49 protein-coding genes and 1 tRNA gene (1 of these 50 cut by a window edge) are annotated in these 57025 nt (G+C 69.8%); 26 read left to right on the top strand and 24 right to left on the bottom strand.

What is annotated here, in order from left to right; genetic code table 11:
* Together ppsA and EPO51_RS20340 are read left to right on the top strand one after the other, a co-directional pair.
* A protein-coding gene (gene ppsA, locus EPO51_RS20345) for a phosphoenolpyruvate synthase (RefSeq protein WP_293353997.1) crosses the window boundary here: on the top strand, positions 1-321 show its 3' portion. 2124 nt of this gene lie to the left of the window's left edge; 321 of the gene's 2445 nt are visible here — the last part of the coding sequence; its start codon lies off the left edge, out of view; its stop codon occupies positions 319-321.
* A 5-nt stretch (positions 322-326) separates the two neighbouring features.
* Positions 327-1472, top strand: coding sequence for a site-2 protease family protein (locus tag EPO51_RS20340; protein ID WP_293353995.1), 1146 nt, complete (start codon positions 327-329; stop codon positions 1470-1472).
* Between the two features lie 16 nt (positions 1473-1488).
* Here the strand turns inward: EPO51_RS20340 and EPO51_RS20335 are convergent, their stop codons facing one another.
* The 3 genes from EPO51_RS20335 to EPO51_RS20325 all read right to left on the bottom strand — a co-directional run bounded on the left by EPO51_RS20335 (position 1489) and on the right by EPO51_RS20325 (position 3921).
* Complete coding sequence (locus tag EPO51_RS20335; RefSeq protein WP_293353993.1) at positions 1489-1785, bottom strand: hypothetical protein; 297 nt, start codon at positions 1783-1785, stop codon at positions 1489-1491.
* A gap of 62 nt (positions 1786-1847) precedes the next feature.
* Positions 1848-2495 (bottom strand): BON domain-containing protein, encoded by a 648-nt coding sequence (locus EPO51_RS20330; RefSeq protein WP_293353991.1) that lies wholly within the window; start codon positions 2493-2495, stop codon positions 1848-1850.
* Between the two features lie 553 nt (positions 2496-3048).
* Positions 3049-3921, bottom strand: coding sequence for a universal stress protein (locus tag EPO51_RS20325; RefSeq protein WP_293353989.1), 873 nt, complete (start codon positions 3919-3921; stop codon positions 3049-3051).
* A 465-nt stretch (positions 3922-4386) separates the two neighbouring features.
* Between EPO51_RS20325 and EPO51_RS20320 the strand changes: the two genes are divergently transcribed.
* Positions 4387-5205, top strand: a complete 819-nt coding sequence (locus EPO51_RS20320) for a universal stress protein (protein ID WP_293353987.1) — start codon at positions 4387-4389, stop codon at positions 5203-5205.
* A 288-nt stretch (positions 5206-5493) separates the two neighbouring features.
* Here EPO51_RS20320 and EPO51_RS20315 read toward each other — a convergent pair whose 3' ends face one another.
* From EPO51_RS20315 to EPO51_RS20305, 3 genes are all read right to left on the bottom strand, one after another.
* Positions 5494-5964 (bottom strand): Hsp20/alpha crystallin family protein, encoded by a 471-nt coding sequence (locus EPO51_RS20315; protein WP_293353985.1) that lies wholly within the window; start codon positions 5962-5964, stop codon positions 5494-5496.
* Between the two features lie 101 nt (positions 5965-6065).
* Positions 6066-6521: a host attachment protein gene (locus EPO51_RS20310; protein ID WP_293353983.1), complete on the bottom strand. Its 456-nt coding sequence runs from the start codon at positions 6519-6521 to the stop codon at positions 6066-6068.
* A 27-nt stretch (positions 6522-6548) separates the two neighbouring features.
* Complete coding sequence (locus EPO51_RS20305; RefSeq protein ID WP_293353981.1) at positions 6549-6983, bottom strand: DUF2267 domain-containing protein; 435 nt, start codon at positions 6981-6983, stop codon at positions 6549-6551.
* Between the two features lie 110 nt (positions 6984-7093).
* Between EPO51_RS20305 and EPO51_RS20300 the strand changes: the two genes are divergently transcribed.
* Entirely contained in the window at positions 7094-7768 is a 675-nt protein-coding gene (locus EPO51_RS20300; protein ID WP_293353979.1) for a phosphoribosyltransferase, read from the top strand.
* On the opposite strand, the gene EPO51_RS20295 is transcribed toward EPO51_RS20300, so the two are convergent.
* Both EPO51_RS20295 and EPO51_RS20290 read right to left on the bottom strand, forming a co-directional pair.
* On the bottom strand, positions 7765-8220 hold the full coding sequence (locus EPO51_RS20295) for a BON domain-containing protein (RefSeq protein ID WP_293353977.1): 456 nt from the start codon (positions 8218-8220) through the stop codon (positions 7765-7767). The genes EPO51_RS20300 and EPO51_RS20295 overlap by 4 nt on opposite strands.
* Positions 8221-8444: 224 nt before the next feature.
* Positions 8445-9230, bottom strand: a complete 786-nt coding sequence (locus EPO51_RS20290; protein ID WP_293353975.1) for an RcnB family protein — start codon at positions 9228-9230, stop codon at positions 8445-8447.
* A gap of 145 nt (positions 9231-9375) precedes the next feature.
* Here EPO51_RS20290 and EPO51_RS20285 point away from each other — a divergent pair, with 145 nt between their 5' ends.
* The 5 genes from EPO51_RS20285 (at position 9376) to EPO51_RS20265 (ending at position 20128) form a co-directional block, all read left to right on the top strand.
* Complete coding sequence (locus EPO51_RS20285; protein ID WP_293353973.1) at positions 9376-17934, top strand: GH36-type glycosyl hydrolase domain-containing protein; 8559 nt, start codon at positions 9376-9378, stop codon at positions 17932-17934.
* Positions 17935-18061: 127 nt separating this feature from the next.
* Positions 18062-18295, top strand: coding sequence for a hypothetical protein (locus EPO51_RS20280; protein ID WP_293353971.1), 234 nt, complete (start codon positions 18062-18064; stop codon positions 18293-18295).
* A 120-nt stretch (positions 18296-18415) separates the two neighbouring features.
* Positions 18416-18868, top strand: coding sequence for a DUF3775 domain-containing protein (locus EPO51_RS20275; RefSeq protein ID WP_293353969.1), 453 nt, complete (start codon positions 18416-18418; stop codon positions 18866-18868).
* Positions 18869-18870: 2 nt separating this feature from the next.
* Entirely contained in the window at positions 18871-19104 is a 234-nt protein-coding gene (locus EPO51_RS20270) for a hypothetical protein (protein ID WP_293353967.1), read from the top strand.
* Between the two features lie 31 nt (positions 19105-19135).
* The gene (locus EPO51_RS20265; RefSeq protein ID WP_293353965.1) at positions 19136-20128 is read left to right on the top strand and encodes a zinc-dependent alcohol dehydrogenase family protein; all 993 of its coding nucleotides are present in this window, start codon (positions 19136-19138) and stop codon (positions 20126-20128) included.
* 30 nt (positions 20129-20158) lie between these two features.
* On the opposite strand, the gene EPO51_RS20260 is transcribed toward EPO51_RS20265, so the two are convergent.
* Both EPO51_RS20260 and EPO51_RS20255 read right to left on the bottom strand, forming a co-directional pair.
* A complete protein-coding gene (locus EPO51_RS20260; RefSeq protein WP_293353963.1) occupies positions 20159-20806 on the bottom strand; it encodes a BON domain-containing protein in 648 nt (215 codons plus the stop codon).
* 92 nt (positions 20807-20898) lie between these two features.
* On the bottom strand, positions 20899-21225 hold the full coding sequence (locus EPO51_RS20255; RefSeq protein ID WP_293353961.1) for a hypothetical protein: 327 nt from the start codon (positions 21223-21225) through the stop codon (positions 20899-20901).
* Positions 21226-21231: 6 nt separating this feature from the next.
* On the opposite strand from EPO51_RS20255, the gene EPO51_RS20250 reads away from it, so the two are divergent.
* The 6 genes from EPO51_RS20250 to EPO51_RS20225 all read left to right on the top strand — a co-directional run bounded on the left by EPO51_RS20250 (position 21232) and on the right by EPO51_RS20225 (position 27383).
* The gene (locus EPO51_RS20250; protein WP_293353959.1) at positions 21232-23748 is read left to right on the top strand and encodes a cation-translocating P-type ATPase; all 2517 of its coding nucleotides are present in this window, start codon (positions 21232-21234) and stop codon (positions 23746-23748) included.
* A gap of 68 nt (positions 23749-23816) precedes the next feature.
* Complete coding sequence (locus tag EPO51_RS20245; protein ID WP_293353957.1) at positions 23817-24062, top strand: hypothetical protein; 246 nt, start codon at positions 23817-23819, stop codon at positions 24060-24062.
* A gap of 17 nt (positions 24063-24079) precedes the next feature.
* On the top strand, positions 24080-24895 hold the full coding sequence (locus EPO51_RS20240) for an LOG family protein (protein ID WP_293353955.1): 816 nt from the start codon (positions 24080-24082) through the stop codon (positions 24893-24895).
* Between the two features lie 128 nt (positions 24896-25023).
* Positions 25024-25485, top strand: a complete 462-nt coding sequence (locus EPO51_RS20235; RefSeq protein WP_293353953.1) for an Hsp20/alpha crystallin family protein — start codon at positions 25024-25026, stop codon at positions 25483-25485.
* Positions 25486-25606: 121 nt separating this feature from the next.
* Positions 25607-26344, top strand: a complete 738-nt coding sequence (locus tag EPO51_RS20230) for a c-type cytochrome (protein ID WP_293353951.1) — start codon at positions 25607-25609, stop codon at positions 26342-26344.
* Positions 26345-26408: 64 nt separating this feature from the next.
* The gene (locus tag EPO51_RS20225; RefSeq protein ID WP_293353949.1) at positions 26409-27383 is read left to right on the top strand and encodes an alpha/beta fold hydrolase; all 975 of its coding nucleotides are present in this window, start codon (positions 26409-26411) and stop codon (positions 27381-27383) included.
* On the opposite strand, the gene EPO51_RS20220 is transcribed toward EPO51_RS20225, so the two are convergent.
* Positions 27380-28984 (bottom strand): fatty acyl-CoA synthetase, encoded by a 1605-nt coding sequence (locus tag EPO51_RS20220; protein WP_293353947.1) that lies wholly within the window; start codon positions 28982-28984, stop codon positions 27380-27382. The genes EPO51_RS20225 and EPO51_RS20220 overlap by 4 nt on opposite strands.
* A 68-nt stretch (positions 28985-29052) precedes the next feature.
* Positions 29053-30117, bottom strand: coding sequence for an aromatic ring-hydroxylating oxygenase subunit alpha (locus tag EPO51_RS20215; RefSeq protein ID WP_293353945.1), 1065 nt, complete (start codon positions 30115-30117; stop codon positions 29053-29055).
* Positions 30118-30240: 123 nt separating this feature from the next.
* On the opposite strand from EPO51_RS20215, the gene EPO51_RS20210 reads away from it, so the two are divergent.
* The 11 genes from EPO51_RS20210 (at position 30241) to EPO51_RS20160 (ending at position 41674) form a co-directional block, all read left to right on the top strand.
* Positions 30241-31314 carry an aromatic ring-hydroxylating dioxygenase subunit alpha gene (locus tag EPO51_RS20210; protein ID WP_293353943.1) on the top strand — a complete coding sequence of 358 codons (1074 nt, stop codon included), beginning with the start codon at positions 30241-30243 and terminating at the stop codon, positions 31312-31314.
* Positions 31315-31437: 123 nt separating this feature from the next.
* On the top strand, positions 31438-32091 hold the full coding sequence (locus tag EPO51_RS20205; protein WP_293353942.1) for an RraA family protein: 654 nt from the start codon (positions 31438-31440) through the stop codon (positions 32089-32091).
* 17 nt (positions 32092-32108) lie between these two features.
* Positions 32109-33122: an amidohydrolase family protein gene (locus EPO51_RS20200; RefSeq protein WP_293353940.1), complete on the top strand. Its 1014-nt coding sequence runs from the start codon at positions 32109-32111 to the stop codon at positions 33120-33122.
* 7 nt (positions 33123-33129) lie between these two features.
* A complete protein-coding gene (locus tag EPO51_RS20195) occupies positions 33130-34146 on the top strand; it encodes a DODA-type extradiol aromatic ring-opening family dioxygenase (RefSeq protein WP_293353938.1) in 1017 nt (338 codons plus the stop codon).
* Entirely contained in the window at positions 34143-34532 is a 390-nt protein-coding gene (locus EPO51_RS20190; protein ID WP_293353936.1) for a RidA family protein, read from the top strand. Before EPO51_RS20195 ends, EPO51_RS20190 begins: the two co-directional genes overlap by 4 nt.
* A 14-nt stretch (positions 34533-34546) precedes the next feature.
* A complete protein-coding gene (locus EPO51_RS20185) occupies positions 34547-35854 on the top strand; it encodes an aromatic ring-hydroxylating dioxygenase subunit alpha (protein WP_293353934.1) in 1308 nt (435 codons plus the stop codon).
* Positions 35851-36516: an RraA family protein gene (locus EPO51_RS20180; protein ID WP_293353932.1), complete on the top strand. Its 666-nt coding sequence runs from the start codon at positions 35851-35853 to the stop codon at positions 36514-36516. The genes EPO51_RS20185 and EPO51_RS20180 overlap by 4 nt, the downstream gene beginning before the upstream one ends.
* Entirely contained in the window at positions 36513-37169 is a 657-nt protein-coding gene (locus tag EPO51_RS20175) for an RraA family protein (RefSeq protein ID WP_293353930.1), read from the top strand. Before EPO51_RS20180 ends, EPO51_RS20175 begins: the two co-directional genes overlap by 4 nt.
* Positions 37170-37284: 115 nt before the next feature.
* Positions 37285-39531, top strand: coding sequence for a TonB-dependent receptor (locus EPO51_RS20170; RefSeq protein WP_293353928.1), 2247 nt, complete (start codon positions 37285-37287; stop codon positions 39529-39531).
* A 4-nt stretch (positions 39532-39535) separates the two neighbouring features.
* A complete protein-coding gene (locus tag EPO51_RS20165) occupies positions 39536-40897 on the top strand; it encodes an MFS transporter (protein WP_293353926.1) in 1362 nt (453 codons plus the stop codon).
* Positions 40898-40972: 75 nt separating this feature from the next.
* Positions 40973-41674 (top strand): TetR/AcrR family transcriptional regulator, encoded by a 702-nt coding sequence (locus EPO51_RS20160; protein WP_293353924.1) that lies wholly within the window; start codon positions 40973-40975, stop codon positions 41672-41674.
* Between the two features lie 190 nt (positions 41675-41864).
* Here the strand turns inward: EPO51_RS20160 and EPO51_RS20155 are convergent.
* From EPO51_RS20155 to EPO51_RS20100, 12 genes are all read right to left on the bottom strand, one after another.
* Positions 41865-41941, bottom strand: a tRNA-Arg gene (locus EPO51_RS20155).
* 746 nt (positions 41942-42687) lie between these two features.
* Positions 42688-43671 carry a JmjC domain-containing protein gene (locus EPO51_RS20150; RefSeq protein ID WP_293353922.1) on the bottom strand — a complete coding sequence of 328 codons (984 nt, stop codon included), beginning with the start codon at positions 43669-43671 and terminating at the stop codon, positions 42688-42690.
* Positions 43664-45007, bottom strand: coding sequence for a radical SAM/SPASM domain-containing protein (locus tag EPO51_RS20145; RefSeq protein ID WP_293353920.1), 1344 nt, complete (start codon positions 45005-45007; stop codon positions 43664-43666). Before EPO51_RS20145 ends, EPO51_RS20150 begins: the two co-directional genes overlap by 8 nt.
* Before the next feature lie 134 nt (positions 45008-45141).
* A complete protein-coding gene (locus tag EPO51_RS20140) occupies positions 45142-47091 on the bottom strand; it encodes a B12-binding domain-containing radical SAM protein (RefSeq protein ID WP_293353918.1) in 1950 nt (649 codons plus the stop codon).
* On the bottom strand, positions 47082-48806 hold the full coding sequence (locus EPO51_RS20135) for a B12-binding domain-containing radical SAM protein (protein WP_293353916.1): 1725 nt from the start codon (positions 48804-48806) through the stop codon (positions 47082-47084). Before EPO51_RS20135 ends, EPO51_RS20140 begins: the two co-directional genes overlap by 10 nt.
* On the bottom strand, positions 48803-50944 hold the full coding sequence (locus EPO51_RS20130; protein ID WP_293353914.1) for a lantibiotic dehydratase: 2142 nt from the start codon (positions 50942-50944) through the stop codon (positions 48803-48805). Before EPO51_RS20130 ends, EPO51_RS20135 begins: the two co-directional genes overlap by 4 nt.
* Before the next feature lie 186 nt (positions 50945-51130).
* The gene (locus EPO51_RS20125; protein ID WP_293353912.1) at positions 51131-51349 is read right to left on the bottom strand and encodes a hypothetical protein; all 219 of its coding nucleotides are present in this window, start codon (positions 51347-51349) and stop codon (positions 51131-51133) included.
* A gap of 280 nt (positions 51350-51629) precedes the next feature.
* On the bottom strand, positions 51630-52850 hold the full coding sequence (locus EPO51_RS20120) for an ABC transporter permease (protein ID WP_293353910.1): 1221 nt from the start codon (positions 52848-52850) through the stop codon (positions 51630-51632).
* Positions 52847-53563: an ABC transporter ATP-binding protein gene (locus EPO51_RS20115; protein ID WP_293353908.1), complete on the bottom strand. Its 717-nt coding sequence runs from the start codon at positions 53561-53563 to the stop codon at positions 52847-52849. Before EPO51_RS20115 ends, EPO51_RS20120 begins: the two co-directional genes overlap by 4 nt.
* Entirely contained in the window at positions 53560-54861 is a 1302-nt protein-coding gene (locus EPO51_RS20110) for an efflux RND transporter periplasmic adaptor subunit (RefSeq protein ID WP_293353906.1), read from the bottom strand. The genes EPO51_RS20115 and EPO51_RS20110 overlap by 4 nt, the downstream gene beginning before the upstream one ends.
* Before the next feature lie 9 nt (positions 54862-54870).
* Complete coding sequence (locus EPO51_RS20105; protein ID WP_293353904.1) at positions 54871-56301, bottom strand: efflux transporter outer membrane subunit; 1431 nt, start codon at positions 56299-56301, stop codon at positions 54871-54873.
* 522 nt (positions 56302-56823) lie between these two features.
* Positions 56824-57025: acyl-CoA dehydrogenase family protein (locus EPO51_RS20100; RefSeq protein WP_293348127.1), on the bottom strand; the 202-nt coding region annotated here is incomplete at its 5' end.

Genomic DNA, 57025 nt, shown 5'->3' with positions numbered 1-57025 from the left:
CTGACCCAGCTGGTGCTGGGCGTCGACCGGGATTCCGAGACCGTCGCCTTCGACTTCGACGAACGCGACCCGGGCGTCCTGGAAATGCTTCGCCAGGCAGTGGTCGGCGCGCACCGGAACGGCCGCCACGTCGGTATCTGCGGCGAGGCCCCGGCGACCTATCCCGAGATCGCCGCCTTCCTGACGGAGCTCGGCATCGACTCCATGAGCGTCAATCCGCAAAGCCTGCCACGCACCCTGACCGTGGTTCGAGAGGCTGAGGCGGCCATCGCTCAGGCCGTGTCGCGCAGCCGCCCGGTCGCTGAACCCGTGGGAGCCTGAGGCTCATGCCTCCCGCTCCCGCCGCGCCGCGCCGCCCGCTCTCTCTGTTCGGCGTCCAGATCCGGATTCATGTGAGTTGGGTGATCGTAGCGCTGTTCATCGCATGGTCGCTGGCGTCCGGCTCCTTGCCGATGCTGTTCGCGGGCCTGCCGGCCGGTTCCTACTGGTCGATGGCCGGGATCATAGTGATCGGGCTGGCGGCCTCGATCGTGCTCCACGAGCTGGCCCATGCCCTGGTCGGCCGGGCGATGGGGATCTCGGTCGACCGGATCACGCTCTTCCTGTTCGGCGGGGTGGCGGAACTGCACGAGGAGCCGAAGCGCCCCGGAGGCGAGCTGGCGATGGCGATCGCCGGCCCGGCTTTCAGCGCTGTGTTCAGTCTCGTCCTGGCGGCCGCTGCGGGGGCCGTGGGCCAGACGGGCGCTCCGACCGAGGTGGTGATGGCGCTGGGCTACTTGGCCACGCTCAATCTGGTGCTGGCGGCCTTCAACATGGCGCCGGCCTTTCCGCTGGACGGCGGCCGCGTGCTGCGCGCGCTCCTCTGGATGTCGACCCACGACCTGATGAAGGCGACCCGGATCGCCGTCCGCACCAGCGAGGTCCTGGCCCTGCTGCTCATGGCCGCCGGTCTTACCGCCGCCTTCACCGTCGAGGCGGCCGGCGGCCTGTGGTGGATCATGATCGGGCTGTTCCTCCACGGCGCCGCACGTGGGGCGCTGCGCGAGTCCGAAGCCCGGCAGATGTTTGCCGGGCACGCCATCGCCGAGGTCATGGCGCCTTCGATCGAGACCGTCCCGGCCGCCTACACGCTGGACCGGTTCGTGGACGAGCGGCTGATGGCCAGCCGGCACGGCCTCTATCCCGTCATGGACGGCGAGACCTGGCTCGGGATCGTCAAGCCGGAGGACATCCTGCGAACCCCTCGCGAGGCTTGGAAGACCACGACGATGGGCGAGATCTGCACGCCCGCAGCCGCTACGCCCGTGGCGGGACTGCTGGACGACGCGTCGCTGGTGATGGACCGGATGCGCACGCAGCAGGTCCAGCGGATGCCGGTCGTGCATCGCGGTTCTGTGGTCGGCATCGTCACGCTGCAGGATCTGATGGGCAGCCTGGAACTGTGGCGGCGCTTCCGGCCCAAGCCGCTCTGAGCGCTGCCGCCCTCCCTCAGGCTTGCGGCGGGCGCTTCCTCGTGGCTCCCAGCATCATACCCAGCGCATTGAACGAGATGGCGATCAGACCGCCGATCACCGCGCCGAATACGACCGCCGAGACCAGGCCCAGGCCGATGGCTCCGGGGGCTTCCAGCGCCTGGCTCGTGAAGAATCCCAGCATGCGCCGCGAGGCCGGGATGTCGGCGACGGCGACACCGAACCAGCACAACAGAAACAGCAACCCGAGCGCCACCGCACCGGTGAGCGTGCAATGGAAGACGCCGAGTCGTGAGGCCGACCGTTGGGTCATGGGAATCTCCTTAGGGTTGGAGCCGAGCGGCGCCGTCGCCCCGAGGCGCCGACGCCGTCCCGTCACGAGCTGACCGTCACCCGATCGTCGACAGAGCTCACACCGGGAGCCGCCCAGGCCGCCCGTTCGATGATCTCGCGTTCGAACCAGGCGCGCACCCTTCCATCCAGCTTCACCTTGCCGCCGTCCACAGTGACGTAGACCTTGTCCGCCTCGAGATCGGCCTGACGCTCGAGGGCCTGCTCGATCCGGCGCTTGATGTCGGAGGCCTGCGCCTGCGGCTTCACCATGATGGCGTTGGCCACGCCGCGTACGCCCTGAAGCCGTCGGATGCTCTGTTCGGCGGCCACACGCTGATAGGCCCACGGCACGTCGCCGCTCAGTGTCACGACGCCGCTTTCGACTTTCACCTTGATGGCGTTCTTCGGGACGGTGACGTTCCAGTCGAGAAGGTTGGCGACCGCGTTGGCGATGCCCTCGTCCGTGAATGTCTTCGGGAAGGGCCGGATCTCCAGGTCCTCGACAAATCCGCGAACGCCCTTCACCCGCTTGACCGCCATCTCGGCCACACCCTTCTGAGCGTAGTTCGCCACATGGCCGACCAGTCGGACGATCCCGTTCTCAACGGTGACGCCGATGTCGGCCGCGTCGATGCTCGGTTCCCACTCCAATTCGTCCGCGATGAGCTTCTTAAGGGCCTTGTCGTCCATCTCGCGTCTCCATTGGCCGGGATAGCCGGAGTCACGCTGCGCCTTCGGGGAAACCTCGCGTTGACCAGGGTCAACCTATTGTCGAGCAATCAATTAGTTTGCCTGGCCAGCCGGGCCGTGACCTGGATTCCGACGGGGCTCCAGGAGGGGGCCGCGCGATGTCTCGGCAACTCCCCAAAGCGGGCGCGCCACTGCGAACGCCGTCAACGCTTCCGGCGACTCCGGCGGTCCCGGTCGAGGATCTCGACGGCCCTCTATGCGCCCTGTCCCTGTATCTTTCCGTCGCTGAAGGCCTCGTCCAGGCGCCGGACCTGGACCGAGACAAGCTGTGCCGCGCGCTGGAGGGCGCAAGGGGCCAGGTCGCTGAACTGGCGCGTAGGACGGCTGCCGCCGTTCGGGCTGGATCGGTAAGCTGACGTTCGGCGACGAGAGCACTCGGGCTTGATCCCGTCGATTTCCCTTCGCCCGGGGGGACGGTGGCGGGTCGGGAAGCGACTGGACCGATCGCCGGGGATGAGCGGATCGCTGGCGCCGGCCGGGCCCCGCGGGTTCCTCAGTGGCTCGTCAGCACGAAGCGTTCGGGGCGATGAAGCAGGTCGTTGGTGACCCCGCCGAAGGCCCACTCGGCCAAGCGGCTGTGGCCATAGGCGCCGGCGACGATAAGGTCCGCTTCGTTCAGGTCGGCGATCCGGTAGAGCTCTTTCACCACGTCCTCGTTCCGGGTGGTGGTGACGCCGGGTCTGGCCGCGATTCCGCGCCGCCTGAGCGAAGTGACCACATCGTTGACCTGGAACGCCGCGGACTCGACTTCGTCCACGGCGCAGACGGCTTGCACGATCACGTTCTCCGCGCGCAGCAGGAACGGCATGGCGTCGGCGAGGGCGCGGCGAGCTTCGCGGGTTTCCTTCCAGGCGACGACGACGTTCGCGGCCCGGAGATGGCGGCCAGCCTCGGGCGTCACCAATACAGGCCGTCCGCTGGCCATCACCACCTCGGCGGCGTTGGCGGTGCGATAGTTCGATGCGTCCTTGGTGACGGCGCCGACGACGATGAGATCCGCCGCCCGCGACGCCTGCACCAAGGCTGCGCTCGGGAAGCCCTGCATCGTGCGCCATTCCAGATCGACGCCCGCGGCGTCGCGGCGGAACGCCTCCTCCGCGGCCGTGAGGCGGCCGGCGACCTGCTCCTGCGCCGCGACGATCCACTCCGTCATGAGCAGCCCAGCGTAGGGATCGGCCATGTACGCCGCGTCGAGGGCCTCCGCCCCCACGCCGATCAGGTGGGCGTCGAAGTCGCGCGCGAGCCCTGCTGCGACCTCCGTGCGATGGGAGGCGGGCAGACCGGGCTCCACATGCACCAGGATGTTGGCGTAGCCGGCGGATGCGACCTGCCGGTCGGCGAGCGGGCGCGCTTGGGTGTCTAGCATGGGATCCTCCGTCGCGAAGGAGCCGCCGAAGGTTCGCGGCCGCTCGATCAGGTTCGAGCTTGGCGCCTTTGCCGCAGAGCACCTTGAGGCGGATCAACTCGCGGCGATGGCGCCGGCAATCCGCCGTTGCGATTTGAGCGGGGTCAATGCGCCGACGGCGCCCCGGAGACCTGGTGCGGCGAAAGGCGGATCCGATCATGTCGAGGAACGACCCGGACCTGACGGCTCCCCGCGAGGCTCCGCCCGTGCGGTCCGCCCCACGAGGGCGTCGGAGCGGCTTCGGCGAACTCTTCGCCTTCCTGTGGACCGCGCTGTCGGCCGTGCGCGACCTATGGGTCGCCGCCCCGCGGGAGCCGCCGGTCGTTCCGGGGGATGATCGCGAAACGCCCTAGCTGCGCTTCTTGACAGGCGTCAAGGCGGGCCGCGGGCCGCGGGGCTCAGGTTTCACCCGCGAAGGAGAACCCCATGAGCTATCGTGACATCCTGGTGGAGGTCGACGGGTCTCCTGCTTCCCACGTGCGGGGGAGGTTGGCGGCCGGGCTCGCCGCCAAGTTCGGGGCCCGCCTGATCGGCGTCTTCGCTGAGGCTCGGATCCCGCCGCCATTCATGCCCACAGACGTCGCCGCCGTGCTGACGGCGATCGAGACGCAGCGCCTCTACGACGCCCACGAGGCCGCGGTCCGCAAGGCCGCGGAGGCGGCGCGGACGACCTTCGAGGCCGTCGCCGGCGAGGCGGGCGCGCAAAGCGATTGGCTGGAGCTCGGGGGCTACGACCTGCAGGACCTGATCGCCTGCGCCCGCCGCGTCGATCTGGTGGTCGCCTCGCCCCACGAAGGGCCCGGCTTGCCCACGGCCGACCTCGCCATCGCCGTCGGCGGGCCCATGCTGATCGCGCCCGAGATCTCCGGGCCGGCGCCGGGCCGCCATGCGCTGGTGGCCTGGAACGGCAGTCGCGAAGCCGCCCGAGCACTGCACGCTTCCTGGCCCTTCCTGCTGGCGGCCGACCAAGTCCATGTGCTCGTCGTCTCGCGCGGCGGTCTCGCCGGTCCGGACGGCTTCCTGCAGCGCCATTTCGAGCACCATGGCGTGAAGCCCAACCTCATTGTGGATCAGCGGGACGACGGCTCCGCCGGCGAAATCATCCGCAACCAGGCGAACGCCCTCGGCGCCGACCTGGTGGTGATGGGCTTCTATGGCCGCTCACGGCTCCAGGAGATGGTCCTCGGCGGCGCGAGCCGCGAAATGCTGAAACACTGCGCCACGCCGCTGCTGATCAGTCATTGAGATGCGGGTGGATCGGGATCGGGGGGGACCGTGCTCTGAAAGGCGGCGAGAGCCTCGACCTCACTTCCAAGCAGGCTCGAGACCACAGCAACCTGGCTCGCGCTGAGAGTTCCCGAGGCGAGCATCAGCTCGAAGCGTTCGATGTTCTTACGGTGGACGAAATCCGACTCCACGTTGGCCCCCCGCGCCGAGGCGCTTTCAGGCGTAGTTGGTCATACCACCAGATATAGTTGAGCGCTCCGGAAAGATTCCCGGAGCGCTCGCCAGCCTGCAAAGCATCGGGGGGGGTCAGTCTGCGGGCTGGATCTCGATGGACTTGGTCTGGGCCGTCCCGTTCTTCGGCGCGGTCACCTTGAGCACGCCGTCCTTCATGGTCGCCTTGATCTTCGCCGCCTCGACGCTGCGAGGCAGGGTGACAGACCGGGAGAAGGCGCCATAGGTCCGCTCGGAGAAGTGGTAGTCCTCCTCCTTGGCTTCCCTTTCGGTCTTCTTCTCGCCGCTGATGGTGAGCACTTCGTCCTCGACCGTGATCTTCACGTCGTCCCGGGCCAGGCCCGGGAGCTCGACCGAAATCTCGAGGCTGTCCTTCGTGTCTCGGATGTCCATGCGGGGTGACAGATCGATCTCGGCGAGGGCGGCCCAGCCGTTGCCCAACTGGTCGAACAGCCGATCAAACTCGCGCTGGATGGGCGCGAAGACGTTTCCGGCGGACCCCGCCAGCTTCGGCAGGAATTGGGCGGGCGAGCGGTGGACGGTCATGGCCTGGTTCCTTTGGGGGTGGACGTCGGCCTCAGATCAGCACGGCCGCGCGCCTGCGGTCTTGATCGGCGTCAAGAACGTGGTGAATCCTGGCGCAGGCGTCAGATCGACAGGGGCAGGCTCGTGTGCGCCTCGTTCAGCCAGGCGCCGAGTTCATGGTCCGGGACTTTCGTCAGGTCCTTGCGGATCGCGCCGGCCATCGGCGCCGCGCCGTCGAGGTGGGCTCGCAGCGGCCCGATCAGTTGCGGCGGCGCGGCCAGGAAGACCCCGTCGAGCTTGCGCTCGCGGACCAGCGCCACGGCGCGGGCGGCCACCTCGGCCATGAAGGCCTCCTTCGCCGGCCGGACGTAGTCTTCCTGGCCGACCGCCGAGCGGCGCGGCGAGGCGCTGGCGTGGGTGCGCGCCGGGGGACTGGCCCTAAGCTCGGTCCGAAGCTGGGACAGCGCCTGGGTGCGGTCGACATCCTCGAAGGTCACGAAGTGGCCGCTGGACGGAGACCGTTCCACGAAGCGGACGCGACCGCCGTCGGCCAGGACGAAGAGGAGCTTGCGGGACATGTCGCCACCGTTGAGTTGAGTCGCCGCTCAGGCGGGTTGCGCGGGGAAGAAGCTGCGGAGCCGCCGTGGGAGGTAGTGCTCGAGCTTCAGGACTTCGCCGGCGTCGAGCTGCTCGGCCAGGACGGCGAACACCGCCGCCGCGGTCTCGTTCGGCAGGCAGGGGAATGTCGGCCCGAGGCGTTCCGCCACCTCGCCGGCGAAGATCTGTGGGTCGCGGATGTCCGTCGGTCCGGCGGCGGGCCGCCAGCCTTCCAGGAACACCCCGCGCAACAGCATCGGGAGCTGCGCGGAGACGCCGAGCACCGCGTCCACCGGCAGGCGGTCGCGGAGCACGTGCAGGACGGCCCGCAAGGCGGCATAGGCCTCCTGGCGGCCGCAGGGCGGCAGGCGCCTTTCGACGTCCTTCAGCCAAAGATTGGTTTCCTGGACGGTGGTGTCGAAGGCGGAAAGGCCGGTGCTCATGACCGTTCTCCTGGTGCGCGTCGACGATGCGCCGATGAGGCGGCGGCGCGTTGACTTGGGTCAAGACGGCGGCCGGGCCGGAGGCGCAGTCTGCTGCTGGAGGATCGCCCATGCCCTTCAGGGATCGCGGCGTGGCCGGTCAGCGTCTGGCGGCGGCGCTCGTCGGCTATAGGGGTCGCGACGTCGTGGTGCTGGCGCTGCCCCGGGGTGGTGTCCCCGTGGCGGCCGAGGTCGCCGCGGCGCTCGATGCGCCCCTCGATCTGGTCCTAGTCCGAAAGATCGGCGCGCCCTTTCACGAGGAACTGGCCATGGGCGCTGTGGCGGACGCTGCGGGGCAGCCCTGCACCGTACGAAACGAAGACGTCATCGCGATGCTTGGGGTGGACGACGCGAGCTTCGACGCCGTCCGCGCTGGACAGCTCCAGGAGATCGAACGCCGGCGCGAAGCTTACCTCGGCGACCGCCCGAGGGCCGAGCTGGCCGGCCGCGTCGCCATCGTGGTGGACGATGGTGTGGCCACCGGCGCCACGACCCGCGCCGCCTTGCGCGCCGTTCGCCGGCGGGGCCCGGCGAAGCTGGTGTTGGCCGTGCCGGTGGCGCCGACCGACACGCTCGCCGAACTGCGGGCAGAAGCCGACGAGGTGGTCTGCCTGGAGGCCTACCCAGCATTCGGTTCGATCGGATTCTACTATGCCGACTTCCGCCAGCTCGCCGACGATGAGGTGACCGGGATTCTGGCGCGTTTTCCGCCCGATGATCGGATGGCTGCCTCGGCCGGACGCTAGACCTGGGAGATCTCGACGCCTTCGCCATCCGGTTCCACCGCGCCCGGGGGAAGGCCGACGCGGTTCTCGACCGATCGGACGCCCGGCAATGTCCAGGCCAGCCGCTCGATGGCGTCGCGGTCGAACCAGCTGGTCGCCTGGCCCGACAGCGCGACCGCTCCATCCGCGGCCTCGATCCTGACCCCGGCGATCGCCACCCCTTCCCGCTCCAGCAGCGCCAGAAGCTGGGTCCGGAGGTCGCCTGCGTGCGTCGGCACATGGAGATGGTTGTGGACGTCCAGCACTTCGGGCAGCCGCAGCAACTCCTGTTCGATCATGAGCCGACGCATGTCGTTCTGAACGGCGCCGGTCAGGGTGACCACGCCCTCGAAGACGGTGGCGCAGATCGGCGCGCCGCCACTCAGGCGCTCCACCTGGATCTCGACGATCTCCTGAAGCGTCCTGGCGTCCATCTCGACCTCCCTTGTTCCGCCATGGAGAGTTGTCCGTCCAGCGGACCCCGCATTGTGCTTAGTCAAGAGAGGTCGCCGCCGGGACTGGCCGGGTGCGGGCGTGGACGCTTCGTCCTGGACGGCGCCGTCGACAAGCTGAAGAAGCCGGCCCGCGACGGCCTTCGTCTCGAACGACTGGTCAGGGTCGAAAGGGGCAGGGCGTCATCCACGCGCCTCGCTCCAAGTCAGCCGACCACCGCCCAGGACCCGTCCGGCTGGCGGCAGGCGCGGCCGCGCGTCGTCTGGGTCCGGCCCGCGATGGTGGTGACCTGGGTGAAGTCGGCGCACCGGAAGCCGCGCGGGTCATTGTAGTAGTTGCCGATCCGCACCTCGCCGCGGTGGTCGTTGCCGGGGTTGCGCCATTGGTGGCGGCTGCCCGGACGGTCGGAATTGAAGCCATTGTAATAGGCCTTGTAGGCGTAGCTCCGGTCGTCGCAGTCGAGGTCCTTGGTCAGGGCTGCGCCCACCGCTCCGCCGAGGATCACGCCGGCCATGGTCGCGCCCGCGCGGCTGCCGTCGCGTCCGGCGGCGTTGCCGAGGAGGCCGCCGATCAGCGCGCCGATGATGACGCCGGCCGGGTCCTTCGACTCGCGACACTCCCGGTAATAGGCGTCGTCGTTGTAGGAATAGGTGCGGGAGTAGCGCTGACTCCACTCGCGGTCGCGCTCGTCGCGATAGGCGCTCTGGGCGATCACTCCGGTGGCTTTCGAGGCGAGGAAGAGGTCGCCGCGCGGGTTGGCGACCCATTGGTAACCCTTCGGAGGCTTGCGCAGGCCGCGCTGCTTCCAGTCGGTCACCACCTGGAGGCGCTGGCGATACGGGTCCGGTAGCCGGTCGCCGCGCGAATAGCGCGGGCCAGCGTCGCCGCGGTAACCCCCTTGGTCGGACCTGTCCGGGTAGCTGGGTTGCGCCACGGCGGCGGGGCCGCTCAGGAGCGTGAGCGCGAGCATGGCGGAGACTGTGCGTTTCATCGGATCGGTCCTTCGTCGCGATGCACGACGCCACGACCCGACACCGGGACGCGGGCAGCGACATTGACCTCGGTCAATGCGGAAGGCCGGCAGGCGCGGTCCGGTGCGATGCGGACAATCCCGTCAAGCCGAAAGAGGTGCGCAGGTGCTGGCCCGCCGCAGGAAGACGCCGTTCCTGACCGGGCTCCACCGGCGGGGGGGGCGAACGCGGTCCGCCTGGGATGACGCGGCCCCCGTCCGGGACGAGTTGTTCAGCATCGAGCGCCTGGAGGCGCATGCCCGCAGCCTGGCGGAAGCCCAGGGCCTCGGACGGAAGGGCCGCGGCCAACCCCTGGTCCGGCGCCTGGCCGAGAACCAGGCCCTGCTCCTGGAAGCCTACCGCGACACCGTCCAGGCGCTCGACGACGGCGCCAGCATCACGCCCGCAGCGGAGTGGCTGATCGACAACTTCCACCTGGTCGAGAAGCAGATCCGGGAAGTCCGGCTCGATCTTCCGGCCAGCTACTACCGCGAGCTTCCGAAGATCGTGCACGGCCACCTCGCCGGCCACCCTCGCGTGTTCGGGATCGCCTGGGCGTTCGTGGCCCACACCGACAGCCGCTTCGATCCGGACCTGCTCTGCCGGTTTCTGCACGCGTATCAGGAGGTGCAGCCGCTTACGATCGGCGAGCTCTGGGCCGTCGCCATCACGCTTCGGATCGTCCTCATCGAGAACCTGCGGCGGATCGCCGAGCGCATCATGATCAGCCGCGCCGCCCGCGCCGAGGCCGACGATTGCTGCAACCGCATGCTTGGGGTCGGCGACCGGCCCGTCGAGGCCAGCGAAGGCGTGCTGGGTCCGTACGAGCGTGCCCCGCTGGCCGATGCGTTTGCGGTCCAGATGCATCAGCGGCTCCGCGAAGACGACGGGGCCGGCGCACCGGCGCTGACCTGGCTGGACGCACAGCTGTCACGGCGGGGCGTCGGCGCGGACCAGGTGATCCGCGACGAGCAGCAGAGGCAGGTGGCCGCCAGCGGCACGGTGCGCAACATCGTCACCAGCCTGCGCCTGATTTCGGACGTGGATTGGTCCGAGCAGGTTGAGCGCGTCAGCCTCGTGGACGACGTCCTGAAGGCCGGCAGCGCCTTCGCCGACATGGATTTTCCGACCCGCAACCTCTACCGCACCGCCATCGAGGATCTGGCCCGGGGCTCGGGGCGCAGCGAGCTGGACGTGGCGCGGCGGCTCGTCCAGGCGATCCGTGCGGTGGACGACATCTCGGGCGAGGGCCGTCGCTGCGACCCGGGCTACTACCTTGTGGCGGCCGGGCGGAACGATTTCGAGGCCTCGATCGGGTTTCGGGCGCCCGTCCGCACCTGGCCTGGCCGCGCTGTGCGCGGGCTCGGCATCGGGGCGTACGTCGGGGCGATCCTGGCGGCCACCGCGCTGCTGCTGGCGTTGCCCTTGGGCGGGCTGCTCGTCCAGGGGACCGGCGCGATCTGGCTCGTCGTCCTTGGGGTCCTGGGCGCCTTCCCGGCGCTGGATGCGGCCGTCGCCCTCGTGAACCGAGGCGTCACCCGCGGCTTTCGCGCCGTCCCGCTTCCGGCCCTGGAGCTGAAGGGGGGCGTGCCGCAGAGGCTGCGGACCCTGGTCGCGGTCCCGGTGCTCCTCACCGACGCGGCGGACGTGGAGGCGCATGTCGAGCGCCTGGAGATCCACTACCTCTCCAGCCCGGAGGGTCATCTGCATTTCGCCCTGCTGTCCGATTGGGGCGACGCGGGGAGCGAGCAGGCGGAGGCTGACGGCGCGCTCCTTCGCGCCGCCGCGGAGGGCATCGCCCGCCTGAACCGCAAGCACGGTGCGGCGCCCGGCGGGGACCGCTTCCTGCTGTTGCACAGGCGGCGGGTGTGGAGCGAGAGCGAGGCCTCCTGGATGGGGTGGGAGCGCAAGCGCGGCAAGCTGCATGAACTCAACCGCCTGCTGCGCGACGCGCGCGACACCACCTTCCTCCCGGTCGCGAACCAGGTCGTTCCGCGGGCCGTCCGCTATGTCGTCACCCTCGACGCCGACACCAAACTGCCCCGCGAGACGGTTCGTCGGCTCATCGGGAAGATGGCCCATCCGCTCAACCGCCCCCACCTGGATGCGGCGTCCGGCTGTGTGACGGAGGGCTATGCGGTCCTGCAGCCGCGGATCACCCCGGCCTTGCCCACGGCCGGCGAGGGCTCGGTGTTTCGGCGCGTCTTTTCCAGCATCGGGGGGATCGATCCCTACGCCGCCGCCGTCTCCGACGTGTACCAGGACCTGTTCGGCGAAGGCTCCTTCGCGGGCAAGGGCATCTACGACGTCGATGCGTTCGAGGCGGCCCTGCGCGGCCGCATCCCCGACTCGACCCTGCTCAGCCACGACCTCTTCGAGGGGATCTTCGCGCGGGCTGGTCTCGCCTCGGACGTGGAGGTCGTGGAGGACTTCCCCGACCGCTACGACGTCTCCTCGGCGCGCCACCACCGGTGGGCGCGGGGCGACTGGCAGCTCCTGCCCTGGATCCTCGGGTTGCCGCCGGCGCCGGGCCGCGCCTCGTCGCCGGTCCCGGCGATCGGGCGCTGGAAGATGGTCGACAACCTGCGCCGGACGCTGTCACCCGGCATGAGCCTGGCCAGCCTATGGGCCGGCTGGCTTTTGCCCCTGCCGGGCGCAGCCCTCTGGACCCTCTTCGTCCTGCTCACCTTCGCGCTGCCGCCTCTCATCCCGGTCGCCGCCTCGCTGGCCCGCCGCCGCCCGGGCGTCCCGCTCCGGGCCCGTCTCCACGGCCTGGAGGTCGACCTGCGCCTTGCCCTCGTCCAGGCCGCGCTCGTGACCACCCTGCTGGCGCACCAGGCATGGCTGATGGGCGACGCGATCACGCGCACGCTATGGCGGCTGCTCGTCTCGCGTCGGCGCCTGCTCGAGTGGGTTCCGGCGGCCCAGGCCGCCGCGGGCCTTCGCCTCGACCTCCCCAGCTTCTACCGCCGCATGGCGCCGGCGGTCGCGCTCGGCCTGGCGACGCTGGGGCTCGTCGGGCTCGCCCGGGCCGATGGGTGGGCGGTGGCCGCGCCCTTCATCGCCGCGTGGATCGCATCGCCGGCCGTGGCCCTGCTGGCGAGCCGGCCGCCGCCGCCGGCGGGCCGGTTCCCGCCCTCCCAGGCCGACCTGCGGCGGCTGCGGCTGACCGCGCGCCGGACCTGGCGGTTCTTCGAGGCCTTCGTGACGGCGGCGGACAACATGCTGCCGCCCGACAACTTCCAGGAGGATCCCGAGGCGGTCGCTCACCGCACGTCGCCGACCAACATCGGCCTCTACCTGCTCTCGGTGGCGGTGGCGCGCGACTGCGGCTGGCTGGGAACCGCCGAGGCCGCCGAGCGCCTGGAAGCGACCCTGTCGACCATGGGCCGCATGGCCCGCTTCCGGGGTCACTTCTACAACTGGTACGCCACCCAGGACCTGCGGCCGCTGGACCCGCCGTACGTCTCGTCCGTCGACAGCGGGAATCTCGCCGGCCACCTGATCGCGCTGGCCAATGCGGCGCAGCAGTGGTCGGCGGCGCCGCTCGATGGCGTGCAGGGGCTCGCCGGGGTCGCCGACGCGCTCGGCGTCCTGGAAGACGAGGCCGACGCACCGCGCCGGGCCTCGGCGGGTGTCGCCACGTGGCGACGCTTCGAGGGCGAGTTCGACCGGATGCGTGAGGCGCTGGAAGCGGCGGGCGCGGCCGGCCCCGTAACCGCCGGCCGATGGGCGGGGCTCGCCGCGCAGGCGGCGCGGCTTGCCGACGCCGCCCAGGCGGTGTCGATCGACCGGGGCGACGCGACCGGCGCGGACCTTCTGTTCTGGGCCCAGGCCGTCGGCGGCGCGATCGCAAGCCATCGGCGCGATTTCGAGGTTCCCGTCGCGGATCGGCTGGCGGCCATCGCCGAGACGGCGCGCCGGATGGCGCTGGAGATGGATTTCAGTTTCCTGCTGGACCCCGACCGGATGCTGCTTTCGATCGGCTACCGGGCCGCCGAGGGCGAACTCGATTCGAACTGCTACGACCTCCTGGGCTCCGAGGCGCGGCTCGCCAGCTTCTTCGCCATCGCCAAGGGCGACGCTCCGGCGCGACACTGGTTCCGGCTGGGCCACGCGGTGACGCCGGTGGCGCACGGCGCGGCGCTGATCTCCTGGTCGGGCTCGATGTTTGAGTACCTGATGCCGTCGCTGGTCATGCGGGCGCCGCCGGGCAGCCTGGTGGACCGGACCGACCATCTGGTCGTGCGCCGGCAGGTCGAGTACGCCGCCGACCTCCAGGTGCCGTGGGGCATGTCGGAGTCGGCCTACAACGCCCGCGACCTCGAATTCACCTACCAGTACCTGAGCTTCGGCGTACCCAGCCTGGGCCTGAAGCGTGGCCTCGACGACCACGTGGTGGTGGCGCCCTATGCGACCGCGTTGGCCGCGATGGTCGACCCGAAGGCGGCGGCGCGGAACCTGGAGCAACTCGAAGCGCTGGGCGCGCGCGGCCGCTACGGGTTCTACGAGGCGCTGGACTACACACCCGCACGCGTCCCCGACGGGCAGCGCTACGCACTGGTGCGCGCCTTTATGGCCCACCACCAGGGGATGACGATCGTGGCGATCGCCAACGCGCTCTCCGAGGGCCTCATGCAGGCGCGATTCCATGCCGAGCCCATGGTCCAGGCCACCGAGCTGCTGCTTGAGGAGCGGATGCCGCGCGAGGTGGTCATCAGCCAGCCTTGGATCGCGCGGAAGAGGTTCACCGTGCATGCCAACGCGGTGGAGGGGTCCGGCGCGCGGCGGTTCCTCAGCCCCCACACGCCCACGCCCGCCGTTCACGTCCTCTCGAACGGCAGCTACAGCGTGATGCTGACGGCGGCGGGGTCCGGCTACAGTCGTTGGGGGGACGTTGCGGTCACCCGCTGGCGCGAGGACCCCACCTGCGACGCATTGGGCTCGCACATCTTCCTTCGCGACGTCCGATCGGGCGCGGTGTGGTCGGCTGGCTATCAGCCGACAGGCGCCGAGCCGGACGACTACCATGTCACCTTCAACGAGGATCGTTGCGAGATCGTCCGCCGCGACGGCTCGCTGATAACCGCCCTGGATGTGCTGGTCTCCGCTGAGGACGACGCGGAGGTCCGGCGGGTCTCGATCACCAACCGCGGCTTCGGCGCGCGCGAGATCGACGTCACCTCCTATGCCGAGCTAGCGCTGGCGCCTCAGGCCGCGGACGCCGCGCATCCGGCCTTCTCGAAGCTGTTCGTGGTGACGGAGCACCTCCCCGCCCTCGGCGCCCTGCTGGCGACCCGCCGTCGGCGGTCCCAGGGCGATCCCGAGGTCTGGGTGGGCCAAGTCGCGGTGCTTGAAGGCGAGTCCGTCGGGAGGCCGGAATTCAGCACGGACCGCGCGCAGATCCTCGGCCGCGGCCACGATATCCGCGCGCCCCAGCGTGTCATCGACGGCGTCGCCCTCGGGGGCGCGACAGGCACGGTTCTCGATCCGGCCTTCGCGCTTCGACGGCGGGTGCGCATCGCGCCCGGGGCGACGGCGCGGATCTCGTTCTGGACCCTTGCTGCAAGCTCGCGGAAGGCCCTTCTGGACCTCATCGACAAGCACCATGACCCCGCCGCCTTCGACCGGGCCGCGAACCTGGCGTGGACCCAGGCGCTGGTCCAACTGCATCACCTCGGCGCCGACCGCGGCGAAGCGGCCCTGTTCCAGCGGCTGGCGGGCCATGTGATCTACGCCACCCCGGAGCTGCGAGCTCCGGTGGGCGCGCTGGGGAGGGACGCCGGCGGGCAGCCGGGCCTTTGGCGGGTTGGGATTTCGGGCGACCTGCCCATCGTTCTCCTGCGGATCGCCGACACGCACGAACTTGGCCTCGCCCGCCAGCTGGTCAAGGCCAGCGAATACTGGCGGGCCAAGGGCCTCGCATTCGACCTCGTGCTGCTGAACGAGCGCGGAACGTCCTATGTCCAGGATCTGCAGGTGGCGTTGGAAGCGCTGGTCCGCGCCGGCCAGGCGCATGGCGATCATGGCCCCGCGGGCCGCACCATGGTGCTCAGGGCGGATCTGGTCGCGCCCGAGACCCGGGACCTCATCGCCGCCGTCGCCCGCGTGGTGCTGGCGGGGCAGGCGGGAAGCCTGAGCGAACAGCTCGACCGCGTTTCCGAGGCCGGCGCGCCGTCCCTGGGCGCAGTGAGGCGGCGGCCCGTCGCCGTCGAGACGTCCGTCACCCCAACTCCGCAGTTGGAGTTCTTCAATGGGCTCGGCGGCTTCGCCGACGATGGGCGCGAATACGTGACGGTCCTGACGCCCGGCCAAGTCACGCCCGCGCCCTGGATCAATGTGATCGCCAATCCGGGCTTCGGGTTCCAGGTGTCGACGGACGGAGCCGGCTTCACCTGGGCCCGCAACAGCCGCGAGCACCAGTTGACGCCCTGGTCCAATGATCCGGTCGCCGACCCGACGGGCGAGGCGTTGTTCCTGCGGGACGAGGAGACCGGCGAACTGTGGTGCCCCACGGCCACGCCGATCCGGCAGGAAACGGAGAGCTACGTCGCCCGCCACGGCCGTGGCTATAGCCGGTTCGAGCACAGCTCCCATGGTCTCGATCTGGAGCTGCTGCAGTTCGTTCCGCTCTCCGATCCCGTGAAGGTGTCGCGCCTGCGCCTCCGCAATACCTCCGGCCGCGCCCGGCGCCTGTCCGTGACCGGCTATGTCGAATGGGCGCTGGGCGCGTCGCGCGCCGCGGTGGCGCCGTTCACGATCACCAGCGCCGATCCGGTCACCGGCGCGATCCTGGCCCGGAATACGTGGAACCCCGCGTTCGGCGCGCCGGTCGCCTTCGCCGACCTGGGTGGACGGCAGGCCAGCTGGACCGGCGACCGGCGGGAGTTCATCGGCCGCAATGGCGCACTCGCGGCGCCGGCCGCGCTCGTTGCGCGCGGACCGCTCTCGGGCGCGCTCGGGGCCGGCCTCGATCCGTGCGCGGCCCTGCAAGCCATGATCGAGTTGCCGCCGGGGGGGACCTGCGAGGTGCTCTTCCTCCTCGGCGAAGGGAAGGACGACGCGGAGGCGCAGGCCCTCATCGCCCGCTACCGCAACGCCGATCTCGAGGCCGTCCTTGCCGCGGTCCGCAAGCACTGGGACCGGATCCTTGGCGCCGTGCAGGTGACGACGCCGGACCGGTCCATGGACGTCATGCTGAACGGCTGGCTGCTGTACCAGACCCTGGCCTGTCGGATCTGGGCGCGCTCGGCGTTCTACCAGGCCAGCGGCGCCTACGGCTTCCGCGACCAGCTCCAGGACTCCATGGCGCTCGTGGCGACCGAACCGAGCATTATGCGCGAGCATCTGCTCAAGGTCGCGGCGCGGCAGTTCGTCGAAGGCGACGTCCAGCACTGGTGGCTGCCGCACTCGGGCCAGGGGGTGCGCACGCGGATCTCCGACGATCGGGTTTGGCTGGCCTACGGCGCCGCCCACTATGTGACGACGGCGGGGGACGAAGGCGTGCTGGGCGAGATGGTCCCCTTCCTCGAGGGGGCGCCGCTGGAGGCGGGCGAGGCGGAACGCTTCTTCCAGCCTGTCGTGGCGAAGGAGACCGCGAGCCTCTACGAACATTGCGCCCGCGCCCTCGACCACAGCCTTGATCTCGGCGGACACAGTCTCCCGCTGATCGGCGGCGGCGACTGGAACGACGGCATGAACCGCGTCGGCGAAAGAGGGCTGGGCGAGAGCGTCTGGCTGGGCTGGTTGCTGCATTCGGCGCTGTCGGCCTTCATTCCCCTCGCACATGCGCGCGGCGACCACGCGAGGGCTCGATCCTGGCAGGCGCACGCCGAAGCTCTGGCCGCTGCCCTCGAACGGCACGCCTGGGACGGCGAGTGGTACCGGCGGGGCTGGTTCGATGACGGCGCGCCGCTCGGCTCGGCGGCCAGCGACGAGTGCCGGATCGACTCCATCGCCCAGTCCTGGGCGGTGCTTTCCGGGGTCGCCGCGCCCGAGCGGGCCGCCATGGCCATGGCGGCCGTCGAGCGCGACCTGATCCTGGAGGACGAGAAGCTCGCGCTCTTGTTCACGCCGGCCTTCGACCGAACGCCGCTCGACCCCGGCTACATCAAGGCCTACCCGCCGGGGCTGCGCGAGAACGGCGGGCAGTACACCCATGCGGCGGCCTGGGCCGTGATGGCGCTCGCAGCCCTGGGCGAGGGCGACAGGGCCGGCGCCCTGTTCGCGATGCTCAATCCGATCAACCACACCCGCGACCGGACCGCCGTCCACCGCTACAAGGTCGAGCCCTACGTGATGGCCGCCGACGTCTATGCGGCGCCGGGCCATGTCGGCCGCGGGGGTTGGACCTGGTACACGGGCTCGGCGGCCTGGATGCAACGCGCAGGGATCGAAAGCATCCTCGGCCTCCGCCGCGAGGGCGACGTCCTGGTCGTCGATCCCTGCATCCCCAAGGACTGGCCCGGCTTCAGCGTGCGTCTCCGTCACGGCGCGAGCGTCTACGCCATCGAGGTGCGGAACCCCGCCGGCGTGGCCCACGGCGTCCAGTCCGCAGAGCTCGACGGCGAGCCCCTGGCGGCGGCGCCTCTGCATCTGCGCCTGAAGGACGATGGCCAGGCCCACCGGATGACGGTCCGGCTCGGAGAACCGGCCGCGCCAGACCCGCAGGCCGTCGGGCCGTGACGCGCGTTCAGGGGACTTGACCCCGATCAATGCCGACCGCCCCTCGCTTGGCCAAAGTGCTACAATGCTTGCCGATCTCCGCTCGACGAGGGTCGGGATGGCGAGAGCGCCGGACGGATCAGGGACGATGGACCAGACAATCAGCTTCCGGGTCGTGAAGGAGCCCTACGGCTGGGCTGTGCGCATGGGGGAGGGGATGATGACGCCCTTCCGTTCCAAGATCCTGGCCGTGCGCCACGCCAACGGCTTCGCCGACGCCCTGCGCCGGTGCGGCGAACCTGTCGAGGTGGTGGTGGAGGAGCGTCCCGCGGAGCCCCGCTCGATCGGTCGCCGGCGGTCGCGGTTCCTGCCCTTCAGCTGAGGATTCGGACGCCGCCGAGACTCTTGACACGGGTCAAGGCGGCTCTCGCGGTTCCAGCCAAACCTGCGGCTGCAACCTGTGCCCGCGCGTCGTGGCGCGCTGGCGTGCGGAGGAAGCTGCGTGGCCGTTCGAGATCCTGTCCTGGTGCTAAGTCCGGAGACCGCCTTCTTCATCGTCCTGAAGGCGCGTGAGTTTCACGCCAAGGTCGAGCCGGTGGATCCGGACGAAGGCTCCAACGCCGCGGACGATCGCGCCGTCGACGTGCTGCAGTTCCAGGGCGACGACGCCGTCGTCGAGGAGCTGGTTTCCGCGATCGGACCCTTGAACGAGGACGAACGCATGGATCTCGTCGCCTTGATCTGGCTGGGCCGGGGCGACTACGACTTCAGCCAATGGGCCGAGGCGCGCGAGGCCGCGCGCGGGATCGATCCGTCGCACGCGCTGGACCGCCTGCTCGGCTCGCCGCTGGCGAGCGACGACCTCGAGGAGGGCCTGTCGCTGTTCGGGCATTCCCTGGGGGACTACCTCAACAGCGGGTTTGTCGCGGCGCGCGACGAACTGCTCACGGCCTGACCATGGCGGCTCGCGGATCGACCCTCGCCCAGGTGCTCTTCGGCCTCCTGCTCCTCGTGGCGGGACTCGCCGGCATGGCCGCGTTGATCGTGGTCACCTACGGCGACTCCGCGACGGCCCAGGCGTGGTCGCTCCGACTGGGCCTGTCCCTCAGCCTGCTGCTGTCGGCGGTCGCCCAGACGATGGTGTTGGCGGGGGGCTGGTTGCTGTGGCGATCCAACCGCCGGAGGCGCTGACGCGTTTCACCCTCTGCCCGGAGGTCGCCCAATGCTGCGCATGGTCCTGAAGACGCCTAGGACGGCTCTCGTCGCCGAAGCGTGCGCCGACCCTGAACCTGGCCCCGGCGAGCTTCGGCTGCGGGTGCGGGCCTGCGGCGTCTGCCGGACCGACCTGCACGTGGTGGACGGAGACCTGGGGGACCGCGGCGCACCGGTGGTCCCCGGCCATGAGATCGTCGGCGTCGTCGATGCTCTCGGAGGGGGAGTGACGGGCGTGGCGATCGGCGAGCGGCGCGGCGTACCCTGGCTGGGCGGGACCTGCGGCGTCTGCCGCTACTGCCGGGAGGGCCAGGAGAACCTCTGCGACAACCCCACCTTCACCGGTTGGACCCGTGACGGCGGCTACGCCGACACGGTGATCGCCCGGGCCGATTTCACCTTCGCCTTGCCGGAGGGACTCTCCGACCTGGAGACCGCGCCATTGCTGTGCGCAGGGCTCATCGGCTTTCGCGCCTGGCGGATGGCGTGTGCGGAGCGGAAGGTCGAGCGGCTGGGGTTGTATGGCTTCGGGGCCGCGGCGCACCTGCTGGCGCAGCTCGCCATCCATCAAGGCCAGACCGTCTATGCTTTCACGCGCGAGGGGGACGAGGCGGCCCAGGCGCTCGCACGCCAACTGGGCTGCGTCTGGACCGGCGGGTCCGGCGAACCGCCGCCCGAGCCCCTGGACGCGGCGATCCTCTTTGCCCCGGTGGGGGATCTCGTGCCCTTGGCCCTGGCGGCGGTCCGCAAGGGCGGGACGGTGGTGTGCGGCGGCATCCACATGAGCGACATCCCGAGCTTTCCCTACGATCTGCTCTGGGGCGAACGCCGCCTGCTGTCGGTCGCCAACCTCACCCGCCAGGACGCCCGGGACTACCTGCCGATGGCGGCGGCCGCGCGGGTGCGGGCGCATGTCAGGGCCTACCGGCTGGACGAGGCCAACGCGGCCCTGGACGACCTTCGTCGCGGCGCCTTCGCCGGCGCGGCGGTTCTCGCGCCCTAGCGCTGGAACGCGCGCCGGCGACCGACACACCTAGAGACTGACCGTCACACGGTCGTCGACCGCCAGGACGCCAGCGGCCGACCAGGCGGCCCGTTCGATGATGTCGCGCTCGAACCAGGCGCGGACCTTGCCGTCGAGCCGCACCTTGCCGCCGTCCACCGTCACCGTGATGCGGTCGGACTCGACTTCGGCCTGCCGCTCCAACGCCTCCTCGATCCGGCGCTTGATATCGACCGCTTCGACGCGGGGTTTGATGGTGATCAGGTTGATCAGGGCCCGCACGCCCGCGAGGCGACGGACGCCGGTCTCGGCGCTGGTCCGCTGATAGGCCCACGGGACCTCGCCGCTGAGCGTGACCGTTCCGCCCTCGACCTGCACCTTGATGACGTCCCTGGGGAGAGTGACGTCCCATTCGAGCAGGTTCGCCACCCGGGCCGCGATCGCGTCGTCGCTGTAGGTGTCGCCATGCGGGCGGACAACGAGGTCCTCAACGTAGCCCCGTACGCCTCTGACGCGCTTCACCGCATTTTCCACGGCCGCCTTCTGGGCGAAGGTCGACACATTGCCGTCGAGATGGACGATGCCGTTCTCGACCCTGACGCCGATGTCGGCGGCGTCCACGCTGGGCTGATACTGCAGCTCGTCATCGACGAGCTTCTTCAGGAGCCTGTCTTCCATGATCTGAACCTCAGCTGGGGCCTTGTGGCCGCGAGGATGGTGCGCGGCCGGGCGGCCGAGGCCTTGCGCCAGATCAACGATCCGCGCCTTCGTCAGGGCTCGGCCTTGCGCACGTATGGCGGGTCCGCGGGCGTTTCGCGCTGCTCCTGCTCGACCGCCGCGAGTTCGGCCGCCAAGAGGGCCTCGATCGTCCTGCGCCTCTCGGGCGACAGCGGCGCTTCGAGCATGACGCGGAACCGACGGATATTCTCGGACGCGACATAGCTCATCACGGCCTCCTCGTCCTGAAGTGGTGAGTCTACACCCGGCGCAGGCCGGTAGCCACGACCTCGACGTGGGCCACGAGGGGCCTTGATGCCGATCGAGCCGGCGGCCAGGGTGATCGGGATCAAGGCGCCGGCGCCCGCCGCATGGATCATGGCCGCATGCCCCCTGACTCCACCGCCCCCGCCGGGGTCACGGCCGCCCTCCGACTGCAGGGCCTGACGGAGGCCGAAGCGGCGCGTCGTCTCGCGCAGGACGGCCCCAACCGGATGAACGAGCCGCGCCGACGGCGGCTGCCGCAGATCGTGCGGGACGTGCTGCGCGAGCCGATGCTTCTGCTGCTGCTGGTCGCGGTGGGCTTCTACTTCCTGCTGGGCGACACCGCCGAGGCCGTCTTCCTGCTTTTCGGCGCCGTGACCACCATCAGTCTGGTGGTCGTCCAGGAGGCTCGCAGCGAGCGCGCGCTCGCGGCCCTCAAGGCCCTGGCCGAGCCGACCGCGCGGGTGATCCGCGATGGTTCCGAGCATAGGATCGCCGCCTCGGACCTGGTCCGTGGCGATCTGGTGCTGCTGGGCGAGGGGGGGCGCGCGCCGGCCGACGGTGCGCTCGTGGCCGGCGACGTCCTCTCCATCGACGAGTCGGTCCTGACCGGCGAGTCGGCGCCCGTAGTCCGCACGCCTCTGCCTTCGACCGAAGCGGACGATGGCGCGGACCCTCCGGAGCACGCCCGCATTTCTGCCGGCGGCCTGCTGGTGAGGGGACACGGTGTCGCCCGCGTGACCGCCACCGGCGCCGCCACCCGGCTGGGCCAGATCGGCGCGGCGCTTGCGGACGCCGCGGAACCGCTGACGCCGCTGCAGCGGACGACACGCCGCCTGGTGGGTGTGCTGGGCCTGTTCGCCCTAGGCCTGTCGGCCGCCGTCCTGGTCGCCTACGGCCTGCTGCGCGGCGACTGGATCGGCGGCGGCCTGGCGGCCCTTACCCTGGGCATCGCCCTGATCCCCGAGGAATTCCCGATGGTCCTGGCCGTCTTCCTGGCGCTCGGCGGGGGGCGGATGGCCAAGGGTCAGGTCCTGGTGCGGCGCACGGCGGCCATCGAGGCCCTGGGCGGCATCAGCGTGCTGTGCGTCGACAAGACCGGAACCCTCACCCGCAACCAGATGGGCGTCGCGGCCTTGTGGGCGGCCGACGGTGGCGGCGAGGTCTCCGGAAGCGACGGCGCGGGCGTCGCGATCCTGCAAGCCGCGGTGCTGGCTTCCGCGGTTCATCCCGTGGATCCCATGGACCGGGCGCTGCACGCCGCATCGGCGTGCAGCCGCAGCGACCCGCCGCTGCGGTCCTATCCCCTGCGGCCCGACCGACTCGCGTTCATCCAGGCCTGGGCCGGTCCGGCCGGGGACGTGCTTTACGCGGCCAAGGGCGCGCCGGAGGCCGTGTTCGACCTTTGCCGGCTGGACCCCGTCGATCGGGCTGCGGCCGAGGCGGCGGTGACCGCCTTCGCGCGACAGGGCTTACGTGTGCTGGGCGTCGCCCGGGCCGAGCGCCCCTCGGACGATGGCGGCGATCCGGGCGGAGAAGTGTTCCGGTTCGACGGCCTGGTGGCCTTCGAGGATCCCGTGCGGGAGGACGTGCCGCCCGCCCTCGCGGCCGCGGCCATGGCCGGGGTGAGGGTGGTGATGATCACCGGCGACTTCCCCGAGACCGCCCTGGCCATCGCCCGCGACGCCGGGCTCGACGTCTCTGGCGGCGTGCTCACCGGCGCCCGCTTGCAGACGCTTGCCGACAGTGAGCTGCGCGAGGCCGTGGCGGAGGTCAGGGTCTTCGCCCGGGTCGCCCCCGACCAGAAGCTTCGCCTGGTCCGCGCACTGCAAGCCAACGGCGAACGGGTCGGCATGTTCGGCGACGGCGTGAACGACGCGCCCGCCCTGGAAGCGGCGGACGTCGGCGTCGCCATGGGGGGGCGCGGCGTCGACGTGGCCCGTGAGGCGTCGGACCTGATCCTGCTCGACGATCGGTTCGCCTCAGTCGTCTCCGGGATCGCCGAGGGCCGGCGCATCTTCGCCAACCTGAAGGCGGCGCTCGCCTATTTGGTGGTGGTGCATATTCCGATGGCCGGGCTGGCGTTGCTGCCGCCGCTCCTCGGCGTCCCGCCGGTGCTCTTCCCCATGCAGGTGGTGCTGCTGGAGCTGGTGATCGATCCCATGTGCGCCCTGGTGTTCGAAGGTCGATCCGCGGCCCCTGACGCCATGCGTCGCCCGCCGCGGACGGCCGCCGCCTCGCTGCTCACGCCGGCGCGACTGACGGGAGCCATCGCTCAAGGACTGGTCCTGCTGGCCGGCGGCTTCGGCCTCTACCTCGCCCTCCTGCGGAGCGGTCAGGACGCTTCCGCGGCCCGCGCGGCGGCGTTCGTCTTCGTCGTGGCCGCCAATCTGGGCGCGGCCGCTGTGCTCGCCGGCGCCGGACCCCGGGGCGAGGCGCATCAACGGATGGCCTTCGCCGCCATCGCCGGTCTCGCGGCCGCGGGCGTCACGGCCGCCCTGGCGGTCCCTCCTCTGGCGGGCCTTTTCGGCTTCAACCAGCCATCTCTCGCGATCAGCGGGACGTCCGCCGGCCTTGGGATGGCGGCGGGGCTGGCCGTCGCCGCGGCCGGCCGCCTGCGGCTCCGTACCGCTACCTAGGGAAGGCTCCCGAATGGCCGGGCTTGGCGCGGAGGGGTTAGCTCCCCGTCACAGATCGGGAGATCGCAATGCTCACTTCCAGCGCCTTCACTTCCAACCCCGCCGTGGTCGCCCGAACCGATCAGGGGTCCGACGCGGAGAGCTACCTGCTCGTGATGCCGGCCGGCCGCGCGATCTGGGTCGGGGACCCGGAAGCGGCGACCGCCTTCACCTCCATGCGCGAGGCGACCCGCATGGCGACCCGCCTGCCGGCGTGCCAGCGGGCCTATGGCCTGCCGCGTGAGGCCGAACTCTCGGTCCATCGCGCCCATTGAGGCGGGAGCCGTCCGCCATGTCTCAGGCGATCCGCCCCTCCACGCCAGCGCCGGCGAACGCCGCGCAGCTCGCGTCGCCCTCCTACCGGCTGGCCGCCCTCGACGCGGATTTCCTGCTGCGGGGATCGATGCGCGGCACGCGCTTCATGCTGGAGTTCGCCAAGGCCGACGACATCCTCCGGGCCTATGGCGTGTCGTCCACCCTCGTGGTGTTCGGCAGCGCGCGGATCCGGGAGGACGGCCCTGAGGATCACCGGCGCTGGTACGCGGCGGCGCGGGCCTTCGGGACCCTGGCGTCGCGGCAAGGCGGGGCGATGCTCGACGCCGGCGGCAAGCGCCACAACGTGATCGCCACGGGCGGAGGCCCCGGGATCATGGAGGCGGCCAATCGCGGCGCCGCGGACGTCGGGGCCGTGTCGATCGGCTTCAACATCAGCTTGCCGGAAGAGCAGCAGCCGAACGCCTATTCGACGCCGGAGCTGACCTTCCGCTTCCACTACTTCGCCATGCGCAAGATGCACCTTGCGATGCGCGCCAATGGACTGGTGATCTTCCCCGGTGGCTTCGGCACCCTGGACGAGCTGTTCGAGCTCCTGACGCTTCGCCAGACGCGCAAGTCGCCGCCGATCCCCATCGTGCTGTTCGACGAGGCCTACTGGCGCGAGGTCATCAACTTCGACGGCCTGGCGAAGGCGGGAATGATCTCGGCGTCCGACCTGGCGCTGCTCCGGTTCGCGAAGACCCCGGAGGATGTCTGGACCCGGCTCATGGAAGGCGGCGTGCGTCCGGGCGCCGAGCCCCTGTGGCCAGCCGCGGCCGATGTCCATCGGTAGTCGCTCCGCCCGCGCTCGGTCGTTCTCGTGCGCGGAAGCCTGCGCCGAACCTTCCGAAACTTTGACCTCGCGCAAGGCGCAGCGGCGTCGCGGCGGCTTAGCTGCCGACGTCAGCCAAGGAGGCTCCCATGACTACCACCCCCCAGGACTTCGTGCCGGCCCTGCAACGCAACGCCAAGCACGCGTTCGCCCCGCTGCAGCGGGAGTTCAACCGCTTCTTTGACGAGCTCGGCGACGGCTTCAACGCCCTCACCGAAACCCATTTCGCGCCCAGCATGGACGTGGCCGAGACCAAGGCCGGTCTCAAGGTCACGCTCGAAGTGCCGGGCCTCACCCGCGACCAGATCCAGATCACGGCGGAGGACGAGGTGCTCACCGTGAGCGGCGAGAAGTCGGAGACCCGCGAGAAGACCGAGGGCGCCATGCGTCTCACGGAACGCAGCTTCGGCCGGTTCTCGCGCTCGATCTACCTGCCGCGCAGCGCGGATGGCTCCAAGATCGACGCCACCATGAAGAACGGCGTGCTGACCATCGCCATCCCCAAGCGCGCCGGCGTCGAGGCCAAGACCATCGAGATTCAATCGCAATAGTCCCCGACTCCGAACCGGTGACCCGCCCGTCCCGGCCGGATCCCGGTCGGGGCGGGCTGCAATTGTCCGGCCCCGCGCGGACGCGGAATCTTGCCGAGGCTACCCCGACAGGGAGAGGTCCATGCGAACGTGCTCCTTGCTTTCCGTTTCGTTCCTGTGCCTGGCCTTGGGCGGCTGCGCTGTCCTCGGGGCGCAACACGAAGCCGCGCCGACGCCCGCCGGGCGCGGCCACGAGGTGGCGCTCCGGCTCTGCGCAGCGTGCCATGCGGTCGAGCCGGGCGGCGTCAGCCCGCAACCGCGGGCGCCTGCGTTCGCGAGCCGGGAAATGCAGCATACGGCGGGGCTCGACGGCCGGGTCGAGGTCCTGACGCGTCAGGGCCACTACGGGATGGCGCCGGTCGCGTTGAGCGCCCAGCAGGTCGATGACGTCGTGGCCTATGTCGAGAGCCTCGGCGAACGAGACGCCGGCTCGCGCGGACGCGCCGAGCCCCCCTCGCACGCGCAGAACGGGCCTCTCAGGGCTCCCATGCCCGCCTCCGCGCAAGCGGATGAAGCCCGCAGCGTCGCCGAACCGACGCTCGCGCTCGGCCGCGCCCTCGTGGTCCGCAACTGCGGCCTCTGCCATGCGGTCGGGCGCTCGGACGAGAGCCCCCGGCCCGGGGCGCCGGCCTTCCGCGACCTCTCGCAACGCTACGACGTGGAGGCGCTGGGCGAGGCCCTCGCGGAGGGGATTCTCACGGGCCACCCGGAGATGCCCGAGTTCCGGTTCGCGCCGCCGGAAGTCGAGGCGATCCTGCGCTACCTGCAAAGCATCCAGGTGAGGCAACGGGGCGCGCGAACCCAGGAGACGCGCGGATAGGACGGAGCAGGCCTATCCGAGCGCAGCCCAGGCCGGGGCATGCCGGTTCCATGGAGAGTCTACGATGACGCGGCGCAAGGCGCTGATCGGCGGCGGTCTCGCAGCGGTAGCGGCCGCGGCGCTTGGCGGCGTCGCCTGGCGCTTTCGGACGGACCTTGGCCGCGCCCGGAAGAGCGTACGCCAGGGAAGCCGGGTGATGAGCCTGGCCAGCCAGCCGATCGAGTACGCCGACCACGGCGCCGGCCCGGTGCTGCTGTCGATCCACGGCGCCGGCGGCGGCTTCGACCAGGGCCTCGCCAACGCCGCCGAACTGGTCGGCGCGGCCGGTCGCGTCGTCGCCCCGTCGCGGTTCGGCTACCTGCGCACCCCCGTTCCGTCGGACGCGTCGCCCGCCGCGCAGGCCGAAGCCCACGCGGGCCTGCTCGAGGCGCTCGGGATCCCTCGGGCGGTGGTCCTCGGCGTCTCGGCGGGCGCCCGGTCGGCTGTGGAGCTGGCGCTGCGGCGGCCCGAGCGGGTCGCGGCCCTGATCCTCATCGTCCCCGGCCTCTACGCGCCGGAGAGCCCCGTGGCGATCGAGCCCAGCCGCGGCAGCCGGTTCGCCTTCTGGGCGGTGAACGCCGGCGGCGATTTCGCATGGTGGGCCGCGATGAAGATGGCGCCGTCCGTCCTCGTCCGCTTCCTGGGGGTCCGGCCGGATCTGGTCGCCGGCGCATCGCCCGCCGAGAGGGCGCGCGTCATGGAGATCGCCCGAAGCGTCGAGCCCCTGTCGCTGCGCTATCGCGGCATCAATGTGGACAGCACGCCGGACCTGCACGAGCTGCCGCTGGAGCGGATCTCGGCGCCGACCCTGATCGTCTCGGCCCGGGACGATCTCTTCAACACCCTGCCGGCCGCCCGCCACGCAGCGGGTCGGATCCCCGGCGCACGCCTGGTCGTCTACGACACCGGCGGACACCTCCTGGTCGGGCGCGGGGAACAGGTGCGCGCGGAGGTTCGCGCGTTCCTCGAGGCCGCACCGGCCGCCGGGTCGCCAGCCTAGGATGGCCCTGCGGAGGTCGGCGTGACGGCAGCGAAGCGATCGCGGAGTTCACGTTTCAGGATCTTGCCGCTGGCGTTCTTCGGCAGCGCCTCCACCACGACGATCCGCTTCGGCCGCTTGTAGCCGGCGAGGTTGTCACGACAATGAGCCTCGAGCTCGTCCGCCTCCAGCGCTTCGCCGGAGCGTGCCACGACGACGGCGGTCACCGCTTCGATCCAGCGCTCGTGGGGGACGCCGAACACTGCCGCCTCGGCGACGCGAGGATGGGCGAAGAGCACCTCCTCGATCTCGCGGCTGGCGACGTTCTCGCCGCCGGTCTTGATCATGTCCTTCTTGCGATCGACGACGTAGAGGTAGCCGTCCTCGTCCAGGCGGCCGAGATCGCCGCTGTGGAACCAGCCGTTGCGGAACGCGTCGGCGGTCTTCGCATCGTCGTCGTGGTAGCCCAGCATCGCCTGGGGACTGCGGTGGACGATCTCGCCCACCTCGCCCAGGGGAACGTCGTTGTCGTCGTCGTCGACGATGCGGGTCTCGACATTGATGGCCGGGACGCCGGCCGAGCCGAGCTTGCGCAGCTGGTCCTGCGGCTTCAGGACGGTGGCCATCGGCGCCATCTCGGTCTGGCCGTAGAAGTTCCAGAGGCGAAGGCCCGGCAGGCGTCGCAGCAGTTCCTCGATGATCGCCGTCGGCATGATCGAGGCGCCGTAGTAGCCCTTGACCAGCGAGGAGAGGTCGCGCCGCTCGAAGTCCGGGTGGCGCAGCAGCGAAATCCAGACGGTCGGCGGGCAGAACAGTTTGGTGACCCGTTCGGTCTCGATCGTCGCCAGCATCGCGGCGGGATCGGGCGCCCGAAGCAGGATGCTGGTGGCGCCGAGATAGAGGTCGACGCTCAGGAAACAGTCCAGCTGGGCGCAGTGGTAGAGCGGCAGGCAGTGGAGTTCCACGTCGGCGGCGTCCATGCCGCCATCGACGATGCAGCTGACGTACTGGGCCATGAGGCATCGCGAGCTCAGCAGCGCGCCCTTCGGCCGGGACTCCGTGCCGCTCGTGTACATGAGCTGGACCGGGTCGTCCTCGCCGCGGTTCGAGCGAAGGGGACTGGCGTCGATGTGGTCGAGCCAGGCGTCGGCGTCGGCCCAACCGGCCGGCGCGGCGACGTCCGCATGTCGCACATAGGCCTTCAGGGTGGGCGGCGACGCCATCAGGGCGAACGCCTCCTCGCAGATGGCGGCGAGCGCGTCCTCGGCGACCACGGCCCGGGCGCCCGCATGCTCCAGAATGTAGGCGACCTCCGCGGCGCCCAGCATGAAGTTGATCGGCGTGAAGACAGCGCCGGCGCGGATGATCGCAAAGCGCAGGACCACATAGGCCCGGTTGTTGTGCGAGAAGACGGCGACGCGGTCGCCTTCGGTCACGCCACGGGCGCGCAGGGCGTTGGCGGTCCGGTCGACCAGGCGGTCGAGCTCGGCGTAGGTGTCGCGGTGGCCCTCGTAGACCAGGGCGGTCTTCGCCGGCGTCCGGCGGGCCTGCAGGCGTACGATGTCGCTGACCAGCCGGCCGCGCGTGCGGTCGACCAGCGTCTGGGTTTCAGTGGAGAACACGTCCAACTCCTTCCGATCCTCACCTGGCCGTGGATCGCCAGACGACACCACGCAGGCGCGCTCGCCAACTAGGCGGCGCTGCTCGCGGACGTCGCCGACGCTTCCGCCGCGATCAGGCGATCGATGATCCGGCGCGAATGGACGCCTCCCGCGTCGATGTTCAGCTTCAGGAGCCGCCGGCCGGGATGGGCGTCGAGGTTCCGCTGCTGTCGCTCCAGCATCGCGCGGTCCTCGGCGAAGACCTTGCCCTGGGCTTCGCGTCGCGCGGCCACCAGGTCGGGCCTGCCGACGTTTCGCGAGGCGGCGCCCCAGAAGTACCAGTGCGACGCAGGCGTCTCGGGTGTGATGAAGTCCACGACGATGCTGAAGACCTTGTCGCCGAGGTCCGCCTCCGGACCGCCGCGTCCCGCAAGCGCCACCCCCACATCGATCATCACGTGGCTGGGGGGAGAGAACCGGCAGACCTGCCAGCGATCCACCGGCGCGTCGCCCGGGAGGCCGGCGTCGATCAGTCCCTGCCGCCAGAGAGGAGGGGCTGGAATGTTGGGCATCAGCCGGCTGGTGACCACCTCGTCCCCCTCGACCCGCGTCTCCACGGGCGCCTCGTCGATCTCCTTCTGGCCGACGCTGGTGGCGTGGACATAGGTCTCGTGGGTCAGGTCCATGAGGTTGTCGATCATCAGCCGGTAGTCGCAGGCGATGTTGTAGAGTCCGCCCGCGTAGACCCAGTCCGGGCTCTCGGCCCAGGGCAGGTCGGGCAGGCCGGCCGGGTCGGCCAGGGCCGGGTCGCCCGGCCAGACCCAGATGAAGCCGTAGCGCTCGACAACCGGAAAGGCGCGGGTCGGCGGGAAGCCCGACACGCGCTGAGACGGCATGCGCGCCGCGCGGCCGGCGCAGTCGACCGCCAGGCCGTGGTAGCCGCACACCAGATCGCCGTCCTCGACGAAGCCAAGCGACAGCGGCGCCCCCCGATGCGGGCAGAAGTCCTCCAGCGCCGCCACGGCGCCGGCGCGGGGCCGGAAGAACACCATCCGCTCGCCGCAGATCTGCCGACCCAGCGGCTTGGCGTCGATCTCGTCTGGCGTGCACGCCACGTACCAGGCGTTCGCCGCCCAAGGCGCCATTTCGGCCATTGGGGCCTCCCCGCTCGATATTGTTTTTCAGGGCCGAGACGACCCGCTCGGTCTGTTGATCATTGAAAAACTAATCCACATGGTCAATATTTTTCGCAACGATAAAACGACAGGGAGGTCGGGATGCGCGTACAGATGCGGGAGGGGGAGCGGGCGAGGTCAAGCCGGCTGGCGGACCACACGACGCCGTTCGTGCGGAGCGAATGGTACGTGGCGGGGCTCAGCGGGGAGATCGGCCGCCAGCTCACGGCGCGGAAGCTGCTGGGCGTCGAGGTGCTGCTATATCGGCGCGAGGACGGGACGCCCGTGGCGCTCCGCAATCGCTGCCCGCACCGTTCGTTCCCGCTGTCGCACGGAAAGCTTGAGGGCGACGTCGTGGTCTGCGGCTACCATGGCCTGGCCTTCGGCGCCGACGGCGCCTGCGTTCGCATCCCGTCCCAGGCCCTCGTGCCGAGCGCGGTGCGCGCCCAGAACTTCCCGGTGGTCGAGCGGGCGCCGCTGGTCTGGATCTGGATGGGCGATCCGGACCAGGCCGACCCGGGAGCCATCCCCGAGCACCCGTGGCTCCACGCGCCTGACTACACCCACGTCGGCGGCTACCTGCACGTGAAGTGCAACTACATCCGCCTGCACGAGAACGTTCTCGACCTCACCCACTTCCCGTTCCTGCACGGTGAGGCGGTCGGCGACCTGGCCTACGCCCAGGCGCCGTTCGAGGTGGCGGAGGCAGGGGCGTCGGTGCGGATCACGCGACGCCTGGAGGACCACCCGGTGAACGCCGGCTACGGCTCTGCGATCGGCAATCTCGGCCATCGCGTGAACCGGACCTCGGAGTCCTGGTTCAAGACCCCCGCCTTCCATGTGGCGCACGCCACCATCGAGGACCTGGAGGGCGGGGTCGGCGGGCGCGCCGAATTCCACTTCAAGATCCTGCACATGTTCACGCCCGAGACGGCGACCTCCACCCACTACTTCTGGGCCAGCGCCCGGGACGTGGCGATCAAGGACGAGGCGCTGTCCGAGGCGAGCCGAACCCGCGCCGTGAACACCTTTCTCGAGGACGTCGAGGCGTTGGAGCGCATCGAGGCGATCTGGAGCTCCGAGCCGGACGACTTCCACGAGATCAGCGTCACCGGCGACCGGGCGGGCCTGCTGATGCGCCGGATCATCGCGCGTCGCGCCGCCGAGGAGGCCTGACGCCCGTCGATGGCAAAAATCTCCCGGCGGCAAAATATCGACTTTTAAATTATCCAAGTGGTGCATATAAGAAAGTCGAAGCGGGCGAGCGAACCCGCACTTCTCTGAGGCTCGGGAGGCGGCATGACCCATCCACGATCGGAGCGCGTCCATGCGACCGCGGCCTGCGCGGACGATCTGGTCGCCGCCGCGGCGAGCCTGTCGTCCGCCAGCCTGCACGAGGCCGCGCGCCGGGCCGGCGCGCTGCCCGCCGTCCTGAAGCCCATCGACCCGATCATGCGCCTGTGCGGCCGCGCGCTGCCGGTGCGCTGCCCGGCCGGCGACAATCTCTGGATCCACCGCGCTCTCGCGGAGGCGAAAGCCGGCGAGGTGCTGGTCGTCGAGACCGGCGCCGGCGTGGAGTTCGGCTACTGGGGTGAGATCATGGCCACCGCGGCGCTCGCCCGGGGCCTGGCGGGTTTGGTGATCACCGGCGGCGTCCGCGACAGCCTGCGGCTGATCGAGCTGGGCCTGCCGACCTTCTCGGCCGGCGTCTGCATCCGCGGGACGATCAAGGACCCGAACGGCGCTGGCGCCGTGGGCGAGCCGATCCGGATCGGCGAGGTGGTGGTCCGGCGTGGCGACCTGGTGTTCGGCGACGCCGACGGCGTGGTCGTGCTGGGCCCGGAGGCCGCCGCCGTCGCCGTGCCCGCGGCCGCGCAACGCGACGCCGACGAGGTCGCGATCCTCGAGCAGGTCCGCGCCGGCGCCCTCACCCTCGACGTCTACAAACTCTGACCAACCGGGACGCCTTCATGACGATCATCGACGCCCACGCCCACCTGGTGGCCCCGGCCTCGCTCTACGCGCATCGCAGCAACCTCGACGTCTCCGGCGGGCAGTACGGCGACCCCTATCGTGCGGTGGTCGGCGACGCGGACCTGGAGAAATCCGCCGCTCAGAACGTGGCGATCATGGACGCGGTGGGAACCGATGTGCAGGTGCTGTCGCCGCGCCCCTTCCTGATGATGAACGGCGACGCGCGCTGGGAGAACATCACCAGCTGGGTGTGGGACCAGAACGACACGATCGCCCGCACGCTCAAGCTGCACCCGACCCGCTTCCGCGGCGTCGGCGCGCTGCCGCAGCAAGCGGGGCGGCCGGTCGACAGCCTGTTCGACGAGATCAAGCGCGTCACCGAGGAACTCGGCTTCGTGGGCGTCCTGATCAATCCCGATCCGGGCGAGGGGAGCGGCAAGACCCCGCCGCTGGGGGATCCCTACTGGTATCCACTCTACGAGCGCCTTTGCGAACTGGACCTGCCCGGCCACATCCACAGCGGCAATTGCTGCAACGGCCGCGAGACCTACGACGAGCACTTCATCGCCGAGGAGAGCCTTGCGATCACCTCGATCTACCGCGCGGGCGTGTTCGATCGCTTCCCGGACCTGAAGCTGATGATCAGCCATGGCGGCGGGGCGATCCCCTACCAGGTGGGCCGCTGGCGCTCGCACCGCGAGATGGCGCGCGCGGCGGGGAAGATCGCCAAGGACGCGCCCGGCTTCGACGACATCCTGAAGAGGTTCTGGTTCGACACCGTCGTACACAACAAGGGATCGCTGGAGCTCCTGTTCGACGTCGTCGGCGCGGACCGCTGCTGCTTCGGAACCGAACGGCCGGGCAGCGGCGGCGGGATCGATCCTGCGACGGGCCGGCCGCTCGACGACCTGAAGCCGGTCATAGAGAGCATCGCGGGCCTTACCGACGCCGATCGCAAGGGTCTGTTCGAGGACAATGCGCGCCGGCTGTTCAACCGGCTGGACGTCTGAGCCCGACATGGCGCGCATCGTGCTCGGCCTCGGCTCGTCCCACACGCCGCTGCTCACGCTTCCAGCCGAGGAGTGGGCCCACCGCGCGGCCGCGGACTACGCCAACCCGCGATTGAATCTCTCCGATGGCCGGCTGGTCACCTATGGCGAACTCGAGGCGGAGGTCGGCGACCGCTACGACGAGGTCGTCACGGTCGAGGCGCTGCGACGCAAGGCCGAGCTTTGCCAGGCGGCGCTGGAGCGGCTGGCCGATGCGCTGGAGGCCGCCGCCCCGGACGTGGTGGTGATCGTCGGCGACGACCAGGAGGAACTGTTCAGCGCCGCCAACCAGCCGGCCATCGCGGTGTTCTACGGCGATGAGGTCGCCACGTCCGACAAGTTCGGCGCCGACGAGCTGCCCGACTGGATGCGCACAGTGGGCGAAGGCTACATGATGGACGAGGTCCATGTGCTGCCCGGCGCGCCGCGGCTCGCGCTGGACGTGATCCAGGGCCTGCTGGACCGCGACGTCGACGTCGCCGTCTCGGCCCGGGTCGAGGACGCCACCAAGGCCGGCTTCGGCCATGCCTACGGCTTCATCGTCAACCGCCTGTTCCGCGGACGGCGGATCCCGGTCCTGCCGGTGCTGCTCAACACCTACTACCCGCCGAACGTGCCCAGCGCGTCCCGCTGCCACGGGATCGGCCGCGCCCTCAAAGGAGCCCTCGAGGCCAGCCCGGCGGACTTGCGGGTGGCGATCATCGCCTCCGGCGGGCTCAGCCACTTCGTGGTCGACGAAGTGCTGGACCGGCGGGTGATCGAGGGACTGCGGAACGGGGGCGGAGAGGCGCTGTGCGACATCCCCCGCGGCGCCCTGAATTCCGGATCGTCCGAGATCCTCAACTGGGTCCTGGCGGCCGGCGCCCTCGAGGGCTTGCCGCTTGCCTGGTGCGAATACCAGCCGATCTACCGGACGCCGGCCGGCACCGGCATCGGCGTCGCCTTCGCCGTCTGGGGCGGCGACATCAAGGAGCCTGCGCGATGACGCGTCGAAGCATCGAGGTGGAAGGGTTCTCCCATGGGGCCCAGCCGATCCCGGCGGCTTGCCGGGTCGGGCCGCTGATCATGACCGGCGGCGTCTACGGACTGGACGCGACCACGGGGAAGATCCCCGACGACGTGAGCGAGCAGGCGCGGCTGATGTTCGCCAATCTCGCCCGCATCCTGGAGGTCGGCGGCGCCGGTCTGGGCGACGTCGCCAGGATGACGGTCTACGTAAAGGTGCCCGAGGCCCGCGCCGCGGTGAACGCCGAGTGGCTGAAGGCCTTCCCCGACCCGGCCTCGCGCCCGGCCCGGCACACCCAGCAGAACGACCATCTCCCGGCGAACATGCTCGTCCAGTGCGACGTCACCGCCTGGGCGGCGGAATAGGGCGGAGGCAGCTCATGCTCAGCGAAGAAAAGAACCGGCAGCTCACCCAGGTCGGCCCCGGCAAGCCCATGGGCGAGCTGTTGCGCCGCTACTGGCACCCGATCGCCGGCGTCTCCGAGTTCGACGCCCGCGCGACCAAGCCCGTGCGGCTGCTGGGCGAGGACCTGGTGCTCTACAGGGACTTGAGCGGGACCTTCGGTCTGGTCGACCGCCATTGCCCGCACCGGCGCGCCGACCTGAGCCATGGGATGGTCGAGGCCTGTGGCCTGCGCTGCAACTATCACGGCTGGCGCTACGACGAGACGGGCGCCTGCGTGGAGCAACCCTACGAGGACACCGCCCATCCGGAACTGCGGATGCGCGAGAAGATCACCCTCAAGGCCTATCCGGTGGAGGCCAAGGGCGGGCTTGTCTGGGCCTATCTGGGACCGCAGCCCGCGCCGCTGCTGCCCGACTGGGAGCCCTTCTCGTGGCCAAACGGCTTCGCCCAGATCGTGATCTCGGAGGTGCCCTGCAACTGGTTCCAGGCCCAGGAGAACTCCATCGATCCGGTCCACTTCGAGTGGATGCACGAGAACTGGGGTCAACGGCTGCGCGGCGAGTCCGGCCCCTATGGCCCCACCCACCTCAAGCTGGCCTTCGAGGAGTTCGAATTCGGCTTCGTCTACAAGCGCGTCAAGGAGGACACGTCCGAGGCGCATCCCAACTGGACGGTCGGCCGCGTGTGCCTCTGGCCGAATGGCTTCTTCCTGGGCGAGCACTTCGAGTGGCGGGTGCCGATCGACGACGAGAACCTGCTCAGCGTCACCTGGAAGTTCAACCGCGTGCCGCGCGAGCAGGAACCCTATGTCCAGGCCAGCATCCCCACCTGGGAGGGGCCGGTGTTCGACGCCGAGGGCAGGTGGATCACCAGCCACGTGGTCAACCAGGACTTCCTGGCCTGGGCCGGGCAGGGGCGGATCACCGACCGCACCCAGGAGCACCTGGGCGCCAGCGACCGTGGCGTCGTGATGGTCCGCAAGCGCTTCTTCGAGGAGATGAAGGCCATCGCCGAGGGCGCCGACGCCAAGGGCCTGATCCGCGATCCCGCGCGCAACGTACGGGTCGAGCTGCCGCTGATGGAGCGCGCCGACGTGACCCAGGGCTTCACCAAGGCCGAGATCCTCGCCGATCCCCGCAAGCGGATGCTCTCCACCACCTATCCGTTCCAGGCCGGCCAACCGGAGTGGGTGCGCGAAGCGTTCGCCGAGGCCATGGGGCTGGAGGTCGCGGAGTTCACCGGACTCGGCGCCGCGCGCACCCCGGCCGGGTCCGACGCATGACGCCCGACCTCCTGGAGCGGCTGAGACGATTGGACACCTGCTCGGTATCGGACGCGCTGGACAAACTGGGCCTGCCCGGCGCGGTCGTGGGCCTTGTTCCGCTCACCATACGATCGCGGGTCGCGGGACGAGCGGTCACCGTCAAGCTCGGCGCGCCGCTGGACGGTCTGCCGAAACGTCATCTCGGCGCGGGCGCCGTGATGGCCAGCCAGGCCGGCGACATCATCGTGGTCGAGCATCGCGGGCGGATCGACGTCTCCGGTTGGGGAGGGCTGCTCAGCCGCGGAGCCGTGAAGAAGGGCGTCGGGGCGGTGATCGTCGATGGCGCCTGCCGTGACCTCGACGAGAGCCTGGAGTTCGGGCTGCCGATCTATGCCCGCGCTGCGGTCCCCGTGACCGCGCGGGGTCGCGTCGCCGAGCATAGCTTCAACGAGCCGATCACCGTGGGTGGGGTCGCGGTCAGTCCCGGCGACCTGGTCCTCGCGGACGGCAGCGGCGTCGTCTTCGTGGCGGCCGGCGCGGCCGAGACCGTGCTCGTCGCGGCAGAAGCGATCTACGCCCGCGAGCAACTGATGGCCGCGGCCATCGAACGCGGCGACCCGATCGGCGAGGTCATGGGCGCCGACTACGAAGACATGCTCAAGCAGGAGACCCGCGCGTGACACCCGACCTGGCGGACAGGCTGAACGCCATCGGCGTCACCACGCTCTCCGACGCGCTGGACCGGCTCGGGATCGACGGCCAGTGCCTGGGGGTGATGCCATTCGACCGGGCCATGACGTTCGCCGGCCGCGCCTTCACCATCCGCATGGTCCCGGTGGGTCAATCCGGCGGATCGGTCGGCGACTACATTGACGACGTGGAGCCCGGCCAGGTGGTCGTGCTGGACAACAACGGCCGCCTGGACGCCACGGTGTGGGGGGACATCCTGACCCTTGTGGCGCACGGCAAGGGTATCGCCGGCACGGTCATCGACGGGGTCTGCCGCGACATCGGCCGCAGCATCGAGCTCGGCTATCCCATCTTCGCCCGCGCCAACACCATGCGCACCGGCAAGGACCGGGTGACGGTCGACGCCTACAACGTGCCGGTCCAGATCGCGGGCGTGCGCGTCGAGCCGGGGGACTGGCTGGTGGGCGACGGAGACGGGGTGGTCGCCATCCCGACGGGCCGCGTCGACGAGGTCCTGCAGGTCGCGGGCGAAATCGCGGCTGCCGAAGACCGGATCCGGGAGGCGGTGCAGCAGGGGAGCCGCCTGGACGAGGCCCGCAAGGCGGCGCGGTACCACGCGCTGCAGTCCCGCGGCGGCGCGTAGGCCTAATAAATTTCCCGACCAGCAAAATACGGATTGATAAATATATCCAGTTGGTCAATTTAGTGAGCATAAGCCGTGGCCGATCGAGCCAGGGAACATGCAGGGGGAGGTTACGATGTTTGGACGGCAAACGCCGCGTCTGGCCGCGATGTTGCTCGCGGGTTGTGCGCTCCCCGGGATCGCCTGGGCGCAGGAGAGCGCGAGAGCCGCGCCCGAGAGCGTTGCGGAAGTGATCGTCACCGCGCGGAAGCGAGCCGAGACCGTATCCGACGCGCCGCTGACGGTGGCCGTGGTCGGAGCCGAGAAGCTGCAGGCGCTCTCGGTCACCAGCGCCAACGAACTGAACGGCGTGGCCCCGGGCCTGGTGATGGCCAGCGGCGTCGGCGGGTTGCCCGCCGTCACCTTCCGCGGGCTGGGCTCGAACTCGGCCCTGTTCTCGGTGGAGGCTTCGGTCGCCCTGTTCATCGACGGCGTCTATTCGGCGCACACCCGCGACTACGTCACGCCCATCTACGACCTCGACCGCATCGAGATGGTGAAGGGCACCCAGGGGACCCTGCTGGGCAAGAACACCACGCTGGGCGCCATCACGATGGTCACGCGCCGGCCGCGGGATGCGTTCGGGTACAGCCTGGAGACCAGCTACGACTTCAAGACCGACACGCCGCGCGTGGACGCCTCGGTCGATATCCCCGTGAGCGAAACGCTCCGCGTCCGGCTGTCGGGCCTTTACGTCGACGACGGCGGCTTCGTGCGCAATCCGTACTCTGGACGGCAGCCCGACACGCGGGACGTCTCCGGCCGTCTCAGCGCGGTTTGGACGCCCAGCGAGGCCGTCGACGTCACCCTGATCTACCAGCACGACGACCACGAGCAGACGGGGCAGTCGCTCGAGGTGGTGCGCGACGCCGTGGTCGGCTTGACCCTCGCCAATCGTGCGGTTGCGACGGGCCAGCTAAATTTCGAGGGCCGGCCGGATCGACGCAGCCAGAGTGGCTCGGACGCCTTCGGGGCCGGCGTGCCGGCCGGCCCGACACCGTTCGACAACCAGAAGTCCGACCGCATCAACCTGATCGCCAATTGGCGCCTCGGGGGCCATACGCTGACCTCCCAGAGCGCCTACGTCGACTGGCAGGCCGAGCGGCTGAGCGACCTGGATTTCCTCAAGGCCAATCTCTTCAACCTCGGCGACAACGAGAAGAACCAGCAGTACTCGCAGGAATTCCGGATCGCCTCGCCTTCCGAGGGCAAGCTGACCTATCTGGCCGGGGTCTTCTACTTCCACAACGACTGGACGCTGAACCGGTCGATCTACGGCTTCGCGCCCTCGGCGCTCTTTGGCACGGCGCTCTCGCTGTACAATCAGAAGACCGAGACGATCTCGGCCTTTGGCCAGGCCACCTATGCCTTGACCGACAAGCTGAACGCCAGCGTTGGCCTGCGCTACACCAGCGAAAAGAAGGACGCGTCGCTGTTCCGGCCGCAAGGCGCCGGCAACCTGGGCGGCGCGTTCCCGGCCTACCCGCGCACCAGGCTTTCGAACAAGGAAGAGGACGTCGATGGGGACATCGGCCTCCAGTACAAGTTCGAGCCGGGTCGGATGGTCTATGTCTCGGCCTCGAAGGGCAGCAAGGGCGGTGGCTTCCAGAACGCGCCCACCACCATCGCCGGCGCGCCCTACACCGGAGAGACGGCCTATACGGTCGAAGCCGGCGGCAAGTTCGTCTTCGACCGCGCGTCACTCGACGTGGCCCTGTTCCAGACAACGGTCGACAACTTCCAGTTCTCGCGCACCGCCGTGGTCGGCAACCCCGGCGTCTCGCAGACCGTGGTCACCAACATCGACGTCCGGTCCCGGGGCGTGGAGCTGAACGGCAGCCTCCGCGTGGCCGACGGGCTGCGGCTCAGCGGCGGCGTCGTCTACGCCGACTCGATCTTCACCGAGACCGTCCCGCCGGCCCCCGCCGTGCCGGTGGCCGTCGACGGGCTTCGCCAGCCCCGTGCGCCCAAATGGAGCGGCACGCTCGACGCCAACTTCACCCGTCCGCTCAGCGACGACCTGACCCTCAAGGTCCTGGGCAGCCTCGAATTCATGTCCAAGACCTACTACCAGCCGAACGTGGGGGTGAACCTGGACGCGCCGCTGCGCGACGGCTTCGGGAAGCTCAACCTGCGGGTCGCCGTCGAGAACGAGGCGGCCGGCTGGGAGGTGGCGCTGCTCGGCAAGAACCTGACCGACGTCACCGAGCCCCAGTTCGTCACCTCGGTCTCGGGGACCGGCGCCGGCGGCAACACGCCGGCCTGGTACGGCATCATCAACCCGCCGCGGTCGGTGGTCCTGCAGTTCCGGATCCGGCGCTAGTCGGATGGCGGGCGCCGCATCCTCCCCGCGCGCGTCCGGAGCAGCCTGGTGGACCGTCGCGCTCCTCGGGCTCCTCTATATCCTGTCGTTCGTCGACCGGGTGATCCTGGCGCTGCTGGTCGCGCCCCTCAAGGCGGACCTGGGCGTCTCCGATCTCCAGCTCGGCCTGCTGTTCGGACCCGCCTTCGCCGTCTTCTACGCCCTCGTGGGACTGCCGATCGCCCGGCTCGCCGACCGCGGCGACCGACGCAAGCTGATCGTCGCGGGCGTGCTGCTCTGGGGCCTGGCCACGGTGGCGTCGGGGTTCGCCGGTTCGTTCTGGTTGCTCATGGTCCTGCGCATCGGCCTGGCGATCGGCGAGGCGGCCCTCACGCCGTCCGCCTATTCCCTGATCGGCGATCTCTTCCCGCCGGAACAGCGGGCGCGAGCGGCGAGCATCTATTCGGCGGCGGGAATGGCCGGGGCGTCCGGAGCCTATGTGGTGGGCGCGATGGTCGTCCAGGGCGTCGACGCGGCCGCCGCCGGCGGCCATGCGCTGCCGCTCGGCGCCTGGCAGCTCGTGCTGGTGATCGTCGGCGCGCCCAGTCTGGCCTGCGGGCTCCTGTTCGCCCTCACCGTACGTGAACCGGCCCGCGCGCAGGCCGGCGAGGGCGCGCCCGGGCTGTCGGAGGTCATGGCCCACCTTCGTGCGCGCGCACGCCTCTTCGTCGGGCTGTTCGCCGGGGCCGGCCTGACCCAGGCGGTGGGGTACGCCTACTCGGCCTGGGGCCCCGAGCTGCTGCGCCGCCAGTTCGACCTGTCGATCCAGCAGGCAGGATACGCCTTCGGCATCGCCGGGCTGCTGGCGGGACTTGGCGGCACGCTCGCGGCTCCGCAACTGACCCGCGTGCTCGAGCGGCGCGGACGACGCGACGCCGTGGCGCTCACCTCCATGGCCTGCATCGCGCTGGGCGGGTCCTTCGCCGTGATGGCGCCCCTCCAATCGAGCGCGATCGCCTTTCTGGTCTTGCATGCCTGCGGCGCCTTCTTCCTGGTCGGGGCGGCGAACAACGTGGTCGTCGGGCTCCAGGCTTTGGCGCCGCCACGAATGCGCGCGACGTTCGTGGCGCTCCTCCTGATGTGCATCACCCTGCTGGGCCTCGGGATCGGCCCGACCGCGGCGGCCGCGATCAGCTCCGGCTTCGACCCGAGCGGCCAGGCGCTTGGCCCCGCGCTCTCGATCCTCGCGCCCGCGATCTGCCTGCCGGCGTTCCTGCTCTTCTTCTGGAGTCGCGGGGGAATCCTTGACCAGCCGGATATCAAGCCCGCGGCTAAATCAACTGAGTGGCCAGGATCGTCGCTTGGCCGCGCTCACGAGGAAGGTTAGACAACGACAGATTGTCCGGCGCGGGCTTTAGGGACTCGGGCGCGATGTCCGTCCCGGCGCAGACGAGGTGAAGCGTTGCGAGCGACGGCACAGAACGATGGAGCCCCGGCCGCGCCGCGCAAGCGCGAGCGGGCAGTCCAGCAGCGCACGCTCGACACCCGCCGCAAGATCATCGAGGCGGCGATCGAAGAGTTCGCCCGCAACGGCTACGAGGGCGCCTCGACCCGCACCATCGCCACCAACGCCGGCCTCCAGCACACGCTGGTCACCTACCACTTCACCAGCAAGGAAGGCCTCTGGCGCGAGGCGATCTCCAGCATCCTGGCCACGTACAGGGCGGCGTTCGACGCGCGGCTCGAGGGCCTTCGCGGCGTCGACGACGCCACGAAGCTGCGCCTGATCCACGAGGATTTCATCCGCTTCGGGGCTTCCAACCTCGACTTCCACCGGATCATGGCCCACGTGGCCGCCAGCCCAAGCCCGCAGCTCGACTGGCTGATCGAGGAGTACCTGCGCCATACCTTCGACGCGCGCGCGGAACTCATCCGCGGCGCCCAGAAGGCGGGGCGCTACGTCGAGGGCGATCCTTACCACCTCGAATACATCTTCATCGGCGCGGTCACGCGAATCTACATGCTGGCGTCCGAGGTCGAGAAAATCATGGGCCGCTCGCCCTTCGACCCCGAGTTCATCGACGAACATGTCCGGGTCTGCCTGGGCCTCTTCTTCCGCGACCCGCCGGCCGCCCCGCCTGCCAAGGCGAAGCGCAGGCCCTAGCCGGCGCTCGCCGTCGCATAGGCCAGGCGCCGGTTTCGGAACCCGCCGCGATCAGCGCCTGCACATCCGCCGCACCCGGATCGTCGACGCCTTGGGCGGCCACATGGCCGAGTACGGCTGGCTGGCGGCCAAGGGCGTTGCTCACGTCCAGCGCCTGGCCGATCGCATTGAGGATCGGGCGGAAGATCGGTGGCGGCCCGGGAGGGACTCGAACCCCCGACCTTAGCTTTAGGAAAGCTCTGCTCTATCCTGCTGAGCTACCGGGCCACATGCGCAAAATCAAATACTTATGCCCCGACTACCTGGTTTCCGAAGCGGGCTTTGGGGCGCACATTGGGGCACGGCAGGCAGGGAAAGCACTTGAGCGCGATGCTTCGCATGGCCGACATGGACGGACAAGTGTCAGTACGTTTCACCGCTCCGCAGCCGAAGGTTCCAAGGCGAACTTGGGATCGACCTCGCGCATGACGATCACCTCAACGCCGCGTCACTCACGTCCGAAGCTCCGATCGTACGATGTGCCGCGGATGAGCGCACCATGGGGCCCTGGGATGAGCTCGATCGGCCGTCCGAGCGCGGGAGACGACTGACCGACCCCAAGTCGGCCAAGGTGCTCTACGCCAGCTGAGTCGCGCACGACGACCCACGCGGCGCTGCCAAGTTCATCTTGATGCCCGCTGGGCACGCCTGCAATGATCTCCCGCATGACCGTGACGGGATATTGCCGCGTTGAAGGCCATCAAGTTCCGTCCTCCTTCAGTCTTCTTGTGTCGCCAACCTCGACCGCCGGACCTCGCTCGGTCGTCCCGCTTCGAGCTCTGCAACGGCGCGACGCGCGGCGCGCCATCTGGTTCAGGCCGCGTCCAACTCCACGACGATCTTGCCGTGAGCCTTGCGCTCGGTGAGCCGCTGGATCGCTTCAGCCGCGCGCAGCATCCCTGCTGGGGGACTGACTGGGAATGCCGCTTTGCGCGTGGCTGCAGCGCGCGCCTCCGGCCGCCAGCCTCACGCGCCTAAGCGTCGGCGAGACGCTGCAGCAGCTCCTCCTGCTGCAGCTCGCCATAAAGCTTCACGAGGTCCGCCGCGTCCATTTTGGCGAGCTTCGTCCACAGGTTGGACAGGAACGCGTTGCTGGCGCTGTCGTATTCGGAGCCAAGACCCTGACGGGGATCCGTCGTTCCGCGGTGGAGATCGCGCCGACCCACCACGTCGGTGTTCGCCAGCAAGGTGACGACCGAGCGCAAGACCTGCGCCAGGGATAGGGGTTGCAACGTCAAGGTGAGGGCGAACGAGTAGGTGTCCGCGAACGCGCGGTGCCAGACCCCGGGTGGAAGGTAGAGCGCGTCGCCCGGATTTAGCCGGCCCTCATGGATCTCGAGATCCGCTGGTAGGCGGATATCGAGCCCGGCAAGGCGAGCCGCGGCGCTTCCCTGGGGAGCGCTCGCGACGTTGAGCGCAATCGCCAGGGGCGGTGAATGCACGCCCGGCTCCTCGGAGAATTCCCAACGTTTCGATCCGGCGATCTGCAAGATGAAGACGTGCTGGCAATCGTAGTGCCACGCGAAGCCCTCGCCCTCGGGTGAGTAGTAGGCGTTGATCTCGGCCTTGCCCGCAAACTTCAGCTGGCCCTTCAGCCAGTCGAGGGCATGGGAAAGTCGGGCGTCATGCGCTTCCAGCCCCGAAGCGCAGAGGGTCATTCCACCGTCGAAGAGCGCCATCGCAAGGTTGGCCGGGGGATGGAAGACGGCGCCGCCGCCATCGCGGTTATGGACCGCCTTCAGGAGCGGCGGCGGGGCCCGTGGACGGTCGGGCGACACGGCGCCCACTAGATCGCGCTGAAAGGCGTCCAGGCTATAGAGGGTAGCGAACCGCGTCTGCCAGCCGGGGAGGCGCACCGGCCGCCGGCCCCAGAAGTCCGTTACGAACTGGTCGCGCCCTATCGGGGCGAAGAAGGCTTCGTCGCTCGCGACCTCCGCTTGGGGCGCAAGGTCAAGCATCCGGTTGCGGCCGCGCGACGAGCCGCTCAACCAGCGCGCGGACAGCCGCCTGCACCCGCAGGCGGGTCTCCTGGCAGAAGAACGGCGGCAGCTCGTCGATGTTTCCCGTATTGGCCGCGGCGATCTGTGCGCAGCCGCCGCCGCAAGTGTTGTGGGCGTAGCAGAGGGCGCAGTTCTGGGTGCCGTCGCGGCGCACGACCCGGCTACTGACGGTGTTGTCCTCGAACTGAGCCTGGGACGTGAACGTGAATCCGTCCTCGAGGACGTTGCCGGTGAGGAACTGCGCCATGCCCGCGAACCGATGGCAGGGATAGACGTCGCCGTTCGGGGTGAGCGTGTTGGACCAGCGGCCTGCCGCACAGTGGTGCTGCTTCTTGTTCTTCGTGGCGATGTCCTGAAGCACGTCGCGGATGGTCGTAAGCTTCCGGGCGCCCGGGTCGCCGTCGAGGATCGCATGGGCCACCGCAACGTAGTGTGCGAAGAGCCGTTCGCGCTCCTCCTGGGCGAAAGGCCGAAGCGCATCTCCGCCGTACATGTGGAACTGGAAGCCGACCGCCTCGGCTTCCGCCTGCGCGAGCGAGCGGTGCGCGGCCTCTATCCCCGGGCGCCCGCGGATGGCGGTCATCCGCACGCCCAGCCGCACCCCGGCGTCGCGTAGTTGCCCCACACCACGGAGCACCTGATCGTAGGACTCGGCGCCCCCGGCCTTTGGGCGCTGCCGATTGTGCGTGGCGCGGTCGCCATCGACGCTCACGACCACGCTGAACCCGTGGTCCTGCAGGCAGCGCAGGATTTCCGGCGTGTTCCTCGTCCCGTTCGTGGTCAGTTGGAACGTCGGGCGACGGCCGTACTTCGAGGCCTTCTCGTCGATGATGCGGATCGCCTCGACGAAGCGGGTCTCCGACAGGAGCGGCTCCCCGCCGAGGAAGCTGATCACCACGTCGTCGGTGGGGGCGTCGCGCATGAACTTTTCCATGCCCTCGGCCAGCACACCATCGCTGATCACGCTCGAATGGCCGCCGTAGGCGCCCTTGACGTTGCCGTCAGAGTCCGAGGTTCGACCGTCGGCGTAGCAATACTCGCATGCCAGGTTGCAGACGTGGTTCAGATGCACCGTCACGCCCCAGCGATCGTAGGCGGGCTCTGAGGCCACAACCTCCGGATCGCCGTCCAGCCCAAGGACTTCTCGGAGGGCCTCCAGCAGCGCCTCCGGAACCGCCTCGCCGGCCTGTGAGGCCCGCAACACGGACTCGACCTCCGGCGGGATGAGCTGGATGTCGGCGCTCTCTGGGTCGAAGGCATAGGCTTGGTCGCCGGCGCGATCGACCAGGAGCATCCGAACGCGTCGGGCCGCCGGACTCAAATCGGCAGCGAGCAGGGCGGCGGAGGCGGCGGCTTCAGCGGGCCTTGACGGCGTCGACTTCCCCGGACGCGCCCGGATCACGGTGGTGAAATGCGGCTCGGCCATATCTACACCTCGTTCAGGAAATAGCCTTTGGCTTCCAGCTCCCGGATCGCCGCGATGGCGGCGTCGACCGCCGGTTCGGAAAATTCAGCGCACAGGCGGCTGCGGACGTGGGGCCACACCATCAGGTGCCGCAACTCCGAACACCGCGCGACGATCTCGTTGATCCGCAGCACCTCCTGGCGCCTCGGCTCCAGCAGGTAGGTCTCGCCCTCGCGGCGAACGATCTGATGATGGCTTCCCAGGAAGTTTCCGAGCGCGGGGTCTGACATGCGCTGAAGCGCCCGCACGATCGCCGGCTTGTCGCCGCCGAGGGCGCGGTGAAGCGCGAGCACGAGGGGCATGTTGTGGCTGTTGCGCGGGATATATTGATCGTTCACCGCGCGGATTCGGGCGAAGGAGCCGAGCATTTGCTCCTTTTTGGCCTCCCAATTGAGGCCCCCCGCGAAGGTTTCGTCGAATGCCTGGCTTGTCGTCTGGCCGACCTGCTCCTGATAGCCGCGCATCGCGAGGCCGAAGCGTTCCGGGGTGTCAGCGAAGGGACCTCCCTGCAGGTAGAAGATGTTCACCATCGTGGCGTTGATCACCGCATGGTGGTCGCGGAGGAAATTCGCCGTGATTTCCACATCGTCCGCGGTTTCGGAAGGCAAGCCGCAAATGAAGTTCAGGCAGCTGAAGATTCCCAACCGGTCTGCCTCGCTAAGGATGCGAACCGCGTGTTCGGGAACGACCCGCTTCTGGATGTAACTCAGGATCCGTTCCGAGACGGATTCCAGGCCAAACCAGAGCGCCACGCAGCCTGCGTCGCGCATGATCTCGAGGGTGTCGCGGTCGAGGCCGCGGAACTCGCAGCTGTCGACCCACCGGATGTCGAGCCGGCGCCGGATGATCTCTTCGCAGAAGCGGTGAACGTAGGTGCGGCCGAAGTTCAGCTCGCTGTTCAGGAACAGAAACTCGCGGACCCCGAACTCGGTGACGGCGGCCTCGATCTGGTCCACCACCTCCTTCGGGGGAGAGATCTTGCCATGCTCCGAGGCGCGGTTGCAGAAGGCGCAGTCGCTGACGCATCCCACGGTGAACTGGAACGCGAGAGGGCAGATCTCGGTCCGCAGCCGCCCCGCCAGCTCGGAGACATGCGCCGCCTGGGGCGCCAACTCGGCGACGGTGCGGCGATAGTGCGGAAGGGCCGCGCGGTCCGCCCAGATGGGCACGGCCATGTGGCCCCACGGCGGGTCCGCGCCCCGGGCGAAGCTGATCGCTGGCCCCTCCCGATATACCAGGCCGCGCACGTCGCGCGGGACCAGGCATTCGTCGGCCACGCCCTTTGCCAGCTGCTTGAGCGAGCGTAGCCCGTTGCCGCGGACGAGGTAGTCGATCCCCGGCTCGGCCATGAGCTCACGCTGAACGTCCGTCTTCTCGATCGTCCGGGCGCCGCCCACCACCACCGGTGCGGCTATCCCGTCGCTTCGGAGCGCTCTCGCCAGGGCCTTGCAGAGACCGATGGCGAAGCGATCGCTCGCGTACGGCGTGCCCTGAATCGACAGCCCCACGAGCAGCGGCGCGTGCTGCTGCGCCAAGGCCACGACCCGCGCGATGAGGCCGCACTCCTGCACCGCGGCGAGGCAGGCGGGCGGCAGCTCGAGCTCGTGGGCGCCGGTCGCGGCAAGGTGGCTACGCTCGGCGTTGGCGCGGAACAATTCGGCGAACTCCGCGGTCGTCAGCCGCTCAGCGATCCGCGGCCCAAACGGCGCGAGGTCGAAGCAGAGGGCGACGCCACCGACCTCGGCCACGCCGTCGCGCAGCACTTGGAGACTGAGCGGCGGGAAGGGGAGGTTCGGTTCGAGCGTCACCTCGGGAAGGTTGAAGAGCAGCACCGGCGTCGAGCCCAAGTCGCTGATCGCGCGCGCGCTGGAGGTCTCCCGCCCGTGCGGCGGCCTCGCGGTCATCAGGTCCATTGCTCGCCTCCCCCCAGTCGGTCACCCGCTCCCGAGGGACTCTGCGCGAGGGCTCTGACGCGCTCCCGGCGATTGGCAGGCCGGCGTGGGACCGGGCGGGGCCAAGTCTTCGACAGCAATTGCATCAGCACGGGAATCTGTCGGTAAAACTGGGGGAACCGCCCGAACATGCCGCCGAGGTCCCGCTCCAGGATCGCTCTGGCGGCCGCGTCACCCAAGGTGTCCTCGGCGTCGTGGTCCCAGCCGCCCTCGAGGACGGAGCGCGGGGTGCACCGCACACGGGGATCCTGTTGCAGCTGATCGGCGAGGGGTGTGCCCGGCACGATCTCGAAGCGGGACGTGGCGAACACACACGTCTCCTGGTGCGTGCGGATGAACTCCGCCGTGGCCATCAGGTCTTCGGCGGTCTCTCCCGGATATCCGAACACTATCGTCACATAGGGCACGACTCCGGCGTCGGAGAGGCGCCTCAACGTCCGCCGGAACATCGCTTCGTTGACTTGGCAATCCATCAGCTCGCGGATTCGCGCTGAGCCGGACTCGAGTCCGTTGAGGATCAGACGGCAGCCGCCGGCATAGAGCCGCTCGCAGTCCGCTTCCGTTAAGCGTCCGGCCATGGACGCCTTGAAGCTGGCTTCGCAGAACCAATTGAGGGGCGCGTTGTCCATGCTCAAGTCGTTCGCCACCCCAAGGAGGAAGCGACGGGTGAGGATGTCGCCCGTCAGGACGAACTGCGTGACCCCGAGCTGCCGTTGCAGTCTGCGCATCGCCTCGGCGACCTGCCGACCGGGTGTCTCCACGAAGGTTACCGCTTGATCCCGGCGCTGCCGCGAGCAGAAGCGGCAGCGGCCGTAGTAGCATCCCTCGGACGCTGGGATGGGGAGTATGGGCTCAGGGCGCAGGTAGGCGGCGAGGTCTAGGTCCGAATAGTCCGGGACGACGCCGCGATCATAGAAACCCGCGGGTTGTGGGCGCGGCTTGGGCGCGGCTTCGGGCGGGAGGCGCACCAACGCAGGGTCCTGGGGCTCCTCGCCCCGGCACACCCACCCCACCAGATCGATCAGCGCCCGCTCGCCGTCACCGATCGCCGCCCAATCAGCATCCAGGATGTCGAAGAATTCGGCCTGGCCCTCGTTCCACAACCGCTGGATGGCTGGTCCGCCAACGATTGTGACGACGTCGGGACAGGACCGACGCAGGAACCGCAGCAGGCGCAGCGTGGGCCAGAGCATCCAATCGAAGGGGACGCTCAATCCCACGATCTGCGGATGGAAGCTCCGGAGCTTGGGGATCAGCTCCCGGCGCACATAACCGTCGAACATGCGTTCCGTCGGACGTTCGAGCGACCGACGAACCTCGTCCCAGTTCTCGAAGCGGTCCGGCGGCACGTACTCGCCGGAGAGTTGCACCGTCTCGGGCGCCCAGCGTGCCGTGAGCGCCTGCAGCGCGGCCTCGGCGTGAGCGTGCGCCTCGCGAAGGGCGAAGGCGTCGCGATAGGCGCTCGGATCGCGCAGACGGCCAAGATCCGCCGCGATCGCCGGATCGGCGTCGCGCAAGGCCGACGCCAGCCATTCGACGCCGGCGTCCACCACCAGCGTCTGTGCGCCGAACCGCTCCTGCAGAAGGGAGGCCAGCGCCGCAGGGGCGGAATAGGGCATGTTGAAGGACTGCACTGGCGGCAGCACCAGGGCGACCCGGAGATAGGACGCGGTCATGCGGCCGCTCCCTCGTCCGCATAGAGGAGACGAAGTTCGCCCAGGTATCGTCCGTCCGCGCCGCGCACCCACGCATCGGTCGGCGCGGGGTGCATCTCCTCGACGGAGAGCGCACCGTCGCGGCGCAGCAGGGCGTGAAGTTCCTCGCACAGGAACGGATTGGAGAGATCGATGCAGAGCGGCTTCCGTTCAGAGGGCGCGCGCACGAAAATCCAGCGCGGCAGCCCATAGGCCTGCCGCGTGAATTGGCCCCAGCAGAAGACCTCAAGGACGTCCGAGCCCGGTGGCGGCAGGGCGTCGGCCTCAACGGTCCAGCGGGCGCGTCGGTAGACGACCCGGCCGTGGCGCGCGCGCGCATTAGAAGCCGACTCGCTTTGGAGGGGTGCGTAGCGCGGCGTGCGGAAGCAATCGAGCCCCGGCGCCGTGCCGGGGGGATGGCCGGGCAGCAGCGTTAGGGGCCGCCCCGTATCCCGCAGGACCAGACGCAGGTCGTCTTCGGCGACGACATCCAGTTCTGAGCTCTGAATGGTGTTCGCGTCCGGGTGCGCCGAAAGCCCAGTCTCGAGATAGCGCGCGCTCCGCAGGACGCCGGTGAAGGCGGTCTTGTTGTCCCGCGCGCCGGTCAGGGCGATCAGGGCTGAGCGCGTGAACCGACTGGCGAGGAACCGGTCGATTCCGTCCAGCCATCCGGCTGCGCCCGGCATCGGCCGGATGAAGAAGCTCGCGGCGGCCACGCTGCTGTGACACTCCGACAGAATCCATTCGCAGTCGCCGCGGCGAACTCCTTCCAGGTCGTGCGCGGCGATCAGGACATCGGGGCTGGTGATGACCGCCTGGGAGCGCGCCGAGGCGGCCCCGTCATTCCCGTTCTGGACGCCTTCACCGGCGCCGGGAAAGCGCTGAAGGAAGTCGGCGAGGCCGATGCGGCGCACCCCCGCCCGCGCCATCTGTCGCGCGACCCGCCGACGGGTCGCCCCGGCGCACGCGGCGTCCGCGGCGACCGACGCTCTGATGACGCCCGCCAGGTCGTGCAGAAACGGATCGGCCCAGGCTTCATCGATGCAAAGCCGGTTGTCGGCGGCGAATCCGTCCTCGAAGACGGGCAGGTGCCCGCCGTAGAAGCGCGCGCCCCCCTCGACGGGCGCCACACCGCACGCATGTCCCGCCAAGTTGAGCGCCGCCAAGGTCTTGCCTTTGGCGAGTGCGTCGGCGCGGGGCCAGGTGGCGAGGGCCTCGTCCAGGAGATCGAGCAGGGTGGTCAGCGCCGACCGCTCGGCGCTTCGCGCTACATGGGACCGGAGCGCAACCACGGGGTCGGTCGCATGCCAGGCTGCCTCGAGGTCGTCGCTCATCAGGCCGAGCTCGACCAGCGCGAACAGGGCGACCAATCCGGTCTGACGTTCGCCGCGCCAATGTCGCAGCAGGTCCTCGACTCGAACTGGCTGCGCTGCCTCGGCGAGAGCTCGTACAGCTCGGAGGTCGAGGCGCAAGGCGCCGAACCGAGGATGCACGACGATGTCGGACGCGGCGAACGCCACGCCGCTGCGGCGGCGAACGGACAGTCCGCTCAGCACGCCTGGGTCCTGCCGGAGCTGCCGGAGGATTCCGCCAAGAAACCGTTCCCCCACATACCCCGCGCCACGGTAGCCGCCCGGGTGGTGCTCCAGATCGACCAGCGTGTCGGTTCGGCAAAACCGGCCCGTCGCGATGGGCCCGAAAAAAGCCGAGGTCTCGCACTTGGTGGTCAGCCGTTGCAGGTAGCGCATGCCGAGCCGCTCGCGGCGGCGGATGGCGCTTGTCCTGCGCGCCCTGGCCGCCTCGGCGGGGAACCGCAGCTGCTCGGCGGCGGTGGGCGACGAGGACGCCACGGCCATTTGGACCCGCACCGAGCCCGCGACCGCGTGAAGGCGCTTCCTCAAGGTGGCGAAGCGCTGCTCAAACCGCGCCGCGAAGCCTGCTGGGACATCGCCCGCATAGGCGCGGGGCTGGAGCGGTGGCCCGGATGTCAACCGTCGAAGCTCCTCGGCGAATTCATCCATGGCGAACTCTTCCAGGGTCTCGAGTGCGAAGCCGGTGCTTCGCCAGATGAAGTCCGAATGAAACCGCTGGCGGGCGCCGATCAGAAGGCTCGGGAGCATGAGTTATGACCAGCACGCCGCGACCGCTCTCCGGAGGTGGAGATCGTTCCGAACAACGAGCCGCGGCGTGTTCCGCCAGCGGGTCTCAGACTGAAACGAAGGGCGGCGGCGGCGGCATCACGCGCCTCAGCGCGAGATGCGTGCCGCCAAGCCCAATACAGGTTCGCTCAAGGGAGCGAACCGCAACTACCAGTTGTCCGAACTGCAGCAGTCTGCGAGCCGCCGCATGTTCTGCAGGTCGCCGATCGCGCGATCGTCCGCGCTGCTACCGGACAGCGCCCTGAAGAGTTCGCCGGGCGACACTCCGAGCGCATTCGCGAGATTGGGTAGTTCCGTTTTGAGGGTCTCAACGGAGGCGTTCTTGAGTTCCTTCACGGTCATCGTTTTCGGATTGAAGTCGGCCATGGCCCGCTCCTGCTGATTGCACTCCCGAACCCTCCGGTTGTATCGCAGGAGCACCGTCACTGAAACGGGTCCGGGCCGCTATCATCAGAATGTGATCAGGTTCGACGAACGATGTGACCTGAGTCACGGTCAGCGACGGGTTCCCCCGGGCGGCCGCGAGGGCCGCGACCATCTTAGGGCGGCCAGACGCAGGTTCGACCAAACGTGCGGCGAGCAGGAAGACGTGCTGTTCACCAGCTTTGGCGAGAGCGACAACCAGGGCCTATGAGGCCTCCGAATGCTACTCGTGACGAAGCGCGTCCATCGGGTTGAGCCGCGCGGCTCGGCGGGCGGGGAAATAGCCGAACAGCACCCCGATCAGGGCCGAGAAGAAGAAAGCGACCAGGTTGATGGTCGGATCGAAGATGTAGGGGACCTGCAGCATCGGCGCGAGGAGCAGGCTTGCGCCCAGGGCCAGCGTCAAGCCCAGCAGGCCGCCCAGGCTCGCCAGCACCACGGCCTCCACCAGGAACTGGAGCAGGACCTCGCGCCCGAGCGCGCCGATGGCCAGGCGGATGCCGATCTCGCGGGTGCGCTCGGTCACCGAGACCAGCATGATGTTCATGATCCCGATGCCGCCCACCAGCAGGCTGACCGCGGCCACGGCGCCCAACAGGCCGGTCAGCATTTGGGTCGTGCTCTGCAGGGTCTCCGAGATCTGCTGGGTGTCGAAGATGTTGAAGTCGTCCGCCTCGGTCGGCTGTAGCCGGCGGCGCTCGCGCAGCAGCGACTTGATAGAGGCCTGAACGGTCTTGGAATCGTAGGCCGGGTCTACCGAGACCATGATCATGCTGACGTCCTGGTTGCCGGTGATCCGGCGCTGCACGGCCTTCACCGGCATGATCACCACGTCGTCCTGGTCCATCGGGCCCATGCTGGACCCGCGCGTCGCCAGCGCGCCCACGACCTCGCACGAGAGGTCTCGGACGCGGATGGATTGGCCCACCGGCTCCTCTTCGCGGAAGAGATTGCGTCGGACGGTGGAGCCGATGACGCACACCGTCTTGCCGGCCTGCTCCTCGGCCGGCGTGAAGGTGCGTCCCTTAGCCATGCTCCACGACTGGGCCTTCAGGTAGTCGTTGCTGGTGCCGTAGACGGTGGTCGACCAGTTGGCCGCGTTGCGGACCGCCAGGCCGGACGACTGAACCAGGGGGGCGACCGACACCAGGCCGGCCACCTGCTGCCGGAGCGCCTCGATGTCGGCGGCATCGAAGGACCGCGGCTGCGCGCCGCCGCCGCCGCCGCGACCGAACCCCTGGCCGGGGCGGATCTGCAGGATGTTGGCGCCGAGGCTGGAGATCTGCTCCTGGACGGCGGCGGTCGTCCCGTTGCCCAGCGTCACCATGGTGACCACTGAGCCCACGCCGATGACGATCCCGAGCACGGTCAGGAACGAGCGCATCAGGTGCCGGCGGATCTCCCGGAGCGCCAGGGCGAAGGTGGTGATCAGGACGGCGTTCATGGAACGGCTCCGGCGCGGGGCCGACCGACCTCGACCGCCTCAACCAGGCCGTCGCGGAACTTCACGGTGGTGTGCGCGAAGGCCGCCATGTCCGGCTCGTGGGTCACCATCAGGATGGTGATCCCGGACTCGTCGTTGAATCGTTCGAGCAGCCGCATGATCTCGAGCGAGCGCTCGGTGTCGAGGTTGCCGGTGGGCTCGTCGGCGAGCAGCACGTCGGGCTGGGTGACGATCGCTCGGGCGATCGCGACCCGCTGCTGCTGGCCGCCGGAGAGCTCCGCGGGGGTGTGGTGCGACCAGTCCTCCAGCCCGACCTTCCGCAGGGCGTCCATCGCGGTGTCCCGGCGGGTCCGCTTCGGCTCGCCGCGGTAGAGCAGCGGCAGCTCGACGTTCTCGAGCGCGCTGGTCCGGGCGAGCAGGTTGTAGCCCTGGAAGATGAAGCCGAGATAGCGCCGCCGCAGCAGGGCCCGCTGGTCCCTGTCGAGCTGCTCCACGTGGACGCCCTTGAAGACGTACTCGCCGCTCGTGGGCGTATCGAGGCAGCCCAGGATGTTCATCATCGTGGACTTGCCCGAGCCGGATGGGCCCATCACCGCCACGAAGTCGCCCGTCTGGACGTCCAGGTCTATGCCCTTCAGCGCCTGGAAAGCCGCCTCGCCGTTGCCGAACGTCTTGGTGACGCCGCGCAGCGAGATCAGCGGCTCGGCCGTCATTGCGCCGCCCCGGCGAGCTGGCCGGTGACGACCTTCATCCCGGCCCTCAGTCCGTCGCCGGCGACCTCGGTCTGGCTGCCGTTGCTGTCGCCGGCCTGGACCGAAATTGCCTGCAGCTCGCCATCGTCCTGCAGGACGTAGAGCGTCTGGCGGCTTCCGCGTCCGATGGCGACGTCGGCCGCCTTGCCCTGTTGGCGCATCCCCCGCGGCAGCAGCATGCTGGTCGCCCCGCCGCTCGCAGCCACGGCGGTCGCCGACGGCGTGAAGCGCAGGGCGGCGTTCGGAACCAGCAGGACGTTCGCCTTCTCCGTCGCCACGATGGCGGCCGTGCCGGTCATGCCGGGACGGAGCGCGAGGTCGGGGTTCTCGGCGGTCAGCACCGCCGTATAGGCCACCACCTGGCCTGAGCCGCTGGAGCTCGTGGTGGTGGTAGAGCCCACGTCCAGACGCTTGACCACGGCGTTGAAGGTCCGGCCGGGATAGGCGTCGACCTGGAAGGTGGCCTTCTGGCCGTCCTTCACCTGGCCCACGTCGGCCTCGTCGACCTTCACCTCGAGCTGCATCTTCGAGAGGTCCTCGGCCAGGGTGAACAGCACGGGGGCGTTCAGGGTCGCGGCCACGGTGGAGCCGGGTTCCACATCGCGCGACAGCACGACGCCGTTCACCGGCGAGCGGATCGAGGCCTTCGAGAGTTGAGTGCGGTTGGACGACAGGCTCGCCCGGGCCTGGCCGACGGCGGCCTGGGCGGCGCGCAGGTTGGCCGCGGCGCGGGCCTGTTCGGCGCGGGCGACGTCCAGCTCGGTGGCGGAGGGCGCCTTGCCGGCGGACAGTCGATAGACCTCCTCCATGCGGCCGAGGCTCGCGCGCGTCTCGGTCAGGGTGGCCTGGGCCTGGGCGACGCTGGCCTGCGCCGAAGCCAGGCCGGCTTCGCTCTCGCGGACCGTATCCTCCAGGCGGGAGGTGTCTAGCCGGGCCAGGATCTGGCCCTTGGTCACGCGGTCGTTGTTGTCGACATAGACCGCGCTGACGATGCCCGAGAGCTCGGAGCCGACCTCCACCTCGTTGGTGGGGGCGAGGTTGCCGGTCGCCGAGACGGTCACCCGAAGGTCGCCGCGCTCGACGGCGGCGGTGGCGAAGCGGGGCTCGTCGCCCGAACCGCGGAGCAGGAGGAAGATCAGCAGGGCCGACGCCACGCCCACGACCAGGGCGGCGACCATCAGCGCTCGAGGCCGGCGCGAGCCGGGCTTCACGCCCAGGAAGCTGTCGATCTTGGCGCGCGCGCCGATGGTCTGGTCCATGGGAGTCCTCTAGGGAGCGGCGACGCTGGAGGGCTCGGGTGCGGCCTGCCAGCCGCCGCCCAGGGCCTTGTAGAGCTGGACCGCAGCGGCGGCCCTGGCGACCCGCGCCGAGGCCAGGCTGTCCTGGCTGGAGAGCAGGGTGCGCTCGGATTCCAGCAGCGACTGGAAGTCGGTCCGGCCGGAGCGGTACTGGATGCGGGCGATCTCGGCGGCGGTGCGGGCGGCGGCCTCGGCGGCGATCAGGGCCTGTTCCCGCCGGTCGGCGGCGGACACCGAGACGAGGGCGTTCTCGGTCTCCTCCAGGGCGGTGAGGACGCTGGTGCGATAGGCGGCGAGGGCGCCGGCCGTACTGGCCCGCTGGGCCTCCACCGCGGCGCGGATCTGGCCGCCGTGGAAGATCGGGGCGGTGATCCCGGCCACCAGGCTGCCGGCCATGTCGTCCCCGGCCTTCGACAGCGACGCCCCCGAGCCGGAGAAGGTCCCGCTGAGCACGAGCGCCGGATAGAGCTGGGCCGCCTCGACGCCGATGCGGGCGGTCTCCGCCGCCAGGGTGCGTTCGGCCAGCCCCACGTCCGGCCGCCGGCGGACCACTTCGGCGGGGATCGCCGCGGGAAGGACAGCCGGCGCCTTGAGCGGCTCGGCGGCGGGTTCGAGCAGGTCGTTCACCGCGCCCGGGGCCTCGCCCAGCAGCACCGCCAACCGATTGGCGGCGGCGGCGTAGGTCGTCTCGATCGCCGGGATGCTCGCCGCGGTCTGGGCGCGGAGTTGGCGCGCCTGCTCCAGGTCGAGCGATCCCACCAGGCCCGCCTTAAGCCTCCAGCCGGTGATCTCCACCGTCTCGTCCAGGGTGGAGAGGGTGTCGCGGGCGATGCGCAGCCTGGCCTGTGCCTCGCGGGCGTCGAAATAGTTGAGCGCGATCTCAGAGGCGACGGTGAGCTGGACCGCCCGCAGACTGGCCCGCGTCCCTTCGGCCGTGGCCCGGGCGGCCTCGACCGAACGGCGTCCGCCGCCGAAGATGTCGGCCTCGTAGGCGGCGTCGAAGCCGATCTGGTAGCTGGTGCGGTCGACGGTCTGGCCCGACGTACGCTCGCCGACCTGGCGGGTTCCCGAGCCGAACGCCTCCAGGCTTGGCAGCAGAGCGCCCCGCGCCGCTCGCAGATCGGCGCGCGCCGCCCGCACCCGCGATCCCGCCTCGTCGATGTCGAGGTTGGCGGCGAGTCCGCGTTCCACCAGGGCGGTCAGGGTGGGGTCGCCGAACGCCTGCCACCAGCGGGCGAGGTCAGCGTCGGCGGAAGTCGGCGGCGCGGCGGCCGTGAACTCGTCAGGGACCTTCAGCTCGACAAGCGTGGGCGCCCGGTAGTCAGGACCCGCGACGCAGCCGGCAAGCAGGACCGCCACAGCGCCGATGGCCACCAGAGGCATATGCAGCAAGCGGGTCAATCGTCCTCCACCTCGTGCTCGTGCGCCCCAGAGGCGGAACCCGTGGTGAACTGCCCAACTTTGCCGCTCACCGCTTTGACACACCTCAAGCTGAGAAGATTTTTGTGCAGGCTTGCCTTTGGCCAGGCGCCGCTCCGCCCTCTCGATGAGGGTGTTCCTGCATGACGCCTCTCTTGGGCGGATCAGCAGTCCCATCGCCTGCGCCGGGCGGGATTGGGTCGGCAAATTGACCCCCTCGCCGCCAGTCTTTCGTGGATGGCCGGCCTCACGGCCGTCCGGGCTCAGGGCTCCGCCCTCGGCGAACGTCGGAGCGCCTTTCGCGCAGCTTCGGTCCCCCGCAAGGTAGCCGAAGGCACTCCGGCCGAAGGGCCCTGCAGCCGGTTCTCCGCGAAGGCGCTCCTCCGCGCCGGCCGACAGCCCGCTGCTCCTCGCACAGTCCACCGCCTCCCGCTTGAAGGTCTCCGAAACGCCCGGCGCGGAGCGCTTGTCCGACACTCCTGAAACGAGGGAGGATCAGGCCGCTTAGAACGCGCTCTCGCCGGTGATCGCGCGGCCCAGGATGAGGGCGTGGACGTCGTGGGCGCCCTCGTAGGTGTTCACCGTTTCCAGGTTCGAAGCGTGGCGCATGACGTGGTACTCGCCCGAGATGCCGTTGCCGCCGTGCATGTCGCGGGCGACGCGGGCGATATCCAGCGCCTTGCCGCAGTTGTTGCGCTTCAGCATG

The organism is Phenylobacterium sp., assembly GCF_004297125.1.
Lineage (GTDB): Bacteria > Pseudomonadota > Alphaproteobacteria > Caulobacterales > Caulobacteraceae > Phenylobacterium.
This window is presented reverse-complemented; position numbering and strand designations above follow the sequence as displayed.

Bases quoted from the DNA above. Each gene is read 5' to 3' on its own strand.
- EPO51_RS20340 (WP_293353995.1), top strand. From the start codon at position 327: ATGCCTCCCGCTCCCGCCGCGCCGCGCCGCCCGCTCTCTCTGTTCGGC.
- EPO51_RS20335 (WP_293353993.1), bottom strand. From the start codon at position 1,785: ATGACCCAACGGTCGGCCTCACGACTCGGCGTCTTCCATTGCACGCTC.
- EPO51_RS20330 (WP_293353991.1), bottom strand. From the start codon at position 2,495: ATGGACGACAAGGCCCTTAAGAAGCTCATCGCGGACGAATTGGAGTGG.
- EPO51_RS20325 (WP_293353989.1), bottom strand. From the start codon at position 3,921: ATGCTAGACACCCAAGCGCGCCCGCTCGCCGACCGGCAGGTCGCATCC.
- EPO51_RS20320 (WP_293353987.1), top strand. From the start codon at position 4,387: ATGAGCTATCGTGACATCCTGGTGGAGGTCGACGGGTCTCCTGCTTCC.
- EPO51_RS20315 (WP_293353985.1), bottom strand. From the start codon at position 5,964: ATGACCGTCCACCGCTCGCCCGCCCAATTCCTGCCGAAGCTGGCGGGG.
- EPO51_RS20310 (WP_293353983.1), bottom strand. From the start codon at position 6,521: ATGTCCCGCAAGCTCCTCTTCGTCCTGGCCGACGGCGGTCGCGTCCGC.
- EPO51_RS20305 (WP_293353981.1), bottom strand. From the start codon at position 6,983: ATGAGCACCGGCCTTTCCGCCTTCGACACCACCGTCCAGGAAACCAAT.
- EPO51_RS20300 (WP_293353979.1), top strand. From the start codon at position 7,094: ATGCCCTTCAGGGATCGCGGCGTGGCCGGTCAGCGTCTGGCGGCGGCG.
- EPO51_RS20295 (WP_293353977.1), bottom strand. From the start codon at position 8,220: ATGGACGCCAGGACGCTTCAGGAGATCGTCGAGATCCAGGTGGAGCGC.
- EPO51_RS20290 (WP_293353975.1), bottom strand. From the start codon at position 9,230: ATGAAACGCACAGTCTCCGCCATGCTCGCGCTCACGCTCCTGAGCGGC.
- EPO51_RS20280 (WP_293353971.1), top strand. From the start codon at position 18,062: ATGGACCAGACAATCAGCTTCCGGGTCGTGAAGGAGCCCTACGGCTGG.
- EPO51_RS20270 (WP_293353967.1), top strand. From the start codon at position 18,871: ATGGCGGCTCGCGGATCGACCCTCGCCCAGGTGCTCTTCGGCCTCCTG.
- EPO51_RS20265 (WP_293353965.1), top strand. From the start codon at position 19,136: ATGCTGCGCATGGTCCTGAAGACGCCTAGGACGGCTCTCGTCGCCGAA.
- EPO51_RS20260 (WP_293353963.1), bottom strand. From the start codon at position 20,806: ATGGAAGACAGGCTCCTGAAGAAGCTCGTCGATGACGAGCTGCAGTAT.
- EPO51_RS20255 (WP_293353961.1), bottom strand. From the start codon at position 21,225: ATGATCCATGCGGCGGGCGCCGGCGCCTTGATCCCGATCACCCTGGCC.
- EPO51_RS20250 (WP_293353959.1), top strand. From the start codon at position 21,232: ATGCCCCCTGACTCCACCGCCCCCGCCGGGGTCACGGCCGCCCTCCGA.
- EPO51_RS20245 (WP_293353957.1), top strand. From the start codon at position 23,817: ATGCTCACTTCCAGCGCCTTCACTTCCAACCCCGCCGTGGTCGCCCGA.
- EPO51_RS20240 (WP_293353955.1), top strand. From the start codon at position 24,080: ATGTCTCAGGCGATCCGCCCCTCCACGCCAGCGCCGGCGAACGCCGCG.
- EPO51_RS20235 (WP_293353953.1), top strand. From the start codon at position 25,024: ATGACTACCACCCCCCAGGACTTCGTGCCGGCCCTGCAACGCAACGCC.
- EPO51_RS20230 (WP_293353951.1), top strand. From the start codon at position 25,607: ATGCGAACGTGCTCCTTGCTTTCCGTTTCGTTCCTGTGCCTGGCCTTG.
- EPO51_RS20225 (WP_293353949.1), top strand. From the start codon at position 26,409: ATGACGCGGCGCAAGGCGCTGATCGGCGGCGGTCTCGCAGCGGTAGCG.
- EPO51_RS20215 (WP_293353945.1), bottom strand. From the start codon at position 30,117: ATGGCCGAAATGGCGCCTTGGGCGGCGAACGCCTGGTACGTGGCGTGC.
- EPO51_RS20210 (WP_293353943.1), top strand. From the start codon at position 30,241: ATGCGCGTACAGATGCGGGAGGGGGAGCGGGCGAGGTCAAGCCGGCTG.
- EPO51_RS20205 (WP_293353942.1), top strand. From the start codon at position 31,438: ATGACCCATCCACGATCGGAGCGCGTCCATGCGACCGCGGCCTGCGCG.
- EPO51_RS20200 (WP_293353940.1), top strand. From the start codon at position 32,109: ATGACGATCATCGACGCCCACGCCCACCTGGTGGCCCCGGCCTCGCTC.
- EPO51_RS20195 (WP_293353938.1), top strand. From the start codon at position 33,130: ATGGCGCGCATCGTGCTCGGCCTCGGCTCGTCCCACACGCCGCTGCTC.
- EPO51_RS20190 (WP_293353936.1), top strand. From the start codon at position 34,143: ATGACGCGTCGAAGCATCGAGGTGGAAGGGTTCTCCCATGGGGCCCAG.
- EPO51_RS20185 (WP_293353934.1), top strand. From the start codon at position 34,547: ATGCTCAGCGAAGAAAAGAACCGGCAGCTCACCCAGGTCGGCCCCGGC.
- EPO51_RS20180 (WP_293353932.1), top strand. From the start codon at position 35,851: ATGACGCCCGACCTCCTGGAGCGGCTGAGACGATTGGACACCTGCTCG.
- EPO51_RS20170 (WP_293353928.1), top strand. From the start codon at position 37,285: ATGTTTGGACGGCAAACGCCGCGTCTGGCCGCGATGTTGCTCGCGGGT.
- EPO51_RS20165 (WP_293353926.1), top strand. From the start codon at position 39,536: ATGGCGGGCGCCGCATCCTCCCCGCGCGCGTCCGGAGCAGCCTGGTGG.
- EPO51_RS20150 (WP_293353922.1), bottom strand. From the start codon at position 43,671: ATGCTTGACCTTGCGCCCCAAGCGGAGGTCGCGAGCGACGAAGCCTTC.
- EPO51_RS20145 (WP_293353920.1), bottom strand. From the start codon at position 45,007: ATGCTCCTGGTCGATCGCGCCGGCGACCAAGCCTATGCCTTCGACCCA.
- EPO51_RS20140 (WP_293353918.1), bottom strand. From the start codon at position 47,091: ATGGACCTGATGACCGCGAGGCCGCCGCACGGGCGGGAGACCTCCAGC.
- EPO51_RS20135 (WP_293353916.1), bottom strand. From the start codon at position 48,806: ATGACCGCGTCCTATCTCCGGGTCGCCCTGGTGCTGCCGCCAGTGCAG.
- EPO51_RS20130 (WP_293353914.1), bottom strand. From the start codon at position 50,944: ATGCTCCCGAGCCTTCTGATCGGCGCCCGCCAGCGGTTTCATTCGGAC.
- EPO51_RS20125 (WP_293353912.1), bottom strand. From the start codon at position 51,349: ATGGCCGACTTCAATCCGAAAACGATGACCGTGAAGGAACTCAAGAAC.
- EPO51_RS20120 (WP_293353910.1), bottom strand. From the start codon at position 52,850: ATGAACGCCGTCCTGATCACCACCTTCGCCCTGGCGCTCCGGGAGATC.
- EPO51_RS20115 (WP_293353908.1), bottom strand. From the start codon at position 53,563: ATGACGGCCGAGCCGCTGATCTCGCTGCGCGGCGTCACCAAGACGTTC.
- EPO51_RS20110 (WP_293353906.1), bottom strand. From the start codon at position 54,861: ATGGACCAGACCATCGGCGCGCGCGCCAAGATCGACAGCTTCCTGGGC.